Annotated in this window: 52 protein-coding genes (1 of these 52 only partly in view); 15 read left to right on the top strand and 37 right to left on the bottom strand. The window is 64.4% G+C overall.

The window, feature by feature from the left end; genetic code table 11:
• Window positions 1-1,480, top strand: partial view of a C69 family dipeptidase gene (locus ACMPH2_RS03575; protein WP_072499655.1) — the 3' portion only. The gene continues 29 nt to the left of window position 1, outside the view; only the last 1,480 of its 1,509 coding nucleotides appear in the window; its start codon lies off the left edge, out of view; the stop codon is at window positions 1,478-1,480.
• A gap of 38 nt (window positions 1,481-1,518) precedes the next feature.
• The gene (locus tag ACMPH2_RS03570) at window positions 1,519-1,917 is read left to right on the top strand and encodes a hypothetical protein (protein WP_009279531.1); all 399 of its coding nucleotides are present in this window, start codon (window positions 1,519-1,521) and stop codon (window positions 1,915-1,917) included.
• Between the two features lie 235 nt (window positions 1,918-2,152).
• Here ACMPH2_RS03570 and ACMPH2_RS03565 read toward each other — a convergent pair whose 3' ends face one another.
• Entirely contained in the window at window positions 2,153-2,728 is a 576-nt protein-coding gene (locus ACMPH2_RS03565) for a cysteine hydrolase family protein (RefSeq protein WP_009279532.1), read from the bottom strand.
• Between the two features lie 211 nt (window positions 2,729-2,939).
• On the opposite strand from ACMPH2_RS03565, the gene ACMPH2_RS03560 reads away from it, so the two are divergent.
• Window positions 2,940-4,133, top strand: coding sequence for a coiled-coil domain-containing protein (locus ACMPH2_RS03560; protein ID WP_417118648.1), 1,194 nt, complete (start codon window positions 2,940-2,942; stop codon window positions 4,131-4,133).
• Window positions 4,134-4,147: 14 nt separating this feature from the next.
• On the opposite strand, the gene ACMPH2_RS03555 is transcribed toward ACMPH2_RS03560, so the two are convergent.
• The 4 genes from ACMPH2_RS03555 to ACMPH2_RS03540 form a co-directional block, all read right to left on the bottom strand.
• The gene (locus tag ACMPH2_RS03555; RefSeq protein ID WP_009279534.1) at window positions 4,148-5,005 is read right to left on the bottom strand and encodes a LysR family transcriptional regulator; all 858 of its coding nucleotides are present in this window, start codon (window positions 5,003-5,005) and stop codon (window positions 4,148-4,150) included.
• Between the two features lie 228 nt (window positions 5,006-5,233).
• Window positions 5,234-6,481 carry a metal-dependent hydrolase family protein gene (locus ACMPH2_RS03550; RefSeq protein WP_417118647.1) on the bottom strand — a complete coding sequence of 416 codons (1,248 nt, stop codon included), beginning with the start codon at window positions 6,479-6,481 and terminating at the stop codon, window positions 5,234-5,236.
• An 87-nt stretch (window positions 6,482-6,568) separates the two neighbouring features.
• Window positions 6,569-8,047 (bottom strand): APC family permease, encoded by a 1,479-nt coding sequence (locus ACMPH2_RS03545; RefSeq protein ID WP_417118646.1) that lies wholly within the window; start codon window positions 8,045-8,047, stop codon window positions 6,569-6,571.
• Window positions 8,048-8,344: 297 nt separating this feature from the next.
• A complete protein-coding gene (locus tag ACMPH2_RS03540; RefSeq protein WP_417118645.1) occupies window positions 8,345-8,839 on the bottom strand; it encodes a prepilin peptidase in 495 nt (164 codons plus the stop codon).
• Window positions 8,840-8,988: 149 nt separating this feature from the next.
• Here ACMPH2_RS03540 and ACMPH2_RS03535 point away from each other — a divergent pair, with 149 nt between their 5' ends.
• The gene (locus ACMPH2_RS03535) at window positions 8,989-9,762 is read left to right on the top strand and encodes a YaaA family protein (protein ID WP_417118644.1); all 774 of its coding nucleotides are present in this window, start codon (window positions 8,989-8,991) and stop codon (window positions 9,760-9,762) included.
• 90 nt (window positions 9,763-9,852) lie between these two features.
• On the opposite strand, the gene ACMPH2_RS03530 is transcribed toward ACMPH2_RS03535, so the two are convergent.
• From ACMPH2_RS03530 to ACMPH2_RS03515, 4 genes are all read right to left on the bottom strand, one after another.
• A complete protein-coding gene (locus tag ACMPH2_RS03530) occupies window positions 9,853-10,953 on the bottom strand; it encodes a nucleoid-associated protein (RefSeq protein WP_417118643.1) in 1,101 nt (366 codons plus the stop codon).
• Window positions 10,954-11,094: 141 nt separating this feature from the next.
• Entirely contained in the window at window positions 11,095-11,658 is a 564-nt protein-coding gene (locus ACMPH2_RS03525; RefSeq protein ID WP_062529969.1) for a PTS sugar transporter subunit IIA, read from the bottom strand.
• 137 nt (window positions 11,659-11,795) lie between these two features.
• Window positions 11,796-12,455 (bottom strand): GNAT family N-acetyltransferase, encoded by a 660-nt coding sequence (locus tag ACMPH2_RS03520; RefSeq protein ID WP_062529968.1) that lies wholly within the window; start codon window positions 12,453-12,455, stop codon window positions 11,796-11,798.
• Between the two features lie 257 nt (window positions 12,456-12,712).
• Window positions 12,713-13,804 carry a glycerol dehydrogenase gene (locus ACMPH2_RS03515; RefSeq protein ID WP_009279542.1) on the bottom strand — a complete coding sequence of 364 codons (1,092 nt, stop codon included), beginning with the start codon at window positions 13,802-13,804 and terminating at the stop codon, window positions 12,713-12,715.
• A 208-nt stretch (window positions 13,805-14,012) separates the two neighbouring features.
• On the opposite strand from ACMPH2_RS03515, the gene ACMPH2_RS03510 reads away from it, so the two are divergent.
• Entirely contained in the window at window positions 14,013-15,494 is a 1,482-nt protein-coding gene (locus tag ACMPH2_RS03510; RefSeq protein WP_009279543.1) for a DUF1846 domain-containing protein, read from the top strand.
• A 671-nt stretch (window positions 15,495-16,165) separates the two neighbouring features.
• Window positions 16,166-17,047, top strand: coding sequence for a hypothetical protein (locus ACMPH2_RS03505; RefSeq protein WP_417118642.1), 882 nt, complete (start codon window positions 16,166-16,168; stop codon window positions 17,045-17,047).
• A 277-nt stretch (window positions 17,048-17,324) separates the two neighbouring features.
• Here ACMPH2_RS03505 and ACMPH2_RS03500 read toward each other — a convergent pair whose 3' ends face one another.
• The 10 genes from ACMPH2_RS03500 to ACMPH2_RS03455 form a co-directional block, all read right to left on the bottom strand.
• Window positions 17,325-18,401, bottom strand: coding sequence for an ABC transporter ATP-binding protein (locus ACMPH2_RS03500; RefSeq protein WP_009279545.1), 1,077 nt, complete (start codon window positions 18,399-18,401; stop codon window positions 17,325-17,327).
• 3 nt (window positions 18,402-18,404) lie between these two features.
• Complete coding sequence (locus ACMPH2_RS03495; RefSeq protein ID WP_009279546.1) at window positions 18,405-20,123, bottom strand: ABC transporter permease; 1,719 nt, start codon at window positions 20,121-20,123, stop codon at window positions 18,405-18,407.
• A 120-nt stretch (window positions 20,124-20,243) separates the two neighbouring features.
• Window positions 20,244-21,404 carry an extracellular solute-binding protein gene (locus ACMPH2_RS03490; protein WP_417118641.1) on the bottom strand — a complete coding sequence of 387 codons (1,161 nt, stop codon included), beginning with the start codon at window positions 21,402-21,404 and terminating at the stop codon, window positions 20,244-20,246.
• 199 nt (window positions 21,405-21,603) lie between these two features.
• Window positions 21,604-22,452 carry a DegV family protein gene (locus ACMPH2_RS03485; RefSeq protein ID WP_417118640.1) on the bottom strand — a complete coding sequence of 283 codons (849 nt, stop codon included), beginning with the start codon at window positions 22,450-22,452 and terminating at the stop codon, window positions 21,604-21,606.
• A 4-nt stretch (window positions 22,453-22,456) separates the two neighbouring features.
• Window positions 22,457-22,900 (bottom strand): MarR family winged helix-turn-helix transcriptional regulator, encoded by a 444-nt coding sequence (locus ACMPH2_RS03480; protein WP_009279549.1) that lies wholly within the window; start codon window positions 22,898-22,900, stop codon window positions 22,457-22,459.
• A gap of 278 nt (window positions 22,901-23,178) precedes the next feature.
• Complete coding sequence (locus ACMPH2_RS03475) at window positions 23,179-24,057, bottom strand: ABC transporter ATP-binding protein (protein WP_417118639.1); 879 nt, start codon at window positions 24,055-24,057, stop codon at window positions 23,179-23,181.
• A 3-nt stretch (window positions 24,058-24,060) separates the two neighbouring features.
• A complete protein-coding gene (locus tag ACMPH2_RS03470; protein WP_417118638.1) occupies window positions 24,061-25,098 on the bottom strand; it encodes an ABC transporter substrate-binding protein in 1,038 nt (345 codons plus the stop codon).
• A gap of 2 nt (window positions 25,099-25,100) precedes the next feature.
• Window positions 25,101-25,868 (bottom strand): ABC transporter permease, encoded by a 768-nt coding sequence (locus ACMPH2_RS03465; RefSeq protein WP_417118637.1) that lies wholly within the window; start codon window positions 25,866-25,868, stop codon window positions 25,101-25,103.
• Window positions 25,869-26,210, bottom strand: a complete 342-nt coding sequence (locus ACMPH2_RS03460; RefSeq protein WP_009279553.1) for a thiamine-binding protein — start codon at window positions 26,208-26,210, stop codon at window positions 25,869-25,871.
• Between the two features lie 270 nt (window positions 26,211-26,480).
• The gene (locus ACMPH2_RS03455; RefSeq protein WP_009279554.1) at window positions 26,481-27,725 is read right to left on the bottom strand and encodes an ATP-binding protein; all 1,245 of its coding nucleotides are present in this window, start codon (window positions 27,723-27,725) and stop codon (window positions 26,481-26,483) included.
• 735 nt (window positions 27,726-28,460) lie between these two features.
• Here ACMPH2_RS03455 and ACMPH2_RS03450 point away from each other — a divergent pair.
• The 5 genes from ACMPH2_RS03450 (at window position 28,461) to ACMPH2_RS03430 (ending at window position 33,240) form a co-directional block, all read left to right on the top strand.
• A complete protein-coding gene (locus ACMPH2_RS03450) occupies window positions 28,461-29,261 on the top strand; it encodes a spermidine synthase (protein WP_417118636.1) in 801 nt (266 codons plus the stop codon).
• A gap of 272 nt (window positions 29,262-29,533) precedes the next feature.
• The gene (locus ACMPH2_RS03445; protein WP_417118635.1) at window positions 29,534-30,505 is read left to right on the top strand and encodes an alpha/beta fold hydrolase; all 972 of its coding nucleotides are present in this window, start codon (window positions 29,534-29,536) and stop codon (window positions 30,503-30,505) included.
• Window positions 30,502-31,992, top strand: a complete 1,491-nt coding sequence (glpK, locus tag ACMPH2_RS03440) for a glycerol kinase GlpK (RefSeq protein ID WP_062529939.1) — start codon at window positions 30,502-30,504, stop codon at window positions 31,990-31,992. Before ACMPH2_RS03445 ends, glpK begins: the two co-directional genes overlap by 4 nt.
• 144 nt (window positions 31,993-32,136) lie before the next feature.
• Window positions 32,137-32,646: an HsmA family protein gene (locus ACMPH2_RS03435; RefSeq protein ID WP_062529937.1), complete on the top strand. Its 510-nt coding sequence runs from the start codon at window positions 32,137-32,139 to the stop codon at window positions 32,644-32,646.
• 27 nt (window positions 32,647-32,673) lie between these two features.
• The gene (locus ACMPH2_RS03430; RefSeq protein WP_062529933.1) at window positions 32,674-33,240 is read left to right on the top strand and encodes a TetR/AcrR family transcriptional regulator; all 567 of its coding nucleotides are present in this window, start codon (window positions 32,674-32,676) and stop codon (window positions 33,238-33,240) included.
• A 135-nt stretch (window positions 33,241-33,375) separates the two neighbouring features.
• Here ACMPH2_RS03430 and ACMPH2_RS03425 read toward each other — a convergent pair whose 3' ends face one another.
• Both ACMPH2_RS03425 and ACMPH2_RS03420 read right to left on the bottom strand, forming a co-directional pair.
• Entirely contained in the window at window positions 33,376-33,588 is a 213-nt protein-coding gene (locus ACMPH2_RS03425; protein ID WP_009279561.1) for a type II toxin-antitoxin system antitoxin, read from the bottom strand.
• 14 nt (window positions 33,589-33,602) lie between these two features.
• Window positions 33,603-34,625 (bottom strand): SPFH domain-containing protein, encoded by a 1,023-nt coding sequence (locus tag ACMPH2_RS03420; RefSeq protein WP_417118634.1) that lies wholly within the window; start codon window positions 34,623-34,625, stop codon window positions 33,603-33,605.
• A gap of 387 nt (window positions 34,626-35,012) precedes the next feature.
• Between ACMPH2_RS03420 and ACMPH2_RS03415 the strand changes: the two genes are divergently transcribed.
• Complete coding sequence (locus ACMPH2_RS03415) at window positions 35,013-36,305, top strand: M20/M25/M40 family metallo-hydrolase (RefSeq protein ID WP_417118633.1); 1,293 nt, start codon at window positions 35,013-35,015, stop codon at window positions 36,303-36,305.
• Window positions 36,306-36,418: 113 nt separating this feature from the next.
• Entirely contained in the window at window positions 36,419-37,675 is a 1,257-nt protein-coding gene (locus ACMPH2_RS03410) for a PASTA domain-containing protein (protein ID WP_417118632.1), read from the top strand.
• Between the two features lie 9 nt (window positions 37,676-37,684).
• On the opposite strand, the gene ACMPH2_RS03405 is transcribed toward ACMPH2_RS03410, so the two are convergent.
• The 4 genes from ACMPH2_RS03405 to ACMPH2_RS03390 form a co-directional block, all read right to left on the bottom strand.
• Window positions 37,685-38,089, bottom strand: a complete 405-nt coding sequence (locus ACMPH2_RS03405; protein WP_417118631.1) for a GIY-YIG nuclease family protein — start codon at window positions 38,087-38,089, stop codon at window positions 37,685-37,687.
• The gene (locus ACMPH2_RS03400) at window positions 38,082-38,666 is read right to left on the bottom strand and encodes a hypothetical protein (protein WP_417118630.1); all 585 of its coding nucleotides are present in this window, start codon (window positions 38,664-38,666) and stop codon (window positions 38,082-38,084) included. The genes ACMPH2_RS03405 and ACMPH2_RS03400 overlap by 8 nt, the downstream gene beginning before the upstream one ends.
• Before the next feature lie 21 nt (window positions 38,667-38,687).
• Window positions 38,688-39,965, bottom strand: coding sequence for an O-acetylhomoserine aminocarboxypropyltransferase/cysteine synthase family protein (locus tag ACMPH2_RS03395; RefSeq protein WP_417118629.1), 1,278 nt, complete (start codon window positions 39,963-39,965; stop codon window positions 38,688-38,690).
• Window positions 39,966-40,070: 105 nt separating this feature from the next.
• A complete protein-coding gene (locus tag ACMPH2_RS03390; RefSeq protein ID WP_417118707.1) occupies window positions 40,071-41,108 on the bottom strand; it encodes an acyltransferase family protein in 1,038 nt (345 codons plus the stop codon).
• 403 nt (window positions 41,109-41,511) lie between these two features.
• On the opposite strand from ACMPH2_RS03390, the gene ACMPH2_RS03385 reads away from it, so the two are divergent.
• The gene (locus tag ACMPH2_RS03385) at window positions 41,512-42,912 is read left to right on the top strand and encodes a lipopolysaccharide biosynthesis protein (protein ID WP_417118628.1); all 1,401 of its coding nucleotides are present in this window, start codon (window positions 41,512-41,514) and stop codon (window positions 42,910-42,912) included.
• A gap of 109 nt (window positions 42,913-43,021) precedes the next feature.
• On the top strand, window positions 43,022-44,428 hold the full coding sequence (locus ACMPH2_RS03380; RefSeq protein ID WP_303131826.1) for an O-antigen polymerase: 1,407 nt from the start codon (window positions 43,022-43,024) through the stop codon (window positions 44,426-44,428).
• On the opposite strand, the gene ACMPH2_RS03375 is transcribed toward ACMPH2_RS03380, so the two are convergent.
• The 12 genes from ACMPH2_RS03375 to pepT form a co-directional block, all read right to left on the bottom strand.
• Window positions 44,397-45,464: a glycosyltransferase family A protein gene (locus ACMPH2_RS03375; RefSeq protein ID WP_009279570.1), complete on the bottom strand. Its 1,068-nt coding sequence runs from the start codon at window positions 45,462-45,464 to the stop codon at window positions 44,397-44,399. The genes ACMPH2_RS03380 and ACMPH2_RS03375 overlap by 32 nt on opposite strands.
• 4 nt (window positions 45,465-45,468) lie before the next feature.
• The gene (locus tag ACMPH2_RS03370) at window positions 45,469-46,533 is read right to left on the bottom strand and encodes an NAD-dependent epimerase/dehydratase family protein (protein ID WP_072500707.1); all 1,065 of its coding nucleotides are present in this window, start codon (window positions 46,531-46,533) and stop codon (window positions 45,469-45,471) included.
• A gap of 31 nt (window positions 46,534-46,564) precedes the next feature.
• On the bottom strand, window positions 46,565-47,284 hold the full coding sequence (gene ispD, locus ACMPH2_RS03365; protein ID WP_417118627.1) for a 2-C-methyl-D-erythritol 4-phosphate cytidylyltransferase: 720 nt from the start codon (window positions 47,282-47,284) through the stop codon (window positions 46,565-46,567).
• A 149-nt stretch (window positions 47,285-47,433) separates the two neighbouring features.
• A complete protein-coding gene (locus ACMPH2_RS03360) occupies window positions 47,434-48,294 on the bottom strand; it encodes a LicD family protein (RefSeq protein ID WP_417118626.1) in 861 nt (286 codons plus the stop codon).
• A complete protein-coding gene (locus ACMPH2_RS03355) occupies window positions 48,287-49,153 on the bottom strand; it encodes a LicD family protein (protein ID WP_417118625.1) in 867 nt (288 codons plus the stop codon). The genes ACMPH2_RS03360 and ACMPH2_RS03355 overlap by 8 nt, the downstream gene beginning before the upstream one ends.
• Window positions 49,154-49,157: 4 nt before the next feature.
• The gene (locus tag ACMPH2_RS03350) at window positions 49,158-50,504 is read right to left on the bottom strand and encodes a Gfo/Idh/MocA family oxidoreductase (RefSeq protein ID WP_417118624.1); all 1,347 of its coding nucleotides are present in this window, start codon (window positions 50,502-50,504) and stop codon (window positions 49,158-49,160) included.
• Between the two features lie 13 nt (window positions 50,505-50,517).
• On the bottom strand, window positions 50,518-51,594 hold the full coding sequence (locus tag ACMPH2_RS03345) for a pyridoxal-phosphate-dependent aminotransferase family protein (RefSeq protein ID WP_417118623.1): 1,077 nt from the start codon (window positions 51,592-51,594) through the stop codon (window positions 50,518-50,520).
• Between the two features lie 26 nt (window positions 51,595-51,620).
• The gene (locus ACMPH2_RS03340; RefSeq protein WP_417118622.1) at window positions 51,621-52,373 is read right to left on the bottom strand and encodes a DUF4422 domain-containing protein; all 753 of its coding nucleotides are present in this window, start codon (window positions 52,371-52,373) and stop codon (window positions 51,621-51,623) included.
• Window positions 52,374-52,405: 32 nt separating this feature from the next.
• Entirely contained in the window at window positions 52,406-53,311 is a 906-nt protein-coding gene (locus ACMPH2_RS03335; RefSeq protein WP_417118621.1) for a sugar transferase, read from the bottom strand.
• 176 nt (window positions 53,312-53,487) lie between these two features.
• Window positions 53,488-54,744 carry an ATP-binding protein gene (locus tag ACMPH2_RS03330; protein ID WP_417118620.1) on the bottom strand — a complete coding sequence of 419 codons (1,257 nt, stop codon included), beginning with the start codon at window positions 54,742-54,744 and terminating at the stop codon, window positions 53,488-53,490.
• A 116-nt stretch (window positions 54,745-54,860) separates the two neighbouring features.
• Window positions 54,861-55,400, bottom strand: a complete 540-nt coding sequence (locus ACMPH2_RS03325) for a hypothetical protein (protein WP_009279587.1) — start codon at window positions 55,398-55,400, stop codon at window positions 54,861-54,863.
• 255 nt (window positions 55,401-55,655) lie between these two features.
• Window positions 55,656-56,754: peptidase T (pepT, locus tag ACMPH2_RS03320; RefSeq protein WP_417118619.1), on the bottom strand; the 1,099-nt coding region annotated here is incomplete at its 5' end.

Below are 56,754 nucleotides of genomic sequence, written 5' to 3'. Positions count from 1 at the left end.
GAAGGCCAGCTACGACGGCTCCACCATCATCGCGCGCAACGAGGACTCCCCCTCTGGCGTCTTCACTCCCAAGCGCATGGAGGTCGTCCTCCCCCAGGACCAGCCCCGCCACTACCGCTCGGTCGTGAGCCACGTCCAGATCGAGCTCCCCGACGACCCCCAGCGCTACAGCTCCGTGCCCGACGCCGTCAACAGGGACGGCATCTGGGCGGAGGCCGGCGTCAACGAGTCCGACGTCGCCATGAGCGCGACCGAGACCCTCACCACCAATCCCCGCGTGCTGGGCGCGGACCCCTACGTGGAGCTCGTCCCCGCCAAGGGCACGCCCGGCGAGGAGGGCTACGTGCCCGAGGTCCCCGGGGGTATCGGCGAGGAGGACATGGTCACCATCGTCCTGCCCTACGTGAGGACCGCCCGCGAGGGCGTGCTGCGCCTGGGCTCCCTGCTCGAGGAGTTTGGCACCTACGAGCCCAACGGCGTCGCCTTCTCGGACCTGGACGAGGTCTGGTGGCTCGAGACCGTGGGCGGCCACCACTGGATCGCCCGCCGCGTCCCTGACGACTGCTACGTGACCATGCCCAACCAGCTGGGCATCGACTCCTTCGACCTCTCCGACGCCTTCGGGGCGCAGAGGGAGCACCTCTGCTCGGCCGACCTGCGCGAGTTCATGGCCAAGAACCACCTCGACCTGAGCCTGGAGCCCGGCGACGCATTCAACCCCCGCGAGGCCTTCGGCAGCCACTCCGACGCCGACCACGTCTACAACACGCCGCGGGCCTGGTCCATGCAGCGCCTGCTCAACCCCCACACCGGCAACTGGGACGACGGCTCGGGCGACCTCTCCCCCGAGTCGGACTCCCTCCCCTGGAGTCGCGTGCCCGAGCGCAGGCTCACCGTCGAGGACGTGAAGGACGCGCTCTCGCTCCACTACCAGGGGACGCCCTTCGACCCCTACGGACGCGGCGACGACGCCCAGCGCGGCAGGTACCGCCCCGTCGGCATCAACCGCAACGGCGAGCTTGCGGCACTGCAGCTCAGGCCCTACGCGCCCGAGGGCTGCCGCGCCGTCCAGTGGACGGCCTTCGGCTGCAACGCCTTCAACGCGCTCGTGCCGCTCTACGCGAACGTGCGCTCCATGCCCGAGTACCTCTCCAACACCACCGACGAGGTCACGACCCAGAGCTTCTACTGGTCGAACCGCCTGGTGGCGGCACTGGCGGACGCCCACTTCAACGCGACGGCGGCGGCCGTCGAGAGCTACCAGGAGGCGGTGGCGGCGCGCGGCCACGAGGAGCTGGCCCGCACGGACGCGTCTCTCCTCGCGCAGGGCTCGAGCCGCGAGGATGCCTGCGACGAGCTGGAGGAGGCCAACGGGCGCATCGCGAGGATGCTCCGCGACAAGACCGGCGAGCTCCTCTCCAAGGTCCTCCTCCAAGCCTCCCTCGACATGAGGAACGGCTTCGCTCGGAGCGACCGCTAGAGGACACGGGCCGCGAGGCGAGAGGGGCGTGGGCTGACATGCATGCGGGGGCGACGAACACGAGGGAACGGTCCGGGGACGCCGAGGGTCAGGGCCCCATTCCGCCCGAGGGCTTCACCTTGGGGCTCGCCCTCTTCGACGGCGTGCCGGTGGCGCTCTTCTGCCTCTCCACCCTCGTCCTGGGCGGCAGGCTGGGGAGCCCGGCCTTCGTGGCAGGAGCCGTCCTGGCCTTCGCGGCGGGCCTCGGCAAGGTGTGCTGGAAGCTCCTCCTCGCCCTGGGCAGGGGCGACCATCCCCTCCTCAGCCGACAGCTCCGCTACCTCATGCCCCTGGGCTTCGCCCTCATGGCGGCGGGGATCGCGACCAAGACGGCCGTGCTCGCCCTGGTCGCAGGCAGGCTCCTGAGCCTCCCCTCCTGCCCGCTCCTCGCCCTCTAGCTCGCCTGCATGCTGGCCATGGTCCGCTTCGCGCGGCACCGCGACCAGCTGGACGCCCGCTCCAACTAGGTCGAGCAGGCGACCAACTCCCTGGGACAGGCCGCCCTCCTCGCGGCACTGCTCCTGGCCTAGCGCCACGGCGAGTGACGCCGCCGCTCCGGGCGGACTCACGGTGCGGCGGCGTCACCTCTCGCCTGGCGTATAGCCGGACGGCAACGAGAGCGACGCGGACCCGCTAGGCCAGCGCCGCCACCAACTCGTCGGTGCTCGCGACCACGGAGCCGAAGCACTTCCGGCAGTGCTCGACGGCGCCCTCCTGGCTGCCGCAGAGGAAGGTCCTCGTGGCATCCTCGACCAGCACGCTGTCGTAGCCCCTGAAGTAGGCGTCCGCGAGGGTGTGGAGCACGCAGACGTTGGTGTCGCAGCCCACGGCCACGACCGTCCTCACCCCAAGCTCCCTTAGGAGCAGGTCGAGGTCGGTCTGGAAGAAGCCGCTGTAGCGGCGCTTGGGCACCATGAAGTCACGCTCCCCCGAGCCCGCCCCGAGCGCCGCCGCGGGCGCCGTCCTCCCCTTGATGCCGTGCGGCCCCCAGAGCTCGAGCTCGCGGTCCACGCCCTCGAGGTGCTCGTCGTCGCAGAACACGACGGGGAGCCCCGCCGCGCGCGCCGCGTCCACCACGCGCGCGCAGTTGGCGACCATGGCCCCCTCCTCCGGCGAGGGCGCGTACACCGCGTCCTCGCCCACCGCCTCGAGCACGTCGATCACGAGCAGTGCCGTCGTCTTGCGGTCGATGTCCAGCGCGTTCCCCATGCCTTGCCTCCCTCTGCCGATATGGTGCCTTCCATGTTAGCCCAGTCTCCGCGTCCCCCTGCCCCCAGGGCGCGAGGACACGGGAGCCGCCCCCGCCCCAAGGCATGTGGAGCTTGCGCAGATGAGGGCGCCCGCCTGCGTCTGAGTAGTATCCTTTCATGTCAGCACACGCCGATCTGCCAAACGCAGCCCAAACGAACAAGGGGACAACGTGGGACTCAACGACATGACGCGCCGGAGCGCCCTCAAGCTCCTCCTCGGCGCGGGAGCGAGCGCCACCGTGGCCGGCCTCCTCAACGTGACGAGCGCCTTCGCCGACACGGCGAGCGACCTCGAGCAGACCAAGCAGGACCTCAGCGCCGCGCAGGAGAGGTACGACCAGGTGCAGGCGCAGCTCGACCAGATCGCCTCCGAGTACGAGGCGCTCTCGCGCGAGCAGTCCAAGACCCTCGACCAGATCGAGGGCGTCAACGACCAGATCGACAAGACCCAGGAGCAGATCGACAAGACCCAGGCCGACCTGGACAAGAAGAAGGAGCGCCTGGGCGAGAGGATCAACAGCGCCTACAAGTCGGGCAACACCGACTTCCTGAGCATCATCATGAACTCCGCCTCCTTCGGCGAGCTCACCTCGAACCTCTACTACATGGGCAAGATCACCGAGGCCGACGAGCGCATGATCCAGGAGGTCAAGGACGCCAAGGCAGCCCTCGACCAGCAGAAGGCCGAGCTCGAGGGCCAGAGGGCCGAGCTCGAGGCCCTGAACGAGACCCAGAGGCAGCAGCTCGCGCAGATGCAGTCCAAGCAGGAGGAGGTCCAGGGCGTCCTCGCGGGGCTCGACCAGGACGTGAAGGACCTCATCGCCAAGCGCGACGCCGAGATCCAGGAGATGGCCGAGGAGAAGGCACGCCAGGAGGCCGCCGCCGAGGCGGCCCGCAAGGCGGCTGCCGCTGCGTCCTCGTCCTCCGCGGGCGGGGGCGCCTCGTCCAACGTCTCCGGGAGCCTGGGGGCGGACGGCGCGACCACCGGCTCGCAGGCCCGCGTCCTCGCCGCCTGCCAGTCGACCCCCTCGCCGGGCGCCGGCCTCTGCGCCATGTGGGTCAGCCAGGTCTTCAGCAACGCCGGCTACGCCTATGCCGGCGGCAACGCCAACGACATGTACAACGCCTGGTGCACGAGCTCCAACCTGGGCCAGCTCAAGCCCGGCATGATAGTCGCCGTGTCGAGCCACCCGCACACGAGCGCGGGACGCATCTACGGCCACATCGGCATCTACGTGGGCAATGGCACCATCATGGACAACGTGGGCTACGTGCGCACGGGCAGCCTCAGCGAATGGATCAGCTACTACGGAGGCACCGTCACCCCGCGCTGGGGCTGGCTGATGGGCATCGTGCTGGCCTAGGCGCGGCAGGCCTCCTAACAGGCACTCGAGTCGAGCAGGGCAAAGAGCGCGGCGGCAGGGGGAGAGAGCGGCGCGTCACGCCTGCAGGCGACGTAGGTCGTGCGGAAGGCGGGATTGTCGAGGTGCCGCACGATCACGTCGAAGGGGCAGCGCTCGAGCGCGAGCGAGGGCAGGAGCGACACGCCCAGCCCGCTCTCGACCATAGAGATGATGGCCGTGACGTCCGCCGTCTCGAAGCGCACCCTGAGGTGGCGCAGGTCGGCCTGGAGCAGGGGCGCCGTCTCGGCGTCCGCCACGAACTCCTCGTCCGCTAGCTCCTCGATGTCCACGCGCGCCCGCGACGCAAGACGGTGGCGTTCGGGGAGCACGGCCACGATCTCGTCCCTGTCGAAGGGCCGTGCCAGCAGGTCCTCCCTTCCCGCCACGTTGGGAAGGAAACCCAGGTCGACCTCGTCCTCCAGGATGAGCCGCTCGACCTCGGCGTAGGTTCCCAAAAGGAGGTCCACCCGGATTCGCGGGTTCTCGGCCACGAAGAGCCCGAGCGGGCGGGGCAGCCGGTAGGCGGCGATGCTCGAGGTCGCGGCGACCCTCACGGAGGGCAGGTCCTCGTCCGCCTCGTCGAGCTTCAGCTGGAGGCGGTCGTAGCTGCGGCAGAGCTCCTCGACCAGGGGGAGGAGCTCCTCTCCCCTGCGCGTGAGCACCACGGGGCCGCCACCACGCCCGAAGAGCCTCACGCCCCAGAGCCGCTCGAGGTCAGAGATCATGTGGCTCACGCCCGACTGCGAGTAGCCGAGAGCGCCCGCCGCCTTGGTGAAGCTCCCCCTGCGCGCCGCCTCGAGGAAGGCGCGGTACTTGTTGATGTTGGCGCTCATGTCCCCTCCCCAGAACGCCCCGAGTCTAGGACGCGGACGCGGCGAAGAGAAGCCCCCATCCACCGGACGGGGACGAGGGCGGGGGAGGCGGTCCCGGCACGGGCTGGGACCGCCTCCCGGGCAAGGGACCCCGCGGCCCGCAGCGCAGGACGGGCCGAGAGAGGGCGGGGGGGTGGGCGCCCCGCCCAGGGAGTGGGAGCGGGGCGCCTCGGGGGGTCGGTGGCAGGGCTACAGGGCGTCCTTGATGATGATGTCGCCCTCCTTCATGATCACGTCCATGTTGTCGGGCGTGAGGTCGTGGATGTCGGCCAGGACGTCACCCCTGACCATGAGGAGGTCGGCGAGCTTGCCCTTCTCGATGGAACCGAACTCGTCCTCCTTGCGGACCATCTTGGCGCCGTTGAGCGTGGCGGCCGTGATGGTGTCCATGGCCGGGATCTCGCAGTGGTCGACCCAGGCGTACATCTCGTCGATGGTGGTGTAGCCGTAGGGCGTGCTGAAGCTGAAGGAGTCGGAGCCCACGGTGAGGGTGACGCCCAGCTCGTAGGCGCGCTTGAGGTTGGCCCAGGTGCGCGCGATGCCCTTCTCGGCGTTGTCCTTGCCGGGGAACTTGTCCAGCTCGGGCGTCCACTCGGGCGGGTAGGTGCCGTACCAGCTGGGCAGGAAGCCCACGGTGGGCGTGAAGAAGGTGCCCTGCTCGGCCATGAGGCTCATGGTCACGTCATCCAGTTCGAAGCCATGGATCAGCTGCTCGCAGCCGAAGCGGACGGAGTCGTACGCGGCCGAGATGCTGTTGTAGGAGTGCGACCAGACGGGGATGCCCACCATCGCGGCCTCGTCGCAGACGGCCTTGATCTCTTCCGTGCTCATGAGCTGGGCACGGCCGGAGTCCCAGCGCCAGATGCCGCCGCCGGTCGCCCAGATCTTGATGGCGTCGGGGTTCTCGCGCAGGCGCATGCGGATGGCGTGACGCAGCTCCCAGGGACCGTCCACCTGATCGCCCCAGGGGTGCCCGTTCTTGGACATCTCGAAGGGCAGGTGGTGGGAATCGCCGTGGCCCGCGGTGCGGCAGAAGCCCAGGCCGGTGGCGAAGATGCGCGGCCCCTTCATGACGCCCATGTTGACCAGGTCGCGGATGGCTATGCCGTTGCGACCGATCTCGCAGCAGGTGGTGAGGCCGTGGGTCACGGCGTCGTAGGCCTGCTTGACGGCGCAGGCCTGCTTCTGCGCCACGGTCTCGATGACCCAATCGTTGTCGTTGTCGGTCAGGTTGCCCGAGAAGTGGATGTGCGTGTCCACGATGCCCGGCATGAGGGTGTGACCGGCCGCGTCGATGACCTTGTATCCCTCGGGCACCTCGGTCGCCGTGCCGGCATAGGCGATGGTCTTGCCGTCCACCAGGACGAGGCTGTCCCCGACTGCGGCCGCGCCGGTTCCGTCTACGAGCTTGCCGCCCACGAATGCGTACTTGCCCATGATCCTGCCTCCACTTTCCTAGCTTGACTTCCTGCCTTGCGTGCGGTCGCCCGGCATGCGCGAGCCGGATCCCGGGCGATGGTTGCCTTACTGGCGCCCTTGGGCCACGCCCGCGGACGCACGCCCCTCTCGCCTTCTGCCGAAGGCCAGGAGCAGGGCGAAGCCTAGGACCACCCAGGCGATGGTGATGGCCCACTCCACACCGTTGAGGGCGGCGGGGCTCGCGGGGACCACCATGAGGGCGATGATCAGGAGCCCGGCCACTATGGCGCAGCAGATGCCAAACCTGCCGCCGTTCACCTTGTAGGGACGCTTGAGCTCGGGCTCGGTCCTGCGCAGGCGCAGGCAGGCGAAGCCGGCCATGGTGCAGGCGAAGATGAAGCCCAGGGAGGCCACGTTGGTGAGGGGGACGAGCATGTTGCGGCCCAGGAAAGGCCCGACGAGCGTCAGGACGGCCAGCACGACGTTGGCCTTCTTGGGAGCGCCGGACGCAGGGTCGATCTGGGCGAAGGACGCGGGAAGCATCTCCTTGCGTCCCATGGCGAGCATGAGGCGGGTCGAGGCGCCGAAGAAGGAGTTCATGGGACCCAGGGGGCCCAGGGTCGCGATGACCAGCATCGCGACGTAGAAGAAGAGGTTGATGCGCTCGAGCACTGCCAGGGCGGGCACGGAGACGCGCACGAACTCATGCCAGTCGATGATGGAGCCGAAGGAGTAGATGCAGACCAGGTAGAAAACCCCGGAGGCCAAAAGGGCGATGGCCGGGACCAGGCCGAACTTCTTCCAGTCGAGGTTGGCGGAGGCCTCCTCGGCCTGCTGCGGGATGGTGTCGAAGCCGGCATAGAAGAAGGGGGTCATGACCAGGACCGCGACCACGCCGCCCAGAAGGCTCGTGGCACCGGTCGACCTACCGCCCGCCGCCTCGCTCACCTGGGAGAAGACGGGCAGCGCGTTGGAGGGGGATCCCGTGGCGATGGAGATGGCCATGGCGAGGACCATGCCGGCGAGGAGCGCCTTGGTGAGGAAGGACGAGAGCTTGGCCGCGGCGCCGGCACCCTTGAAGTTGAGGTAGATCACCAGGACGGCGAAGCACAGGGCGATGACCGTGGGCCAGAGGTAGACGTCGGCGCCGAGGATGGTGTAGAGGCGCACGGAGCGCAGCCACGCGAGGGCGGGGAACTCGGCGAAGCGGTCGGTGAGCAGAGTCGAGATGGCGATGGCCTCCCAGGGGCAGAGCGGGGCGTTGCCCAGGAGCAGCATCCAACCGGTGAGGAAGCCGAGCTTGCGCCCGAAGGTGCGGTCGACGTACTCGATGATCCCGCCCGAGATGGGGATGGCGGCGGTGAGCTCGCCGAAGCACATGCCTATGGGGACGAGGAAGACGGCGCCCAGGGCGAAGGCGATCATGGCGGGCACGGGGCCTCCGCCCAGGACCATCCAGTCGCCCACCAGCAGAACCCAGCCCGTGCCGATGATCGCTCCGAAGCCGATGGTGAAGAAGTTGAAGAGCGTGAGCTCCTTCTTCATGCCACCGGAGGCGACGGGCTGCCCAGCCTTCTCAGACATGCGTCCCTCCCCCTCTTGCGCGGGGCGTGCCCGCGTCGGAATCGGTTCGCGTCCCCCGACGGGGTGCGCCTTCTCACATAGCCTTCTCACATAGGAAAAGTTAGTAAGTGGGGTCCGGGGCCGACCCCGCCCGAAATGCGGGCGGATGCTCTGGCGGCGCGAACGGCAGGGGCGCGCGAGGAGGCCATGACGCTTCCTAATGGGCGCATGAGCGCGGATCATCTGGGTGCCTCGCAGAGGCAATGGGGCGAGCGCCACGGGGCCCCTCCCGTGTCAGGCAGCCCCTTTTGGCGCCCCCTAGCGAAGGGCGACCAGCAGGAGGGCGGCCACGGAGATGGCTGGTGCCCAGGCGAAGTCCTGCCGGAGGAGGGAGCTGTCAGGTCCACCGCGACCCGCGCGCGCGAGGTGCGAGACGAACGCGGGAGGCAGAGCCAGGAAGCAGGAGAGGGCGACCAGGACGAAGCCCCCCTCGAGCCCCAGGTGGCAGGAGAGGGCGGCGAGGAGCTTCAGGTCTCCCCCGCCCATGCCGGGCGCATGCAGCAGCCGCGCGGTCGCGAGGGAGAAGGCGAGGAGAAAGGTGCCCACGGCAAGGCCCGGCACGAGGGCGCCCGCGAGCTCGAGCGCGAGCGCGACCGACCCGCGGGAGGGGTCGTGCGCCCAGACGACGCGCGCCATCCCCAGCACAAGGACGGCGACGACGCACCCGTTGGGGATCCTGCGCTCCCTGAGGTCGACGACCGAGGCCACGACGAGGACGAGCGCGAGGCCAGCGAGGGCAGGCAGGGGTGGCATGTCTCCTCCAAACCGTATCTTGCGTGTGGCTCGCGACGCCGCCATTGTCCCATCACCGGGCCGCCACTCCCCCGTCCTTGCCTAGAATGTCAGCTGAGCTTGCCCAGACGGGGCACCCCCGACGCCACGCACAGGAAGGCCACGTTCCCATGCTCATGATCGTCTCACCCGCCAAGAGGATGGTCCGTCAGGAGGGCGAGCCCCCCGCCGACGCAGCACCGCGCTTCCTGGATGACGCCCACGAGCTCGCGCGCGCCCTGCGCGCCCTCGGGCCCGAGGGCGCGCGCGAGGTCTGGCGCTGCTCGGAGAGGCTCGCCGCGGCCTGCTGGGAGCAGCTCCGCACCCTCCCGGAGGACCTGCTGGCCCCTGCGGCGTCCCTCTCCCCCGCCGTCATGTCCTACGTGGGAATCCAGTACCAACACCTGTCACCGCAGGTCATGGAGGCGCGCGAGCTGGAGTGGCTGGCCCGCCACCTGCGCATCGTGTCGGGGCTGTACGGGCTGCTCAGGCCCTTCGACGGCATCTGTCCCCACCGGCTCGAGATGCGGTCGCGGCTCGCCGTCGACGGCGCGGGCGACCTCTATGGCTTCTGGGGCTCGCGCATCGCAGACGCGCTCGCGGAAGGCCCGGAAGCGGACGTGGTGGTCAACCTCGCGTCGCAGGAGTACGCCCGTGTCGTGCTCCCCTGGCTCCGGCCAGGAGGCCCCAGGCAGCTGACCTGCTCCTTCCTCGTGCCGCGCGGGCGGGACGGTAAGCTGGTCCAGCAGGCGACCGAGGCCAAGGCGGCGCGTGGCAGCCTCGTGCGCTGGGCCGCGGAGCGGGGCGTCGAGGACGTGGATGGCCTGCGCGGCTTCCGCGAGCGCGGCTACCAGCTCGACGAGGCTCTCTGCGACGAGGGGACGCTCGCCTTCGTGCGGCGCTAGGGCCGGCGCGGGAGGCCGGGAGCCTCCGAGGGCGCGGTGCCTCTCGCCTCGTCCCGGACGAGGACCGAGGCGGGTGCGGGTGCCGCCTCCCTACTTGTTCTGGATGCTTCCCACGTTCTTGATGAGGATGGACACGCGGCCCTCGACGTCGCGCGAGAACTCGATGTAGTCGTCGTTCGAGGCGTACTCGGAGGGGAAGCTAATCTCGATCCCCGTGTCGGTGCGTATCTTGTGGCTCTTCGCCATGCGGTTGGCCACGCCGCGGCGCACGCTGACCTCCTCGGGCAGGCGCTCCTCGCGGGCCGCCTGCTCGTAGCGCTCCTGGACGTCGGGCCTGCCCTCGAAGACCTCGCGGCCCACCTCCTCGGGAGAGAACGCCTCCTCGCGCTCGGCGCTGCTCGCCACGTAGGCCTTGGCCTGGGCCACGGCCTCGACGGGGCTGATGCCGCACTCCTCCGCCACGTTTTCCACGATGCGCTCGACGGCCTCCATCGCCTCGCGGCTCGAGGCCTCGGCGCTGCACTGCAGGAGGCCGTCGGGAATGATCAGGCGCTCCTGGCTGCCCTGGGTGCGCGGCTTGTCCCTGAAGTCGATGCTCAGGTCCTGGAGGTCCACCAGGAGGTAGGAGTCCACCTTGGCGGTGGGGTTGGGCAGGGTGGAGTCCTGGCGCAGTATCTCGTTGGCGGCCATGCCGGACGCGTCGTTGCCCAGGTCGTGCACGAAGGCCTGCTTGCGGGGAAGGAGCACCGCGGCGAAGCAGCGCCGGCTCAGGTCCGGCGCCTCGTCCTCGTCCAGGCTGGTGGCCGCGTCCTCGAACGCCTGCGCCACCTGGGTCTTCTCCGCCGCCTTGGAGCCCATATCCTGCGTCTCGCTGAAGTCGGCCACCAGGAGGTCACACTCCTCGAGCTCCTCGCAGCGCCTCAGCTCCTCCCAGAGGTACCGTCCCAGCTGGTCGGATATCTCGACGAAGCCCACCTGCCCCCGGCGGTACTCGTCGAGGGTCTGCGCGAAGGCGCTCTGCTCGCTGAAGCTGCCATGCCGGTTGTCGGGGCTCGACGACACGCTCCTGAGCCGCCGCTGCACGTAGGACCTCACCGGGCGCTGCGAGAGGTCCAGCTCGCGCTCCGAGAGGTAGCTGCTCCCGGTCTCGAACTCGAAGGCGTGCAGTATGGCGTGGGTCACTCTGAGCATGGTCTCTCCCTGCTTGTCGTTCGCGGGCGGCCGGGGTCGGCCGCGGGCACCTAGGATAGCCCAGCCGAAGCCCAGGCAGGCATCGACAAGCAAGGTGGCCCCTCTCCCCTTTCGTGGCGAGAGGGGCGGACTGCCTCGCCCCTAGCGCTCCACCTGGAGCAGGGGATCTCCGACCTTCACGAGGGGACGGCCCCCGATGAGCGTGCCGCTGCTCGACACGTTCTTGACCGACCTCAGGCTGTCGCTGTTGGTGATGGCGACCGTGACGACGTCCTCGTATCCCGCGGCGGCGATCCTGTCGCGGTCGAAGACGATCAGCGGGGTGCCCGCGGCCACCTCGTCGTTGGCCTCGACGAAGCGCGTGAAGCCCTTGCCCTCCATCCTCACCGTGTCGATGCCCACGTGGATGAGGACCTCGACGCCGCCGGGCAGGGTCATGCCGATGACGTGGTTGGTGACGGCCGTCACGCTGATGCGGCCGGTGGCCGGAGCGTAGACGATGCCCACGGAGGGCAGGATGCCGCAGCCCTCGCCGAAGAAGCCCGACGAGATCGCCTCGTCGTGGACCTCGCCCAGGCTCACGACGGCGCCCGTGACCGGGGCATAGACCATGTCGTCGTCCACGTGGAAGACGGCGGGCTTGGGCGCGCCCGCCTCGTCCCCGGAGGAGAAGAGGCTTCGCTTGATGGTGTCGATGAGTCCCATTGCGTTTCCTTTCGCGCGGGAGGTGGCTGCCGCTCAGACAGGTCCGACGATACCCGATTGCGGGGATGGGACGGGCCTGGCGGCGGCCGTCGGCGCCAAACGGCCCGCCTGGGGCTATGGCCCCAGGCGAGGTGGGGCTACGACCCCAGGCGCAGGCCGTAGAGGTAGACGGATTCCTCGCCACCGTCCGCGGCCCGCCTGCGCTCCTGGACGAGCGAGAAGCCGCGCGACTCCATGAAGTCGACGTCACAGTCGTCGCCCATCACCAGGAAGCAGCCACGCTGCCCACCCTCGTCGAAGCGTGCCACCATGTCGCCCAGAAGGCGGCTCCCTATGCCCCTGCCCTGGGCGTCGGGGCGCACGACGAGGAGGTTGACCTCAGCGTCGGAGCTCGCGTACTCGCGCGAGATGAAGACGTCCGCCATGGTGTAGCGACGCAGGCGGCCGAAGAGCTTGTCCTCGACCTCGATGCCGCCGAGCTTGGCACGCTTGCGGGCCTTGACCATGACGTCGGCGAAGCGCTGGCCCCAGTCGGGGTCGACCTGGGCCAGGCCGCCCCGTGAGACGCCGCCGAAGCAGGCCCCCACGACGCGCTGGCCGCGCACGGCGACGTGCGCGTGCTGGGAGCGCTGGAGGGCGCCGAGCGTCATCACGCGGCCGAACACTATGCGGTCATAGACGCCCTCGACGCTCGAGCACCAGATGCGCGAGCAGATGTCGGTCACGTCGTCGAAGTCGCCCTCGCGGAAGGGGCGGTAGCTGATCTGCGGCTGGTCGGAGCCTGGTGCTGGGGTCATGCGCTGGTTTCTCTTTCGAATCGCTTCTCTGGGCCCTGATTATGAGACAAAGCGAGAGGGGCTGCCTGCGGCATGCGCGGCGAGCGGAGCGCGAGGCAGGGGCTTGTCCGGACGCCACGACGCCCGGCGGGCGGGGCGCAGGTGTGGCGACCGACGGTCATAGCGTGCGCCACGGGCCCGCGTCACGGGTCGGCCGCCGCCCGCGCCCAAGGTGCCGGCGGCAGCCGAGGCCCTCGGCCACTCTCGCCTGGCCGTGGCTAGTCCTCCAGGGCCGCCCTGCCGTAGGCGTCGGCCGCGAGCATGGCGTTCGCGACCTTCTGGGGCGTGACCTCGAAGGGCATGTTGTGGAGGGTGTCGTTCTCCGCGCAGGCGAGCTTCGCCACCTCGAGCACGCGCTCCCAGCTCGCGTCCTCCACGCCCAGCTGCGCGAAGGTCACGGGCAGGCCGACCTCGACGCAGAAGTCGAGCACGTCGTAGAGCTCGTCGGCGTCCTCGAGCACGAGCTGGGTCAGGGTGCCGAAGGCCACCTTCTCGCCGTGGTAGCAGGAGTGGGTCTCGGGCATCGCGGTGAGGCCGTTGTGGATGGCGTGCGCGCCCGCCAGGCCAGCGGACTCGAAGCCCAGGCCCGAGAGCAGGGTGTTGGCCTCGATCACGTTCTCCACGCTCTGGGTGCAGGCACCTGCCTCGAGGGCGAGCTTGGCCTTCATGCCATCCGTCATCAGGGTGTCGTAGCAGAGCTTGGCGAGCGCCATGGCGGCGGCGGTCACCTTGTCGCCGGCGCAGGTGGTGGCGTCGGAGCGCCTGCAGGCGCGGGCCTCGAAGAAGGTCGCGAGCGCGTCGCCCATGCCGCTCACCGTGAGGCGCACGGGGCTCTTCGAGATGACGTCGGTGTCCATGAGCACCAGGTTGGGGTTGGCCTTGAAGAACTGGTACTCCTTGAACTGCCCCTCGGGGGTGTAGATGACCGAGAGCGCCGAGCAGGGGGCGTCGGTCGCGGCGATGGTGGGGACGATGACCACGGGCGCGTCTACCCCCGAGGCCACGGCCTTGGCGGTGTCGAAGATCTTGCCTCCGCCCACGCCCACCACGACGTCGGCCTGAGTCTCGCGGTACGCGGCGACCAGGCGGTCGATCTCGTCCTGGGAGCACTCGCCGTTGAAGCTGTCATACGCGAGCTCGACGCCGGCGTCGGCGAAGCTCTTCGAGACGAGGTCGCCGAAGCGCCTGATGCCACCGGCAGAGATGACGACGAGCGCCTTCTTGCCAAAGGCCGAGACGTAGCCGCCCAGGCGGGACAGCTCGCCGGGCCCCTGGACGTACTTGGACGGAGAGATGAAGATGCGTGCCATGGTGCTTCCCCTTTCGCCGTATGCGTGCGGCCGGGCATGTGCCACGGGCCACGTCCCCCAGTGTAGGGCAGCGGGCAGGGGCCGCCCCAGCGTCGTTGCGTGTAATTTCTCGCCTGATGGGCTTGGCGGGACAGCACGACGGATGCTGGCGTACCATCTTGTCGGCCACTGCCCCAGAGGGGTACCAGGAGGAACGGAGCGACCCAGGATGCACGCAGGCTTTGACAACGACAAGTACATCGAGATGCAGGCGGCGCGGATCCGCGAGCGTATCGACCAGTTTGGCGGCAAGCTCTACCTCGAGTTTGGCGGCAAGCTCTTCGACGACTACCACGCAAGCCGCGTCCTGCCCGGATTCGAGCCCGACTCCAAGGCGCGCATGCTCCGCCAGCTCGCGGACGACGCCGAGGTCGTCTTCGCCGTCAGCGCCATCGACATCGAGCAGGGCAAGCGCCGTGGAGACCTGGGCATCACCTACGACGAGGACGTCCTGCGCCTGATGGACGTCTTCCGCGGCATGGGGCTCTCCATCGGCGGCGTGGTGATCACCCGCTTCTCGGGCCAGCCCAAGGCCGAGGCCTACCAGGCGCGCCTCGAGCAGATGGGCATCGAGGTCTACCGCCACTATCCCATCGCCGACTACCCCTCCAACATCGACCTCATCGTGTCCGACGAGGGCTTCGGCAAAAACGAGTACGTCAAGACCACCAAGCCGCTCGTCGTCGTCACGGCACCGGGCCCCGGCTCGGGCAAGCTGGCCGTCTGCCTCTCGCAGCTCTACAACGAGCATGTGCGCGGCATCGAGGCCGGCTACGCCAAGTTCGAGACCTTCCCCGTCTGGAACCTACCCCTCAAGCACCCCGTGAACGTCGCCTACGAGGCCGCGACCGCCGACCTCGACGACAACAACATCATCGACCCCTACCACCTTGAGGCCCACGGAGAGGTCACGGTCAACTACAACCGCGACGTCGAGACCTTCCCCGTGCTCCGCGCCATGATGGAGAAGATTGCAGGCCACAGCCCCTACCAGTCCCCCACCGACATGGGCGTCAACATGGTGGGCTACTGCATCAGCGACGACGACGCCTGCCGCAAGGCCGCCCTGCATGAGATCGTCCGGCGCCACTACTGGTGCGCGGAGAAGATCGCCCGCACCGGCATCGGCGAGTCCGAGCTGAGGAAGATCGGCCTCCTCATGAAGGAGGTGGGCGTGGACAAGAACCTCAACCCCGCCCACGCCGCCGCGCTGCTCAAGGAGGAGGTCACCGGCAAGCCCGCCGGCGCCATGGTGCTGCCCGACGGCAGCGTGGTGACGGGCAAGACCTCCGAGCTCCTGGGCGCCGCCTCGTCGCTCCTGCTCAACGCCCTCAAACGGGTGGCCGGGGTGGAGAAGGACCACTGGGTGGTCTCGGACGAGGCGCTCGCGCCCATCAGCCGGCTCAAGACCACGCACCTCAAGAGCAAGAACCCGCGCCTGCACTCGGACGAGACCCTGATCGCCCTCTCCATAAGCAGCGCGTCGAACCCCGAGGCCAAGCGCGTGATCGAGGCCAGCAACCAGCTGCACGGCTGCACGGCGTACTTCTCGGTGATCATCAGCTCCACCGACGAGCGCGTCTACCGCAAGCTGGGCATCAACGTCTGCTGCGAGCCCAAGTTCGAGCGAGGCACCTTCTATCACCGCTAGGGTCCTGGGGGTAGTACGCTCCCCCAGGGGCGTCGACCGAGGGCGATTCTCGGTGCCTTATGCTTCCCGCGCAAACCATTCCTGGCGTGCGCGGGACATTCTTCTGACCTGCGGCGCTGCGATTAGTCGCGCAAGCTGGCGGTAGTTTGCGCGCGAGTCGAACGTCTTCACGCGCAGCGCAGGCGCGGTTTGCGCACGAGTTCTTGCTCACCAGGCAAAACGCAAAACCACGCGCAAGTTGGCGGCAGTTTGCGCGCGAGAACTCCTATCCCCACACCTGACGCCGCCCCTCGCGTAGTCGTAAATGACCAGCTCAGAGCAGGGTTACGAGCAGCTGCCCGTTAGCTATGTGCCAGCTGCGTGCAAGCTGGATTTATCTTCTCGCCAAAAACTGTCCCGGAGCGGGCTAGCGTTGATGCATGGAGATCACGTTCTCGCATACCACGGCACTGGCGCTTCTCAGGGCGCAACGGCGGGGAGAACTATGCACAAAGGACGCCCGGCGCATGGATTGCCCGACCACGCGGATACGCCTTGGACGACACGACAAAGCAGAACTTCTCGAGGCGTTTCTGGAGCCCCTGGGCAACGTCGCCTCCGAACTTGCCACGGAAGCGACACCCTTGGAACACCTTGTCAGGTCTGCGGGGGAGAGAAGCCATTCTCCCCTATTGAGGGGCCACCTAAGCGGAGCGACGCTGCCGCCCGACTCGTTCCTCCGGCTCGCTCCCGGCATTGCCATCTCGTCGCCCGAGCTCGCCTTCGCGCAGATGGCAGAGACCCTGACGGACGCGCAGCTCCTCGCCCTGGGCATGGAGCTCTGCGGCAGCTTCGCCTGTGACCCGCTCGGCCCGGCGCACAACCCCGCCCGTTACGGCCTGCCACCCCTGACGAGCCAGGGCAGAATGCTCTGGTTCCTCTCGCACGCAAGGGGGCTCCGCGGCAGAGAGCGCGCCAGGAGGGTGGCGGCGCTCGTCGCCCCCAACGCCTGGTCTCCCCGCGAGGCGATGCTGGCCGCGCTCCTCCTGCCGCCCGCACAAGAGGGCGGGTTTCCCCTGGCACCGCTCATGCTCAACGCTCGCGTCTTCCAGGCTGGCGCGCCTATGACCAGGCCCTCACGCGTCCCGGACATCCTGCTCGAGGGCACGGGCGTGGGCCTCAACTACGACGGCCACGACCACCTCACGCTCGCGTCCCTCGAGTCCGCTGCGATTGCTGTGGCATGCGACCCAGGCAGCGCCGAACGTCAACACGTGGTCCAACGGCTGCGGACCCAGATACGCAAGAGGTACGTCGACGACCGTCGCCGGGACCGGGACCTCACGAGCCAGGGCCTCGCCATCCTCCCCGTGACCGCCGAGGACCTGAGGGGGCCCGCCGGCCTTGAGCTCCTCCTATGCCAGCTCGTCTCCTGCGCTGAACGCGGGACGGGGAGGCGAGACGGGTGGGCCCGCGCAATGCTGGAGGACCCGACGCTCCAAGCGGCTCGTGCCAGGGTCCTCAAGGAGCTGCAGCTCTGGTATTCCAGGTCTCCGCGCGCAGCTAACACGTAGTTAGCACGCGTTTCGCAGATGAGCTGCGCAAACGGCGCACAATTTGCGCGCGTCTCTCAAATGACCTGCGAAAACGACCAAAGGCGCGCAAACTGCCCGTGGACTGCGCGCCGCATCACCCCCGCCTCGCGCAAACTGCCCGTGGACTGCGCGCAAGATTCTCGTGACCTGCTTAAACGAAAAATCCCGCGCAAGCCAGAAATGACCTGCGCGGGACCCAAACCTCCCCGCGACCCGAGCCACCGCCCGAGTCGCCTGTCTACGCGACCAGTAAACCTTACAGCACGTGGACGTCACTCGCGTGGAAGTCGAGGAAGGCCTTCTCGCCCACCTCGTAGATCCTCTTGTTCTTGGGGTTGAACTCGGTAATCTTGACCAGGTGCTCGCCGCAGCGCACGTGGTAGTTCTGGTAGTGCCCCATGAAGCGCGAGAGCACGACCTCGCAGGGCAGCGCGCCCTCGTCGGCCACGTGGGCGGACTCCGGCCTCAGCACCAGCGTCACGTCGTCACCCACGGCCTTGCCGTTGCGCTCGGCAACCTCGATGGCACGGCCCTCGACCATGACCTGGCCGGACTCGCCGTCGATGGACGCCAGCTTGCCGCGCAGGAAGTTGGACTCGCCGATGAAGTCGGCCACGAACTCGTCCACCGGGCGGTAGTACACGGTGTGTGGGTCGCCAATCTGGTCGACGACGCCCTTCTTCATGACGATGATCTTGTCCGAGAGGGCCATGGCCTCGGACTGGTCGTGCGTGACGTAGACGGCCGTGATGCCCGCCTCCTGCTGGATGCGGCGGATCTCGGTGCGCATATCCACGCGGAGCTTGGCGTCGAGGTTCGAGAGCGGCTCGTCGAAGAGCAGCACGCCCGGCTCGATGACCAGCGCGCGGGCCAGGGCGACGCGCTGCTGCTGGCCGCCCGAGAGCTGGTTGGTCATGCGGTCTTCCATGCCCTCGAGGCCCACGAGCCCCAGGATGTTGGTGACCTTCTCGCGGATGGTGTCCTTGTCCATCTTGCGCAGCTTGAGGCCGTAGGCCACGTTGTCGAAGATGTTGTAGTGCGGGAGCAGCGCGTAGCTCTGGAAGACCATGGCCGTGTCGCGCTTGTTGGGCGTGAGCTCGTTGATGGCTTCCTCTCCCAGGTAGATCTCTCCCTCGTTGGGGCTCTCGAATCCGGCGATCATGCGCAGGATGGTGGTCTTGCCGCAGCCGGAGGGTCCCAGCAGCGTCACGAACTCGCCGGGCTCGATGTTGATGTTGGCGTCATGGACGGCATAGAAGTCCTTGCCGGTCTTGGGGTCCTGGTAGATCTTGGAGATGTGCTCCAGGCGCACGCCCTTCTTCTCCTTGGCCATGGCTTAGTCCTCCTCGGTGGTCTTGATCTTGGCGCTGGTGCCGAAGTGCTTGATGGCGACGTTCATCAGGAGCACGGCACCGTAGGTGATGGCAATGAGGATCGTGGCGAACGCGCAGGCGACGCCGTAGGCGCCCTTCTCGGCGTACTCGTTAATCTGCACCGTGATGAGCAGGAACTGCGGCGTCACGAGCAGGATGATGGCCGAGATGGCAGTGATCGAGCGCACGAAGGCGGTCACGAGGCCCGAGAGGAACGAGTCCTTGATCAGGGGCAGCGTGACGGTCATGAAGACCTGCAGCGAGTTGGCGCCCATGTCGTAGGCGGACTCCTCGATCGACTTGTCGATCTGCCTCAGGGCCGAGATGCCCGAGCGCGTGCCGGTGGGCAGCGAGCGCACGATGAAGACGATGATCAGGATGGCGCCCGTTCCATAGAGCCCCTGCATGAGGCCGGTGTGGAAGATGCCGCCCGAGAAGCCGCGGATGTAGCCGACGCCCAGGACGGTGCCCGGGACGGCCATGGCCAGCATGGACACGGCCTCGATGAAGCCCTTGGTGCGGAAGTTCCTCTTGACCACCAGGTACGAGATGATCATGGAGAGGAGCGCGGTGATCGGGCTCGCAATCAGCGACAGCAGGAAGGAGTCGCGGAAGGCCTGGAAGCCGTGGTGCATGGTAAAGACCTGCTGGAACCACTTGGTGGTCAGGCTGAAGTCGTAGCCCCAGGTCTTGAAGAGGGCGCCGAAGGGCACACAGACGTACATCATGATGACGAAGATCGCGATGGCGCCACAGAGGGCCGAGAGGGGCAGGCGCACGGAGTTGTCGGTGATGAGCATGCGCGCGCGGCTCGCCTTGCCCGTGAGGGTGGCCGTGGACTTGGCCTCGAGCACGTACTTCTGGACCACGAACATGGCCAGGGTGATGAAGAGGAGGACCACTGCCATCGCCGCGGCGCCCTGCTTGTCGTAGGCGCCGGTGATCTGCAGGTAGATCGAGGTCGCCAACGTGTCGTAGGAGCCGCCGATGAGCATGGGGTTGGCAAAGTCGGCGATGGACTCGATGAAGGTCACCAGGAAGGCGTTGCCCAGGCCCGGAAGGATCAGGGGCAGCGTGACGGAGGTGAAGACCTTCCAGCGGGAGGCGCCCATGTCGCGGGCGGCCTCCTCGAGCGACGGGTCGATGTTCTTGAGCAGGCCGCGGAACATCATGTAGCAGACCGGGAAGAAGGTCAGGGTCTGCACCAGGGCGATGCCCCAGAAGCCGTACACGTTGTTGTCATAGATGCCCAGCAGATAGCGGGTTATGATGCCCGCCTTGCCGAAGAGCATGATGACCGAGAGCGAGAGCACGAACGGCGGCGAGACGACGGGCAGCATCGAGACGACCTTGAACAGGCCGCTCACGAACTTGGTCTTGAGCTGCACGTACTCCTCGACGTAGGCAAAGAGAAGGCCGATGAGGGCCGCCAGGATGCCGACGAGGAAGCCCACCCTCAGCGTGTTGGTGATGGCCGTGTCGAAGGACGGCATCGAGAGCACGCGCTTGAAGACGTCGAGCGTGGGGCCATTCTCCCCCACGATGCTGTCCACCATCAGGATGGCCAGCGGATACAGAATGAACAGCGTCAGGAACGCTATGAGCACGGCAATGGTGGTGACCATGATCGGGTCAGCCATCAGCTTCTTGCGGTCAAGCTGGGCGCTCTGATTCTTCGCCATTGCTCCCCTCCCTGGGTCGTGGGCCAATACGGCGCGCACCCCGATGCAGAAGAGCCGGGCGGATGGAATCTCCACCCACCCGGCTCGCTGCCGCGTCAGGGCGCGGTTGGGGCTTCTCCGCTACTCGGTCTGGAAGCGCTTGGTGTCGCCGGTGTCGGCACCGGAGCTTGCGAGCGCCTTCATGATGTCGTCGACGTACTGCTCGGTGTTGGCCTTGGCGTCCGCGAAGTCGTAGTTCATGACGTTGTCGGGGTCGAGGCCGAACTGGCTGACGACCTCGGGCTGCTTGGCGTCGTCGATGACCAGGAACTGGTAGGCGCCGACCTCCTGTGCGCGCTCGACGCACTCGGGCGAGAGGGCGTACTCGATCCAGAGCTTGGCGGCGTTGGGGTGCTTGCAGCCCTTGAAGATGGCCGTGGCGCCGACCTCGTAGGACGCGCCGGACGAGGGGATGGACATGCCGATGTTGCCATAGCCGTTGTCGACCATCTGGAAGACGGCGTCGTGCAGGAAGCCCAGGCCGATGGTGCACTCGCCGGTGCCGACGTTCTTGGAGGGGCCAGAGCCGGACTTGGTGTAGACCTGGACGTTCTTGTCGAGGTCTACCAGGTACTTGATGCCCTCGTCGTGGCCGTACTTCTGGATGACGGTGTTGAGGATCAGCTTGGCGGTGCCGGCCGTGTTGTAGTTGGACATCCAGATGAGGTCCTTGTACTTGTCGCTCAGGAGGTCGGGCCAGTCGGTGGGAGCCTCGAGGGACTTGCGCTCGAGCTCGTCCTTGTTGAAGAAGAAGCCCAGGATGCCCTTGTAGATGCCGTACCAGTTGCCGTCGGGGTCGCGGTAGACGTCACTGATGAGGTGGCTGGCGTTGTTGGCCTGGTAAGGCTCGAGAATGCCCTTGGTGACGGCGACGTTGTAGGGGTCGGTGGTGCCGCCGAACCAGACGTCGGCGGAGGGGTTGCCCTTCTCCTCCTCGACCTTGGACTCGACCTCGCCGGTGGAGAGGCGCTGGTACTGGGTCTCGATGCCAAAGAGGTCCTGGAAGTGCTGGCAGCAGGCCGCGACGTGGGCCTCCTCGCAGGAGCCGTACACCACGAGGGTGCCTTCCTTCTTTGCCGCGTCGATCATCTCCTGCGAGGCGACGCGGCTCAGGTCCTTGCCGGAGTCCTTGGCGGCGTCGGTGGCGGCGCCGTTGGACCCGCCGCCACAGCCGGCGAGACCGGCCGTCACTGCAAGAGCCGCAGAGCCGGCGAGGAAGTTCCTACGGGTGATGTGTGCCATGTCGTCCCTCCATAAATGGTTTGGGCTGATGTTTGCTCGGGGCCGGCTGGCCCACTCCGCCTACCATGGCACCCAAGCGGCGCAAGATGTGGTGCCAAGCAGGCAGATATCGCCAAACGGTATGCAAGGGGTGACCAATAGCATGCATGCCGGCCACCAATGGCACGCGGGCCGGCCGACAAGGCCAGCCCGCGAGAATCTAAGCCTGCGAGAAGTACGCCAGGGCGATGCCCCCGGGACCCACGTGGGTGCCCACGGCGCTCCCCACGGTGTGCACGGGGATCTCGTCGAGCCTCCCCTCCCAGAGCCAGCGCGAGTCCTCCACGTACTTCCTGAGCAGGTGGTCGGAGGGGCCCGAGTAGCCGATGGCGAGGGGTAGGCCGATGTCGATGCCGCCGGAGCGCTCCACCTCCTCGCTGAGGAGGTTGCGGCCGTTCTTCGACCCACGCGCCTTGCCCAGCGTGACCACGGCGCCATCGCGGATGGCAACGACGGGCTTCACCTGCAGCATGGTCCCGATGCCCGCGCTCACGGCGTCGATGCGCCCGCCGCGTCGCAGGTACTCGAGGGTGTCGAGCAGGGCCACGAGCCTGACGTCGCCCCTCTTGCGCATGAGCTCCGAGGCGATCTGGTCGGCGTCCCTCCCCTCGGCCGCGAGCCTCAGCGCGAGCTCGACCAGGATGCGCTGGCCCAGGCAGGCGTTGAGGGAGTCGACCACGTGCACGCGACCACCGAAGCCCTCCGCCGCCACGACGGCGCTCTGGTTCGTGCCGCTCAGCTTGCTCGAGATGGTGACGCATACCAGCTCGTCCTCCGGCCCCTCGAGCGCCGCCTCGAAGGCCTGCTGCCACTCGAAGGGCGTGACCTGACCCGTAGTGGGAAGCTCCTCTCGCTCAACGAGAAGCTCGTAGAAGCGGGCGTGGTCCAGGTCCACGCCATCCTTGAAGGTCTGGTCCCCGAAGCTGATGGAGAGGGGCACCACCCTCAGCCGGGGATCGTCGATGTCGTCTATGTCCGACGCGGAGTCGGTGATGATGCGCACTGCCATGTCTCTACCTCTCGCCGATCTTGGACAGGTTGTCCCTTATGGAGCCGAGGGCGCGGTACATCGCCGCGCGGTCGGGCTCGTCGACGCCATGGGCCGCTCGGGCCACGACGTCCTCGATGATCTGGTTGACCTCGCGCATGGTGCGAAGGCCCCTCTCGGTCAGACGGATGGGGGACTTGTAGCGCGTGCCCCCCTCGGGCACGTCGATCCCCACGAAACCGCCGCGCTCGAGCGCCGCCACCGTGCGCGAGACCGCGGCCCGGTCGTTGCCGATCAGCCGCGCGAGCTCGGAGGCGGTGTAGCCCGCGGGCTCCCGCTCCAGGTAGTAGAGGCACATCACGTCGGTGCCCTTGAGCCCGAAGCGCCGCATCTCCTGCGCCTTGATGCGGTTGACCTCCTTGCCCACCGCAGAGACCAGCCCGACGAAGTCCTCGAAACGCGAGTCCACGCTTCCCCCCTTCTCCCAGGCCGGCCGATGCGGCCCCGTTGGTGGTGACCAGCTCGTAGCGATCCGCTTACGGCGGCCCCATTTGTTGATTGGTCAACATTCTAGGCTTGTATGTTGAGCAGTCAATAAGTTTGTGGGACGTACGCGCGCAAACCACAGACTGCCTGCGCTCAGCCCGACGTTTGCCCAGCTCACAAGAAAACGGCGCGCACCCCACGGATGGAATGCGCGCCAAACCGCCCTTCCCTCTACTGGCGACCCACATCGTAGCCCGCGGCCTAGATAAGCGAGAGGAGCTCCCTCTTGCAGTCGAGGAAGTCCCGCGTGAGCGCGAACTCCGCCGCGCTCGTGCCCGACGCCGGTCGCGGCACGGCCAGCTCCGCCACGACGCGGCTGGGCACGCCGGACCTCGGGTCGCCGCGAAGCACGTACACCCTGCTTGCCATGGTCACGGCCTCGTCCACGTCGTGGGTGATCACCAGCGAGGCGATTCCCAGCTCCGTAGCCATGTCGCAGTACCAGCTGCGCAGGTCGACCCTCGTGAGGGCGTCCAGGGCGGAGAAGGGCTCGTCCAGGAGGGCGACGTCGTTTCCCATGAGGTAGGTCCTCAGGAAGGCAGCGCGCTGCCGCATCCCGCCCGAGAGCTCCGAGGGCCAAAGGCCCTCCGTGCCGGCGAGGCCGAAGCGTTCGAAGAGCGGCAGCGCCCTCTCGCGCGCCTCGGCGCGGGGCGTGCCCGCGATGGTCAGGGGCAGGCAGACGTTGTCCAGGATCCTGCGATTGGGCAGGAGGAGGTCCTTCTGCAGCATGTAGCTCACACGCCCGGGGACGCCGGTCACGTCCTCGCCGTGCAGGAGCACCTTCCCCGCGAGCGGGCGGGCGAGGCCCGAGAGCGCATGCAGGATGGTGGTCTTGCCGCAGCCGGACTTGCCCACCAGGCAGGCCACCTCGCCAGGCCGCAGCGCGAGGCTCACGTCCTCCGCCACGACGTGCGCGCCCCCGTCCCAGGAGAGGGTCAGCCCCCGCGCCTCGAGGGCGAGCCCCTCTCCCCCGCCCGGTCGCGAGCGAGACGTGGCCGCCGTCGCCTCGGTGACCGCCATCGCCACGGCCGCCGTCGCCACGTCCGCAGACTCCGCGTCCGTCGTCCGCTCCCCCGGCACCTCCTATGCCTCCAGGTAGTCTGCGGTCCAGCCAGCGTCCACGTCGATCTTGTTGGCGACCAGGCCGTTGTCGTTGAGCCACTGGAAGTAGCGCGCCCAGCGGGCCTTGTCGATGACGCCCCAGCTCGCGGCGTCGGCCACGTACTGGTCCTTGAGGTAGGACTGGCTCTGCCTCACCAGGGCCGCGTCGAGCTCGGGCACCTCGGCACAGAGCAGGTCCGCCGCGGAGTCGGGGTCCTTCACGGCGTACTCGTAGCCGCGTCGGACCGCGCGCAGGAAGGCCTTCACCACGTCGGGGTTCTTCGACGCGAACTCGGGGTTGGCCGCGATCACCGGCGTATAGAAGTCGAACACCTCGTCCATGTCGATGAAGCTGAAGTAGTTGACGTCGTAGCCCTGGACGGCGGCGTTCTGCACCGCCCAGCCCTCGTAGACCCACACGGTGTCGAACATGTTGGCGCGCAGGCCCGCGATCTCGTCGTTCACGGCGTAGGGGACCATCCTCACCTTCGAGTAGTCTCCGCCGTCGGCCTCGACCACGTCCTTGATGGTCGCCTGCTCGATGGGCATGTCCCAGGTGGCGTAGACGTGGTCCTCCATGCCCTTGGCGGAGGTTATCGCATCCTCCTTGCGGCTCATGATGCCGGAGGTGTTGTGCTGCAGGATGGCAGCGACCGCCGTGACGGGGAGGTCGGGCGAGTTGCTGAGCACGTTGGCGATGTAGTCCTGGTAGCTCACGCCGAGCTGGGCCTGGCCCGAGCCGATCATGGTCTCGGCCGTGTCCTCGGCGGGTTGGACGATGCTGACCTCCAGGCCCTCCTCGTCGAAGTAGCCCTCGTGCTGCGCCACGTAGATGCCCGTGTGGTTCGTGTTGGGCGTGTAGTCCAGACAGAAGGTGACCTTCGTCTTCTCCTTGGTGTCGGCGGCGGGCGCGGCGGTGCAGGCGCCGCAGCCGGCGAGCACAAGAGAGCTCGCGTCGGCGGTCGATTCGGCGTTGAGGCCACGGCGGCTGAGGTTGGCAGGGGTGACGAAGCTGGTCATCTCTATGTCCTCTCTGCCCTCTTCCAGGTCATGCAGATCCGTTGCAGAAGGTCGACGCCGGCCATGAGCGCCAGCGATAGCGCCGAGATCAGCACGATCACGGCGAACATGCGGTCGTACGAGAAGGACTTGCGCACGCGGGTCATGTAGACGCCCAGGCCAGAGAAGCCGCCCAGCCACTCGGCAATCACCGCGCCCACGATGGCGTAGGTGGCGCTGATGCGCAGGCCGCTGAAGAACTGCTCGGCCGCAGCGGGGAGCTTGACCTCCCAGAAGACCTGCCAGCGGGTGGCGTTCATGGTGCGCATGAGGTCTATGAGGTCAGGGTCGACCGAGCGGAAGCCCCCCACGAGCGAGACCGTCACCGGGAAGAAGGTGGTGAGCACGATGAGAACCACCTTGGGTGCCAGGCCGTAGCCGAACCACAGCACCAGAAGCGGCGCCACGGCGACGGTCGGGATGGTCTGCGACAGGGTGACGAGGGGCTCGAAGGCCAGGTAGATGATGTCGAAGCGGTCCATGAGCACGGCGAAGGCGAAGCCCACGGCGCAGCCGATGGCGAGTCCCAGGGCGGCCTCGACCAGGGTCGTCGCGGCATGCGCGGCAAGGAGCGGCAGGTCGCCCGCAAGGGCGGCAACCACCTGGACGGGCGTGGGCAGCAGGAAGTTGGGAACAAGCCCCCCTGTCACGACGAGCTGCCACAGGGCGAGGAGCGCCGCGACGGCGAGGAGCGGGACCAGGACCTTGCGCGTGCGCGAGGGCGTGGTCACCTAGGCCACCGCGCCCTCTGCCTTGGGGGCGAACTCGGAGTCCGTCTGGTGGTACTTGCCGATCTTGTGCTCGGTGGACATGACGTCGCCGCCAGGACGGTACGAGATCTTCACATAGCTGGCGCTCTCGGCGCAGCCGGCCTTGGCACCTGCCTCGATGCAACGCTTCACGAGCTCCATGCAGGCGTCGAAGTCGCCTTCTATCGCGGTCTCGAAGGGCCCGACGTAATAGTCGAGGCCCGAGGCGTCGATCGCGGCGATGACCTCGTCCACGATGCGGCAGACCTCGTCGTCGGAGCCCGCGTTCATGGGCAGGTACTGGAGGGCAACGGAACAGTTCATAGGCACTCCCCTCTGCGGGTGCCTCGCGGCGGCCCGCCTAGACCGGGACCCGCGCAAAGCGTGTGCCTTGGTCCCTACGCTGGCATTACCCAGATCAGGTACGGGCGGCAGCCGTCGGCGGCCACCCCAGGGTCAGGGGCGCCATGGCCCCAGTCTCAGCCGGCGTGCGCCAGCTCCCCTTTTTTCGACAAGCATTATAGTGCTTTGGATGTGGCACATCACACGACCCCTGACGGGGTGCCGGGGTGGGATGGTCCGCAGTTGGATTTGTCACCGCCCGAATCCGAACCGCCTTTCCTCCGACACAAAGCGGATGAGGTTCTCGTGGATGACGCCACTACGCTTCTGCAGCAGATGATCGCAGGTGAGGAGGTATTTGGGATAGCCGTCGCGGGCCTTCTCGAGTGATGCGTATTCGCGGTCCTCGGTGGAGCGCTCGGCGATGGTATAGGAGACCTGCACGTACGAATAGTCCTGCGCACCATCGCGCAGGATGAAGTCGCACTCGAGCTTCCCAATCCTACCGACACTTGCGGAGTAGCCTTGCGCGCGGGCGTACTCGTACACCACGTTCTCGAGCACGGGACCGTAGTTGATGCGATTGTCGGTGTTGAGGGCAAAGTAGAACCCGAGATCGGCAAGGTAGTACTTCTGCTCGCGGGCAAGAGAGCGCCTCGACTTCATGTCGAAGCGCGGACAGCGGTAGAGAATCTTGGCCTCTTCAAGAACGGTGACGTAGCGGTGCACCGTCTCCTCCTTGATGGGTACCCCCTCGACGTCACGGAAGTATGCAGCGATGTTCCTGATGCTCGTCGTCGACCCAAAGTTGTTGATCATGTAGTCTCGGACGCGCTCGAAGACCGACACATTACGCACCTGAACACGGCGTTTGACGTCCTTCTCGAAGATCTCACGCACGACACCTTCGACGTAGGTCCGCTTCTCCGCCAACGTGGCGAGGTCGACCGCGCGGGGAAAGCCGCCCTCGAGGATGAAGTGGTCGAACTCCTCGGCGACATTGGGGCTTATCTCCTTCCCGTAGAGGCGTTTCATCCCCTCGTACTCAGCAAAAGTGAGCGTAAAGACCTCGAACTCCAAGTAGCGACCGGTGAGCTTGGTGGCGAGCTCGCCGGAAAGCAGGTAGGAGTTCGAGCCTGTGATGAAGATGGAGTGTGTCCCCTCCCCACGCCAAGCGTTGAGCACCTCCTCGAAGCCCTCAACGTTCTGCACCTCGTCAATGAAGAGGTAGGTCATGCCCTCCGGGGCCGAGACGCGCTCGATGAGCTCGTCGAGCGCGTCCGCAGTCCTCACCTTGCGGTAGCCGCGCGAGTCGAGGTCGAGGAACACGAGGTTGCGCTCCGGCACGCCCTGCTCCGCCAGCTCGTCGGCCACCATCCGCATGACGGTGGACTTCCCGCAGCGACGCACCCCCGTGATTACCTTGATAAGGTCAGCGTGCTTCACGAAGGGACGGATCCTCGAGAGGTAAAGCTCGCGCCGATAGATAGGCTCCATACATGTCTCCAAAGGCGTTTTAGGGTAGTACTCTTACAAATTTTAACAGAAGTACCACCCTATAAATGGTTTTATACAGCCTTCGATATTTCAACAAGATCAGGAACCGCATCGCCATAAACGTCAAGTCTCAGGGCTTCCATGGTCACTCCCGTCTGATGGGGTTGCCAGTCTCTATCGAGGCGATCAGTAATCTGTGAATGCTTTCGGCAGTCCAATACTCACCCTCGGAGAGAAAAGGTGCCTTATTGGAAGTCACATAGAACTCTCGCGCGACCTTCGCCTCATCCTGCAGTCCCAGCGAATCAAAAGCGACGGTCTCCGCCTCTTGGTCGAGACATACGATTCTCATGCACTGCGCTCCATGCGCGCCAGACTCCCCAATTGGCTCCTGACAAAGGTGAGGCGTCTCGACATAGGGGCTGGGCCCGTCGAAAAAACTTGTTTCCGTGCATGCCGATGCGCTGGTTGAACGAGTGCATCCAAGTATAGGAACCACCCTCGGTCGAAGACCAAACCTCGGCTTCGGTTCCCTCCGTACAGAGAGCCCACTCGTCTACGGCGCTCACTTTTTCGATGAGCCAATCAAGCTCTACGAGCGTTTTCTCGACGAGCTCAGCCGGGTGGCAGCCGCCGTATGGCCCCGCCGCCGCCCGCCACGACAACCGTCGCGACACCCCGCCACAACGACACCCCATGCCCCCGACGTGTCAGAATGGCCCCGAAGGGAGCCGCATGTCACTGTCCCACCTCATAGACGGCCTGCTCGGACGCGTCGCGCCCATGCGCGTCGTGGCACGCTACCCCCACGGCATGTTTGGTCCCGTCCGCGTCCTGGACACGCATGACGTGGACGGCCTGCCCGTGCGGATCCTCGAGGTCGACGGCAGCTGGCAGAGCGCCACCTACCTGGACGACGGCTGGTGCGAGCTGGCCTTCCCCTACCATCGCCTCTACGACGACGTACTCGTGGCCGCCCATGCCACCGGCAACGTCCTCATGCTGGGCGGAGGTGCCTGCGCCTACCCCAAGTACGCCATCGCCCACCATCCCGAGGCGACGGTCGACGTCGTCGAGGTCGACCCCCTCACGCTCGAGCTCGCACGGCGCCACTTCTTCCTCGACCGCCTCGAGGAGCGCTACCATGCCCAGGCGAAGGGTCGCCTGCGGCTGCACCAGGCCGACGCCCTGGACTTCCTCCGCACGACGGACCAGCGCTACGACGCGATACTCAACGACTGCTTCCAGGCGGAAGAACCCCTCGCAAGCCTCTCCGCGCCCGAGGCCCTCGACCTCGTCCGCGCGCGCCTCCTGCCGCACGGCCTCTACCTCATCAACGTCGTGAGCGCACTCAAAGGGCCGGACTCGGCTCCCCTGGCGGGACTCCTTCCCCTCTTCGGTGAGCGCTTCAAGACGGTACTCGTCCTGCCCTGCGGCGCCGACGAGGCCGACCTGCCCGACAACAACGTCGTGGTGGCAACAGACGCCGCGCCCGAGCTCGACGGAGCCCTCGACGCAAGCGCGCTCGGCCTGTAGTGCAGGCCCCGTCCTCGCGCTCGCCCCTACGCGACAACCCAGCCGCGCGCCAGCCTCGGCCACGCGCCCCCGCACGGTGGTGGCCCGCCCCGGCCGCACCCACCCGGCCCCCTCCCGCGAACGGCGCAAAAACGCCCCTGAACGCATATATTATCCAATCATCCCGCGCCCATCGAAGCGTAGGAGCTTCTCGCGGAAGCGCCCCGCAGACCCCCTTCTGACCTGCATACAATCTGACGCACAGGACGTCTGTGACGGAAGGGGAGGGACCCATGGAGCAAGAGGCGTCGCCGTCACTGCGCGTCGAGCGCCAAGAGGTCAGGTTCGACTCCGCGGACGAGGTCTCCCGCATCCACGGCTACGTCTGGAGGGGCGTGGGAGAGGAGCCCCGCGCCGTAGTCCAGCTGATCCACGGCATGGCGGAGCACGTCGGGCGCTACGACGAGTTCGCCGGCCACCTCGTGCGGCGGGGCTACGCCGTCTGCGGGCACGACCAGATCGGCCACGGCCTCAGCGCTCCCGCAACCAAGTGGGGCGTCCTGCCCTCGCGCGGCGGCCGCGACATCCTCGTCGAGGACGTCCATCGCCTGAGGCGGCTCGTCTCGCCCATCTTGGGAGAGGGGCTTCCCCACTTCGTCTTCGGCCACTCCATGGGCAGCTTCGTCGCGCGCGCCTACGTCTCCGAGCATGAGGACGGCCTTGCCGGCGCCGTCATCTGCGGCACGGGCTTCGTGCCCCCCGCCACGTCCGCCGCCGGTCACGCCCTGGCACGCCTCATCGCTTGCCTGCGTGGCGACGCCCACAAGAGCGAGCTCCTCCACTCCATGGCCGACGGCGCGTACGCCAAGGCGGTACCCCACGCGCGCACCGAGTTCGACTGGCTCTCGCACAACCAGCGCAACGTCGACGAGTACATCGCAGACAAGTCCTGCGGCTTCCTCTTCTCGGCCGGGGGCTACGCCACCCTCACCGAGCTCACGCGCGAGGCCTGCTCGCCCGAGTGCGCGCGGCGCGTCCCCAACGACCTGCCGCTCCTCTTCATCGCGGGGGCGGAGGACCCGGTGGGCGACTTCGGCCGCGGGGTCATCCGGTCCGCAGACCTCGCCCGTGACGCCGGCTCGACCGACGTCGCGTACCACCTCTATGCCAACATGCGCCACGAGATCTTGAAGGAAGACGCGCGCCAGCTCGTCTTCGACGACGTTACCCGCTGGTTCGACGAACACTTAGGAGAAGAGAGATGAGCAAGGACTACGTCATAGCCCTGGACCAGGGCACCACCTCGTCGCGCGCCGTGCTCGTCGACCGCGAGGGTCGCATGGTCGACTGCGTGCAGCGCAGCTACCAGCAGATATATCCCCAGCCCGGCTGGGTCGAGCACAACCCGCAAGAGATACTCCTCTCGCAGCTGGGATCGCTCACCGAGCTGGTGAGCCGCCACGGGCTGAGCGAGCGCAACGTGGCGGCCATCGGCATAGACAACCAGCGCGAGACCACCATGGTCTGGGACCCCAGCACCGGAGAACCCATAGCCAATGCCATCGTGTGGCAGTGCCGCCGCACGGCGGACATGGTGCAGGAGCTCTGCGGCACGGACGAGGTCCGCCGGATGGTGCAGGGCAAGACGGGCCTCCTGCCCGACGCCTACTTCTCCGCCAGCAAGCTACGCTGGCTGCTCGACAACGTGCCCGGCGCCCGCGAGCGCGCCGAGGCGGGCGAGCTCCTCTTCGGCACGATAGACAGCTGGCTCGTGTGGGTGCTCACCGGCGGCATGGTGCACGCCACGGACGAGACCAACGCCAGCCGCACCCTGCTCTACGACATCCACGAGGGCCGCTGGGACGAGGGGCTGCTCGCCCTCTTCGACGTCCCCGCCTGCATACTCCCCGAGGTCAGGCGCTCGGCCAGCCTCTTCGGCGAGACGAGCTACCCCGGCGTGCCCGCGGGCATCCCCATCTGCGGCGTGGCGGGAGACCAGCAGAGCGCCCTCTTCGGCCAGTGCTGCTTCGAGGCGGGAGAGGCGAAGAACACCTACGGCACTGGCTGCTTCCTGCTCATGAACACCGGCGACGTCGCGGCTCGGTCCAAGAACAACCTGGTCACGACCATCGCCGCGGCAGCCCCCGGCACCGAGCGCACGCAGTACGCGCTCGAGGGCAGCGTCTTCGTCGCAGGGGCGCTCATCCAGTGGCTCAGGGACGAGCTGGGGCTCATCCGCAGCGCGGAGGAGACCGAGTACCTGGCCCGCAGCGTCCCGGACAACGGCGGGGTCTACATCGTGCCCGCCTTCACGGGGCTTGGCGCCCCCTACTGGAGACCCGAGGCGCGCGGCCTCATCTGCGGCCTCACCCGCGGGACGACGCCCGCCCACATCGCCCGTGCCGCCCTCGAGGCCCTGGCCTACCAGACGACCGACCTGGTGAGGGCCATGGAGGCGGACGCCGGACGCGTCCTCTGCGCGCTCAACGTGGACGGCGGTGCCTCCAGGAACGACTTCCTGGCGCAGTTCCAGGCGGACGTCCTGGGCATGCGCGTGAGGAGGCCCCAGAACATAGAGACCACCTCGCTGGGGGCCGCCTACCTCGCCGGCCTCACGAGCGGCTTCTGGTCGGGCACGGACGAGCTGCGCGGCCTGCGCGGCGACGATGACTGCTTCGAGCCCCGGATGGGGCGTCCCGAGGCAGAGCGGCTGCTCGCGGGCTGGGCACGGGCCGTGGGCCGGGCCATGTGAGGCACCGGCAGCGGCGTGGACCATCCCCTCTCCACAGTGAACAACGCACGGCTCGGTTCACCACCGGCTGCCTATAGTGAACGGTGTTCACACACGGCGGTGCGCGGCCCTTGGGGAACCGCGCCCACGGCTCGGGGAGCAGACATGGGCAGCACCATCGCATTCGCGTCCGTCGCCATCACGGCGGCGCTCGTCCTCTACACGGCAGGCGTCTTTGGGGAGCGCAGGCACCACTACCTGGGCAAGGCGCAGCTCGCGCTCTTCTGGGCGGGACTTGCCTGCGACAGCACGGGAACCGCCCTCATGGGCAGCTACGCCCGCACCAACGGCATCTCGGGCCTGGGCGTCCATGCCGTGACGGGCGCCGCCGCCATCGCGCTCATGCTCGCCCATGCCGTCTGGGCCAGCCTCGTCGTCTGGCGCGGGAGCGAGCGGGCCCGCCAGGGCTTCAGCCGCTACTCCGTCGCCGTCTGGCTCGCGTGGCTCGTCCCCTACCTTGTGGGGCTGCTCATGGGCATCCCCGCGCTGGGCATGACGGGCACGAGGGCCGGCGTCGCCTCCGTCGCCATCGTCGCCGCGATCGCCCTCGTGCTGCGCCTGCGTCAGGAACCCACGACGCACGAGGACGCCGACGGCACGCGACGCCAGGCATAGACACCCCGACAGGACCAGGAGGCAAGGATGCCCAGGAGACGCACGAGCCAGGAGCAGATACTCGACGCGGCCTGCGGCCTGGCGCGGAACCACGGCCTCGACGCGATCAGCATCCGCGGTGTGGCGCGTGCCTGCCAGATCTCCGTCGGTTCGGTCTACAACTACTACCCCTCGCGCGACGAGCTGGTCGCGGCCACGGCGGAGGCGCTCTTCAGGGACGCCTTCTTCGCGGACTTCTGCCAGGTCCGAAGCCAGGAGCCCTACCTCGACTACTGCCGCCGGCTCTTTGCGGGCCTGGACGAGCACCTCTCTCCCCTGGGCTCCAACTGGCTCGCCCAGCTCCACGCCCTGGGCCCCGGGGGGCGCGAGGCGGGACGGGAGCGCATGGACGCCCTCCTCTCGCACATGCTGGAGGGCCTGGCGCACGTCCTGGAGTCGGACCCCTCCGTCAGGCGAGAGGTACTCCGGGGCCAGCTGGAGCCCGAACGCATCTGCAGGCTTACCCTCGACGCGATGTTCGACGCCCTCAGGCGGCGCTCGGACTGCCAGACCCTCTTCGCCCTGATGGAGCGCGCCCTCTATGGCGGCGGCTAGCGCCTCGGGCCGCGAGCGAGGGGCGGAATCACGGAGGGAGAGGTAGCACGGGCATCCGTCGTGCAGAACTCGCCCGAGTTGACAGATTGGTGCCATCTCGGGCGCGTTCCGCACGACGACGCCAAGCTTCGCCGCCTAGTCCCGCGACCTAGGGAGCTGTTCCTCTCCCCCGGAAGGGGGAGCCACGTCCCCTCCGCCCCTCCCGGGCAGCCTCCCCGCCCGGCGCAGCGCGTCCCGCACGATCCACTCGACCTGCGCGTTAGAGCTGCGCATCTCGTCCGCCGCCCACCTCTGGACGGCGGACCAGAGCTCGGGGTCGATGCGCAGGGGGTACTGCTTCCTCGCCAACGCGACGCACCGCCCTACTGGTACAGGCTGCCGGTGTTGAGCACGGGCTGCGCCTCGGACTCACCGCAGAGCACCACCATGAGGTTGGATGCCATGACGGCCTTGCGGTCGTCGTCGAACTCCACGATCCCGCCGTCCGAGAGCTGCGCGAGCGCCATGTCCACCATGCTCACGGCACCCTCGACGATCTTCTTGCGTGCGGCGATGACGGCGTCGGCCTGCTGGCGGCGGAGCATCGCCTGGGCGATCTCGGGCGCGTAGGCCAGGTGCGTCAGGCGCGCGTCGTCCACGGCGACGCCCGCGACGGCCAGCTTGCGCTCGAGCTCCGCCTTGAGGCTCTCCGAGACCTCCTCGATGTTGGAGCGCAGGGTGATGGAGCTCGCGCTCTCGTCCTCGTCCTCCATGTGGTCGTAGGCATAGATGCTGGCAACGTGGCGCAGCGCGGTCTCGGTCTGCATGCAGACGAAGCTCTCGTAGTCATCCACGTCGAAGACAGCCTTCGCCGTGTCGGCCACGCGCCACACCACCACGGTCGCAATCTCTATGGGATTGCCCATCTTGTCGTTGACCTTGAGGCGGTCGCCGTTGAGCGTGCGTGCGCGGGTGGAGATCTTGGCGCCGTGCACATGAGAGGGAGAGCCCGCGCTGGCGCTCGAGATGCCCGTGAGGGAGGCGGCTATGTCCACCGAGGGCGAGGCGTTGGAGCTGCCCAGGTTGCGGGAGTAGAAGGGGTTGGCCCAACGCAGCCCCTCGTCACGCACCGTGCCCACGTACTTGCCAAAGAGGACACAGATGCGTGCCTGTCCCGGCTGCAGGGCGAAGAAGCCGCAGCTCAGGATTATTGCCACCGCCAGCATGACGAAGCCCAGCGGAATGGCCACCCAGGCAGTCACGGGGGCGACGAGCCCCAGGTCGTCGTAGAGGCTGACGTTCATGATGCCTCGCACGACCATGTAGACGCTCGCCAGGTACAGGACGACGACCACCAGGAGCATCGCCCAGCCAGACGCCGCGTGGGCCTTCTTCTCTGCGCTCATGTCTCGTTCCCTTCTGCGCGAGGGGCCGACCTCCCCCATGGAGGCGCTGCCCTCGTGTCCCTCCCCGCACGGAGAGGCTGAGGTCATAATGATATCACTTTGAGGTCTTGTCAACGTACCATAGGAGAGAAGGAGAGAAACGCTCCAAAATCGTGCGCAGGTCACTCCCGGTCTGCGCGCCGTGCCGACAAAAGGCCAGGTCAGTGCGATTTCGTGCGCAGGCCATTCCTCGTCTGCGCACGAAGAACTCCACGACGCACCCCAAAACGCCCATTGACTCGCGCAACCGAACCCCGCGCGCCTGCCCCCGCGCCTGCCTCCGCGCCTCGCGCGCTCGCGACCCCCCCTGTGACATCATGGAACCAGCCACAGACCAGGGAGGCCAGGATGGACGAAGCACTGCTGCAAAGGCTCCGGGCCTACGCGCGGGACCACCACGACCAGGAGCTCGAGCTGCTCCGCACGCTCGCCGGCATCCCCGCCCCGACCCGCCACGAGGAGCGCCGGGCGGCCTTCGTAGCGGAGTGGCTCAGACGGCAGGGCGCAAACGAGGTCTGGGTGGACGAGCAGAAGAACGTCCTCTGCCTCCTCAGACGTCCCTCGGGCGAGAGCGACCACGCCGCGCCGTCCAGGCCCCAGGCCAGCCCCGGAACGCCGTCCCCCTGCCGTGACCTCGTCCTCTTCTGTGCCCACACCGACGTCGTCTTCGACGACGTCGAGCCCTTCGAGGTGCGCGAGGAGGGAGGGCGGCTGCTCGCGCCGGGCATAGGCGACGACACGGCGAACCTCGTGGCGCTGCTCATGGCGACGAGCTGCCTGTTGGAACACCCACAAGAGCTCGCTGCGGCCACCGCACGGGCGGACCTCCTCGTCGTGGCCAACAGCTGCGAGGAGGGCTTGGGCAACCTCGACGGGACCAAGGCCGTCTTCCGCTGGCTGGAGGCCTGCGGCACGACCGTGCGAGCGTTCGTCTCGCTCGACCTGTACCTGCCCCAATGCATAGGCGTGGCCGTGGGCTCCGAGCGCTGGAGGATCGAGGTCAGGACCCAAGGCGGGCACTCCTACCACGATTTCGGCCGCCCCAACGCCATCGAGCGCCTCTGCCGCGTCGTCGGCGAGCTCTATGCCAGCACGCTGCCGCAGGACCCGACCACGGGCGCCCGGACCACCATCAACGCGGGACGCATCGAGGGCGGGAGCACGGTCAACGCCATCGCGTCCCAGGCGAGCTGCCTCTTCGAATACCGCAGCGAGTCCGCGGCAAACCTCGCGGCGATGCGCACCCGGCTGCAAGAGGTCGTCGCCAACGCGGGCGAGAGGGGCGTCCGCACCTCGCTCGAGCGCATAGGCATGAGGCCCGGGAACGCAGGCACCCGCCCCGAGGCGCAGGAGCGCGTCACAAGGCTCGCCTGCGAGGCAATCCGCTCCGTCACGGGAGAGGAGCCCGACCTCTCCCCCGCCTCCACGGACGCCAACATCCCCCTCAGCCTAGGGATCCCCGCCCTCACGGTGGGGACGGTGCATGGCGGCCTCCTCCACACCAGGGACGAGTGGGTGGACCCCGGGAGCCTGGAGGACGGGCTCGTCCTGGCCCTCGCGCTGATGCTCGAGCTGCCCGGCGGGGCAATGTCCCAAGACGACCTTATTCACAAGCTGAATTGCCCCCAAGCCCCCCCATAACCACCTTCCACGGCAGCGAAAAGTGACAAGTCACAGGTCACTGGCGTAAGATAGTCCAACGCTTTTTGGGACAACCTGTCCCACGGCACTGCAGGAAGGCGAGAGGAACCAGCGTGACCGACGACAGCGACCGCATGCCAAGGGTCGAGGACGAGCCCAGCCCGACGGGCGAGGGCAACGTCCCGCGCCATATGGCGACGAGCTGCCCCTGGCCCAACGGGCAAGAAGAGGTCGTGCTCCCCGAGCACTCGGCAACCGAGCACGCGCGCGTCGAGCACGTCGATGCGGCGCTGGAGCCCGCGAGTGCGGCGTCGCCCGATGCCGTCGGCACACCCTCCGAGGGCGAGCGCCTGGAGCCTGACACCACCTCCGCCGTGGCGCCAGGGGACGCGGCACCCTCCCAGGCGCTGGACGAGCAGCTCCCCACCATCGAGGCCGCGCCCACCCCCAAAGAGGACGACGACGCCGTCGACGACGGCAGCGCCCTGGGGCCAGACGCGACCGGAGCCGTGAAGGCCGCGGACGTGAGGGCCCCCAAGATCGAGCAGGGCTGGGCCGTCGACGAGGGCACGGGGACGCTGCCGGGAGGCCGAGGGTTCCCCCACCTGCTCGTCGCCGGCATCATCGCGGTCCTGGTCGCCATCCTGGGGTCCAGCCTCATCCTCACCAGCTGCTTCGGGCTCTTTTCCGACCCCGAGGTACCCAACGTCGTGGGCCTTGATGCCGCGTCTGCCCAGGCGGAGCTCGAGTCGCAGGGCTACGACGTCGAGGTGAGCGAGCAGGTCACCCAGAGCTCGGAGGACGCGGGCCGCGTGCTGGCAACGGAACCCACGGCCAGCAGCGCGCTTCCCAGCGGCGGGGACGTGACGCTCAAGGTGGGCAAGTCCCCCGAGGTGACACAGGCCGTTCCCGACCTGGTCGGGCTCTCGCTGGACGACGCCGTCACGGCGCTCGCGCAGACCAAGTTCTTTGTGAAGGACGACGTCACCTTCGCCTACTCGGACACCGTCGCCGCGGGAAAGGTGATCAGCCAGGGGCCCGAGGCAGGGGCCATGGAGGTCATGGGCACCAAGGTGGACCTCGTCGTGTCGGACGGCCCCAACCCCGACGCGGGTGACACCAGCGACTTCGCAGACGACAACGAGCAGAGCAGCGTCTCGATCCCGGACCTCAGGGGCATGACCGTGGCAAAGGCCACCGTGCTCCTTCGCGGCATGGGCCTCGAGGTGGCCAGGGGCGAGGCAGTCCTCACCGACGACTTCGTCAATGGCACCGTCGCCGCCGTCGAGCCCCCCACGGACAGCGTCGTAGCCGTGGGCAGCACGGTCACCATCCACGAGGCACAGCCCAAGGCAGGCACGGCCAACTAAGCCGCAGGGCTAGGCGCCTGTCGGGACCACAGCCTCCTCCCACAGGACAAGCCGTTCCTCCTCGCCAACGGGCTCCCACCCCCCTCCCGCAAGCTCCGGGGCAGCGAGCAGCTCCAGCTTCTGGGAGCGGCTCGCATGGTGCAGGCGCCACTCCAACCTGCAGGCCAACGAGCGGCCCTCGCAGTCCCAGAGCCCCCGCAGGCCGACGGGCCGATGTCGCTGCGTGTAGCGGGCCCCAGGAGGCCTCTGGGAAAGGTGCTCGCGCAGGCGCCGCACCACGTCCGTGGTGATGCCGGAGTAGAGCGAGCCATCCTCGCATTCCAGCACGTAGACGTAGTAGGTTCTTGGCTTTGGGGCCGATTCGTCCGAGATGGGTCCTCCCTTTTGCCCGGCGGACGGCTCAGCCTCAGGCAAGGCGCGGGCCCTCGTCGTCCCAGACAAGGGGAAGTCCCATTCCCGCAAGGGCCTCGACCACGTCGCGCAGCCCCTCGGGAGCGCCGTCGTGGCCAAAGCCGCTCGCCCCCATGCCCGCGCCGGCGCACTCCAGGGACCAGTGCCATCCGCCCGGGCGCGCCGCCGGTGCGCCCCCGCCGTGCTCCCAGGGCTCCAGGTCCAGCCCTCTGAGCGCTGACGCCAGGGCGCTGGCCTGTCCCCCTTCCAGGTGGGACACCCGCCTCGCGCGATGGTTGCCCTCGGCCCACCAGAGCTCGAGCGCGTCGTCCTCGGTTCGGCCGACGAAGGCCTCGAAGCCGCCTCCCGCAGCCGCACCGCAGCTCACGCGCAGGTGAAGGAGGGCGAGCCGTCCCGCAAGCTCGCCCATGGACTCCGGATACGCCCGCTCGAGCGGCTCGACCATGGCCTGCGGGACGGACAGGAAGTCCTCCTCGGCCTGGGGGTCGATCAAGGCGACCTCGCACACGCCCTCCTCGACGGAGTAGACCGTGCCGTAGCCGCCCGTCGCGGCGACCCTCACCAAGGCGTCCCTCTCCATGCTCCCTCCCTCGCGCTGGCCCTAGACGGACGCGAGCGCCTGGTCCAGGTCGGCCACCAGGTCCTCCCCCGCCTCCAGGCCGCAGGAGAGCCTGACCATGCTGGGGGATATGCCCGCCGCCACAAGCTCCTCGTCGCTCATCTGGCGATGGGTGGAGCTGGCGGGGTGCAGGCAGCAGCTGCGCGCGTCCGCCACGTGCGTCTCGATGGCAAAGAGGCACAGCGCCGCCATGAACCTCTCCGCCTCCGCGCGGCCCCCCGCCACCTCGAAGCTCACCACACCGCAGCTGCCGTTGGGCAGGTACTTCTGCGCAAGGGCGTAGAACTCGTCATCGGGGAGCCCGGGGTAGCGAACAGAGGCCACCTTGGGGTTGGACTGCAGGAACTGCGCCACCGCCTGGCCGTTGGCGCAGTGCTGCGGCATGCGGACGTGCAGGCTCTCGAGCCCCAGGTTGAGGTAGAAGGCGTTCTGGGGCGACTGTATGGAGCCGAAGTCGCGCATGAGCTGGGAGGTCGCCTTGGTGATGAAGGCGCCTGCCCGGCCAAAGCGCTCGGCATAGACGATGCCATGGTAGGACTCGTCGGGCGTGGTGAGACCTGGGAAGCGCTCGGCGTTGGCCATCCAGTCGAAGTTGCCGGAGTCCACGATGGCGCCACCCACGCCGCAGCCGTGGCCGTCCATGTACTTGGTGGTGGAGTGGGTCACGATGTCGGCGCCCCACTCGATGGGCCGGCAGTTGACGGGCGTGGGGAAGGTGTTGTCGACGATCAGGGGCACGCCGTGGGCGTGCGCGGCGGCGGCGAAGCGCTCGATGTCCAGGACCGCGAGGGCGGGGTTTGCGATGGTCTCGCCGAAGACGGCCTTGGTGTTGGGACGGAAGGCCGCCTCGAGCTCCTCGTCCGAGCAGGTGGGAGAGACGAAGGTGGTCTCGAGCCCCATCTTTGCCATGGTGTGGGCGAGGAGGTTGTAGCTCCCGCCGTAGATGGTGGAGCAGGCGACGACGTGGTCGCCTGACTGTGCGATGTTGAACACGGAGAAGAAGTTGGCCGCCTGGCCCGAACTGGTGAGCATGGCCGCGCTGCCGCCCTCGAGGGCGCAAATCTTCGCGGCGACGGCGTCGTTCGTGGGGTTCTGCAGGCGGGTGTAGAAGTAGCCCTCCGCCTCGAGGTCGAAGAGCTGCCCCATGTGCTCGGAGGTGTCGTACTTGAAGGTCGTGGACTGCACGATGGGGATCTGGCGCGGCTCCCCGTTCCCGGGCGCATAGCCAGCCTGGACGCAACGCGTGGCAATCTGGGTCATGTGAGCTCCTTTGGGTCAAAGGGCAACCAGACGAGGCACCGGTCGCGAGGAGGGCCCTCCCCTAACGCGACCACGTCCGAAACCTTACACCAAGGAGAGGACCGGCTACCCGACGTTCAAGCGGTGGAAACGAGAGTTGAAAGCCGTAGACAACAGTCTCCAGGCCATGACAAACAACAAAGTCAGAGCCAACGCAATTGTCACGTGAATTATTCTGCCGCCGCGAATGCCACTATAGAGAGTCTTGAAAACATCAATCGCCGCAATGCGACAGGCGGTTTGGTGAAAAAGATAGAAGGACATCTCGATTGCGTAAAAGCTCTGGAGGGGCGCCAGGGACAAAAAGCGAGAGATAGGCCCTTCTCCCCTAGCAAAGACCACCACCAGTGGGCATGCAAGAAAAACAAAAGCAGAGCGCGGAAGCAGCGCATTACCGTACCAGACAGCGGTTACATAGACGGCAACTATCGACAACTCGAGAGTCGCCTTCTTCCAAGGACTGATACCTCTCGTGGGCAAAAAATCCGTAAAGACGATGCCAACGCAATAGGCAAGCGAAAATTCCAGGAGACGGACGAGAGGATTGCTGTGGACGCTGTAGGAATAGATATCTGGAAATGTCACGGCAAGTAATTCGGCAACCGTCCGCACCAAGAAGATCGTCGCCATGAGCAAAGACATCTTTAAGACCTTTGAGTCGAGAGCGGTCGCACCCATCACTCTTTTCACGACGTATGCAACGAATGGGGTCGCTGCATAGCAAAGCAACAGCGCAGATAGGAACCAGCTTGCACCATTGTATTCCGGAAGCAATGCAATCTTGGGAAACCAGGATTGCATCAACAAGAGGTAAGGCAGCATTGTTCCCACGAACCTCAACTCGAGGGTGATTTTTCCAGTCAGGAAAGACAGGGCGACAGCCGACAGGAGGGATGCGAGATACACCGGATAAATGACGCGCAACTTCCTACGCACGGAGAGAAAGCACTCCTCCAACATGAACTCCCAAGAGAAGCCATGTCGGTACGCCTCAAGGAAGCCAGAGGAAACGAAAAATATCTCGCAGCACCTAGCACCCAAATCGGGCGCTTTCAACACTCCACAATGCCAAACCAAAATGAGAAGAAGCGCCATGGACTTCATTCCCGAGACTGCCCTTAGCCATGGCCTGGACTCACCCAAGTAAAATCTCCTCGTTAGTCACGTATCTTCAGACGAAGCATACCGCTAAACACACCTCAGTCTGCACTACCCAAGTAGGCCCTCGATGTGACGATGCGAAAATCAACTCTCATGACATGTTCGCCCTTTTGAGCGCATCTTGGAAAAGACCACAGACTCCTTTCTGGATAGTTTTAGGAGGCATGGTCATTCCGTTCGTTTTATCAACACGCGAGAAAATTGGCGCATTCAACGCGCAGAATACCGACTCATCTTTCCATGACGCATCAAAAGAACCTGCACCTATCTCGCCTAATATCCTTTCTTTCCATGCGCCCGCCGGTACCAAGAGACAGACGCATCGCGCCACCCCTATACTTCTCCCATGGACAAAAGAACCCTTATCAAGAATGTTTCGGTAGCCTTCCTCGCCCAGGGGGTGAGCATGCTGCTGAGCATCGTCCAGTCGCTGATCGTCCCGAAGCTCCTCGGCACCGAACAATACGGCTATTGGCAGCTCTTCATCTTCTACATAGGCTATGTCGGCTTCTTTCACCTAGGGCTCAATGACGGTGTCTACCTCATCAAGGGAGGGCAGTCACGCGACAAGATTGACAGACGGTCGGTCAACTCACAGTTCGCCTTCGCTCTATCGTTCCAACTGATCATGGCCGTCGTCATCGTCGCGATAGCCGTCCTTGGAGGCTTTGGCCCCGAGCGGGAGTTCGTTATTGTCTGCACGGGCATCTTCCTCGTCATACAGAACGCGGCGACATACTTGACCTTCCTACTGCAGGCAATGAACGAGACCAGGCTCTCCTCCTACTCGTCCATTGTCGAGCGCCTGTCTTTTCTCGTCCCACTCCTATTACTCCTAACGGGGCGGATCCATGCGTTCGAGCCATACGTCATCTCCTACATCTTTTCAAGTGTCGTGCAGCTTGGCTTCTGCCTGTACCTACTACGGGACTTTACAAAATCTGGCATCCTAGCACCGAGCCAAGCCGCCCGGGAGGGTATCCAGAGCATCCGCGTGGGCATCAAGCTCATGCTTGCAAACATCGCCAGCCAGCTGGTTCTCGGCATCGCGCGCTTCGCCATCGATGCGACGTGGGGCATCAAGACATTCGGAGAGCTCTCGCTCGCTCTCTCCATGGTCAACTTCTTCCTAGCGTTCGTCTCACAGGCAAGCATGGTGCTCTTCCCTGCCCTCAGGCAGAGCAGCGCCCAGTCCGCCAAGCACTTCTACACTGTGGCCCGCGATGCGATGGGACTCGCCTTTCCTGCGGTCTACTTGCTGTACCAACCGATGACCTGGCTCCTCGGACTGTGGCTGCCCCAGTACGCGCATAGTTTCGTTTTCTTCATCTATCTGATGCCCCTCTGCGTCTTTGACAGCAAGATGAACATTACATGCACCACGTTCTTTAAGGTGCGCCGCGAAGAAGCGGTGCTGTTCAGAATCAATGCGTGCATTGCGTTGCTCAGCGCCCTCGGCACCTTCCTAGGAACCAGTATCTTCCACTCAATCTACGTAATCATAGGCTCCGTCGTCTTGGCAATCATAATCAGGAGCCTTTACTCAGAAAGCTACCTCAACCGTGCCATCGGCGTCCCACCCACCAGCATCGGAATATGGGAGCTTGTATTGACGGGAGCCTTCGTCACCATGACGATTCTCCTGCCTCCCCTCGTAGCAACCACAGCGTACCTGTTGTTCTATGTGGCATTCCTTGTCGCCAACGGGAACCGCGTCCAATCAACCTACAAAGCCCTCAGAACATAGGGTGCCAGCGCGGTCGGTCTCACTGCGCACATGGATCCCGAACGAAAGCCCGCAATGATAAGGTATGCGCAAGGCCACATGCGCCAACGACTACCATGGGGACAACGTGATGCTATTCAACCTGCTTCTTGCAATCGTCTTGCTCATCGAGTTCTGGCTCTGCTTGACGAAATCGGACTTCGAGCTTCTGTCACCCGCACCCCTCAACACCCTTGTCTTCTGTCTCGCCGCCGCGCTCTCCATCCTGGGAATGCGTACCTGGAACGAAGTGCCTCTCAAGGTGGACGGTTTCTCCTTTCTGTTGCTTGGCTGCACGTGCTTCGCTCTAGGGGCACTTCTCGTGCGAGCGTTTTGGCAAACCAGAAACCCCCGTGGTCGACACTATGCCAGGCCAGGTAGTCTAGACAGCCACCACACCCACTCTTTTGAGGTGGCCTCATGGAAGTACCTCGTCCTCTTCGTCGTGGTCATCGCCGCCGCAGCCATCCGCATCCACGACATGACCGAGATGGCAGCTGGAGCAGGCAAGCACTTCGAGAGCTACGTCGACCTTGCGAAGTGGGCTCGACAAGTCACCAGCAGCTCGTTCTCAACCGCCAACATACGCATGGGCGAGGGGTATAGCTTCGTCTCTCGTCAGTCCGATAAGCTCGTGACCGTCATCGCATACTGCTCCGTCTTCTTCTCAGTACGGAGCATCGCAGATGCTCGTGGCTGGAAAGGAATCGTTCCTCCCCTGTCCTGCCTTCTGGCAACGTGCGGATACACCATTCTCATGGGCAGCCGAGGCCCCATTGCGAACTACGCCTTCGCAAGTGCCCTGGCTTTCTTCCTCCTGCAACTCCGAGACGGACGCAGTGCGAGACTGATTACCAAGAAGATGATCACCATCGGTGGCATCGCTGTCTTGCTTGGCATCCCGTTGTTCTACTTCTCGTCCGCGCTTGTGGGGAGAATGGCATCAAGCTCGCTCGACAGCTACATATCGTTCTATGTGAGCGGGGGGCTTCCCTCGTTTCAGCTCGCTCTCGACAGAGGCATTGCGGCATCCCCATACCCAGGCATGCGCAGCTTTTACAACCTGTACGTCTTTGCCTACAAGTTCGGAATCATCCATAGCCTCCAGCCCTACGCATCCGACTTCGTCCGCATAGGCAACCATGACAGCAATATCTACACGATGTTCTTCAGATACTTTGCCGACTTCGGCATAGCGGGCATCATCGTCCTGGGCACTGCAGCAGGAGGTATCTTCGAGGCGATGTACGAGTACGCCCGAAGGCACACCATCCCCGCAGTCGTCGTGCCCTTCTTGTACGTAGGGAGCAACCTATTCGATCTCGAGCGTGAGGAGTACGTGTTCAGCAGAATGCTGAACACGAGCGTGCTGGTAATCGTGGTGCTCGCCGTCATCGTAACGCTCTGGCTTACCGGAAGCCTAGGTACGTATATCTTGCAACTCCGTCGGCATATGCGCGGAGCACTTAGACGTGAGGATGCCTTAGACGATATTTAGCTCCATATACAACCATGCAGGCAAGATGGAGGACGCGGTAGCGTCCAGACCACAACAGGTGATAGGCCAGGCGGTCACGCGGCCTTAGGCACTTTTCGTCCAAACGGTGGACGCCACTTTCGCAAAACGTCTGACGTAAGGACTCGTAAAAGGGACGATTCGCCTCCAGGCTGACACTCGCCCCACTTTTGCTCGAGATGCTGAGACCGTTGTGCAGATAGAAGCACATGCACTTCGCGTATATGTCTGGCCTCCTGCCAGAGAATCCATTTCTGTCAAGCAACCTCGTTTCTGCCAAGGCCGCCAAGCGAAGGCCAAGGAAGTAGTCATCCCGAATTTTCATTGACGCACTGTGCGACGCGCGCTGAGACCAGACGTAGAGAACAGAGGGGTTAAGGGCTACGCCGTTGGCCACTTCCATAAACCGTGCGTTGAAGATGTGGTCTTCGTAACCGCTCCTCAGCCTCTCATCGAACTTGATGCCATTCTCAAGGATGGTCGACCGTCGGTACATGCCAGTCCAGACTCCCGAGCCTGCTGTCATGACCGTATCGTAGTGCTCGACGACGTCATCACCCCACAGCACCTCCTCCTTGGAGGGGCACAGCACGTCCGTCCGGCACACCCGCCCACCCATGATGAGGTCGTGCCTGCGACCGAAGCGGACGCAGTCGACACCATACCTGTATGCCAGATTAAAGTTGGCGGACAGAAAGCCCGGAAGGCACTCGTCGTCGTTGTCGCAGAAGGAGACGTACTCTCCCCTTGCGTATTCGATTCCCAGGTTCCTGGCCCGGCACATGCCACCGTTTTCGAGATGGAAAACGCGTACCCTTTTATCGTGAGCTGCCATGTCGTCACAAATCGATCCACTGCTGTCGGACGATCCATCGTCCATCAGCAGAACCTCGAAGTCCTCGAAGTCCTGCTGCAGCAGTGTTTCTACGGTATGGCGTACGAACTCATCCGAGTTGTATACCGGCACGATTACGCTCACGCGCACGCCGACGGCCATGTCAGGGGCAGACGGGGTCAAGGTTCTAGTCCTCCCGGGGTTCGTCCTGCTCTTCCAGATACGCGATGGTACGAAGCATGGCCTCGCCAAGGTCGACCTGCGGCTCCCAGCCAAGACGTCGAAGCTTAGAAGAATCGAGGAACAGCCTGACGTCCGCCGCATAACCACTGGAATTTTGCTCGTCGACATCTATGACAACCCGACTCCCCCTTGTGGGAAAGACCCTAGTGGCAAAGTGCGCAAGCTCACGGATAGTCATGTGGGTTGACTCGTTGGAGACGTTGTATGCCTCTCGGGCCTCACCCTTCAGGAGTACTAGAAGGATGGCCCTCACCGCATCGGAAGCATAGACGTAGTTTCCCTCCGAAAGACCCCTCGTCTTGAGAACGATATCGTCTCCCGCTGCCGCCTTGCGAGCGAACTGGACGACGGCTCGACTTTCCGTGCGGCCTACACCGGCGCCAAAGGTTTGAGCCAGCCTGAGGATTGACACGTCGAGGCCGTGCTGCACCGCAAAAGCGACGCAGAGGTTCTCGCACAGTCTCTTGCTTTCCGGGTAACAGGAGCGCACTGACCCCAGATCGATGAAGCCGAGCTGGTCTTCTCCCACCCTGTCTTTCCCCGGAATCGTCCCGTACACCTCCATCGATGAGAGGTATGCCATGCGTGCACGCTTTTGGACAGCCATTCCTAGGACCGACCTAGTCCCACAGACGGACAGGTCGATGACATCGACAGGGCGCTCTACCATGAGCTTCGACTGTGTAATCGCGGCACAATGGACGATATAGTCAACTTCCCCGTCTATCTTGGGCACGTCGTGCATAAGATCGCAGACCACCAGATCAAGCTGGCCACAGTGGGGCGCGAAGGTCCTCCGTGCCTTCGACCCATCGCGCACGACAGCCATGACCCTTGTGTCTATCCCATATGTCTCGCGGGCATAGACGAAGCCCTTCACTATAAGTGAGCCAACGAGTCCTGTAGCGCCCGTTACGAGGACGGTCTTCCCATGGAACGGCTCGAACTCGTCCCTGGGAATGCGGGAAAAATCCTCGTCGAGCACACGGGACCAAACGACAGGCACCATCGGCTTCCTCCGGTCCGAATTCGAACGCTGCCTAGCTGACATAAATCTGCTCGTTCTCGCGCGCATCAAGTATTGCCCTCATGGCAAAGAAGTCACCAGGAGTGGTAATTTTTATATTCTCCTCCGGCCCATCCACAAGATGGAGAGAGTGACCATATGCTCTCATCATCGAAGCGGAGTCGACAAATTCCCGCCCATCGGCAATGGCGCGCCCATGTGCTGCAATTAATTCATCCAACCAGTAGCTTTGAGGTGCTCTAGCAAAGCGAATATGGCTACGTTCCGGAACCTTAACTACCTCTCCCCCCTCATCTATCTCCACTACTGTTTCTTTGGCAGGAACACAGGTAACCGCAGAGCCATACGTCCGCACAGCATCGATGTTATCAGTGATGGTCGACTCAGAGATAAGGGGTCTCACGCCATCGTGTACGAGCACCACGCTCCTTTCACCACCCGACACAACCTCTGCAGCTTGAAGCCCCTTGTAGATGGACTCTTGTCCCGTCGTACCCCCTGCAACCACCTTGGCTACTTTATTGAAGCCATACTGAGAGAAAAGCTGTTCACAGTACTCTATCCATTCGGGAACACATGCCACCACAACGGCATCAATATCCGAATGCTTTTCGAACAGCTCGACGGTACGCACGATGATGGGCTTGCCATGGATAACCAAAAACTGCTTTGGTAGGTCCTTTGAGCGCATGCGTCTTCCTACTCCGCCTGCGAAGATAACCGCAATGTTCATGAGCTTCCTCTCGGCATGACGCTCGAATAGTCTTGAGACGCGCAATGTTGACGTCTATACGATAGCGCATGCACTCCAAGCAGCCATAACCACCTTGTCAACGTTAGGTCCAAAGGCACGCAAGCGTCCAAATTGACAACTATCAGGTGCTATGCCCAGTAGAAGGAATCAAAATGGGGTACGCGCTTGTCCTTTGGGGGCAGAGTCATGTACTCACCGTACAAGTTAGAAAGATAGATATCATAATTTTTATAGCCCAACAACCTAAGGCGTCCGAAGTCGAACTCCGTTTGAGGGAGCATTTGTTCTTTCGACCAACGTTCCTTTAGTCCATACATCCCTGCAATTCCACCCACATATTTTGCAGTTTCAAAAGGAACTCGTGAGCACTCCGCATTGAGCCTCGATGCGATTCTGTAGCTTCCGTACAACTTGAGAAGCGGGCGCACCAGGTCCTTGGCCAGGGCAACGCTTTTCCCCCTGCTGCTGGAGCCCTTCCTAGACGTACTAATCAACAGAAGTCGTCGCAAGCGCTCGATGCGCTTGATCTGACGCGAAAACTCCGTTGTGTCCTCAGAAATGCCATCATGAGGAAAGATGTCAATGCCAAAATAGGGACAGTCCTCATCAGAGGCAAATCTTGCGTCACGCAAGAGGTCGGTTCGGACATAGCGTGCATAGTGGCGTGGAAAGCTCTTGTCCCTCAGCGATACAATCCGACGCCTCGGCTGAAGCTTCGCGCCAAAGTCGAGGCAAAGGTCCAAAAGACGCTCATAGTCGGGACGGGGCATGGATACGTCGGCGTCATCATCCCAGGGAATGAAGCCACGGTGTCGAACGGCACCCAATAGCGTCCCGCCTACAATGTCGTAACGCAATCCATTCGAACGGCATAACGCATCAAACTCCTCAAGCAGCGTCATGCAAGCCTCATGGATTTCGTCAATAGAGAGACGCTCGGCTTTGTTTTTTATCAATTTGGGTTTTAACTCAGTTGTTGGCTCAGTCATCGATTATCTCCGCATGGTGCTTGTTTCTGTCTTCTTCGGGCGGAAACTCCATGTAGGTGGGTCCATATATTGTCTCGCAGACCGTCTGGAAGTCAGCGGGACCAACGAACCTCTCCCCCTCGAACTGGTAAAGCGCACTGGTGGCAAAAGAAGAACGGGGAAAGGTCTCGTCGAAGCCAAAGGCAGCGAGGAAGTTAAGGACATCGTGTGTGTCAGACTCGTAGGGACACTCTTTGAGGATCTTGTTGAGCGCACGGAGGCAGGTCTTATAGGGAACCAAGTGGTTGAGCCATCTGAAGCACGAGGCAATCTTGACAGATGCAGAACCAATCGTGCTACGTCGGCGTCTCTGATCAACTAGCTCATCAAACTGAACGATTTGATTGAGATTCCACCAGAAGCTCAGCCGTACCTTGTGCAGCGCCCTCATGATGCCAGGATTCGGAATACCATCAAGCGGAATGAGGTCAATCCAAGAATATTCAACGCGCGGAATGTTTGCCATGCGATTTATTTCTCGCATGTTATGGCTAATCATACGTGCCCAGGGGTATCTATAGGCGCCATCATTCTCAAATGTACAAAGGGCGAACGGCTCGTGAAATTCAGAGGAAGGTAGGGACAGGAACCTTTCATAGTCATCCCGAGGCATGGCAATGTCGATGTCATCATCCCAGGGAATAAAGCCGTGATGTCGAACGGCACCCAATAGCGTGCCACCGATCAAGAAATACTTTAAGTCGTGCTTTTTGCATAAGGCAACAAACTCTTTGAGTATTCCCAGTTCCTCTAGCTGCATTCTGCGCAGGTCACCAGTGGCTATTAAATCCGCTTGAGCTTTTCCCATGACAGCAGGCATGACGCTAAGAAATCTGCGTCACATTCCTCCCATCTACGAAATCAGACATTACCTTTACAATTGCGTGCGACGTTTCTGGAGCAATGTAGCGCGTCTCCAACCCATTCTCTACCATTAGCACGAACGAGGCGAGCTGATTGCGAACCCCTGCACCGTCCAGTTGATAGAAATATCTACGATTATCCGCAGGATTCTCGAACCTAAGCTCAAAGTAATCAGTCTTCCACCAGGGAGCGGGAACATAGGCGTATCCGCGTGTTCCGGAGACCACAAGATCACCTTCGGACTTGACGCCCTTTCCGACTGTTATTGAGGCAACGGCATCCGGAAAGACAAACTCTGCCCTTGAGAAGGCATCGAGCGTTTCCTTGGTATCAAAACGGCGGGAGGTCATCTGCAGATCAATGAATCCCGTCCCGAGAATCTGGAATACAGGAAGCATTGCGATAGGGCCCCATTCGCCCATACTTCCCCACGCCCCAGCAGGAATCTTTGACGAGCTGCCCAGACCCTCGCTCAAACTTGTACAAGTGGCATCAACGGCGGTCACACGCCCAATTACGCCACTCTTCACCAATAAACAAAGTCTTTTGAAAGCAGTGCTATAGGCTGGACGTATCGCCTCAAGCAGGCGAATGCCACGTGTATCTGCAAGATGCTCTAGTTCCTCGTAGCTTCGTACATCCAAAGTTATTGGAGACTCACATAGCACATGCACGCCTTGGCTCAGGGCTTTCTTTATTTGCCAATAGTGTTCTTCCGGAGCCGAAGCAATGTAGACGGCATCCACGCCAGCAAGAAGTTCATCAATCGAACTAGTTACAATCTCAAGGCTACGAAGACCATCCTGAAGGCCCTCGGGTCGCTTGGCGCAAACTCCACGGACCTCCAGCCCATTTACGTAAGTACTCTCGGATAGATACTTGGCAAGGAAGGGGACGTCGCCTACAAGCCCAAGGCGCATCCGCTTTCGCTCAGATCGAATCTGGGTACTTGAAACTCCCTCTGTACGGTCGAGATAGACTACCTCGCAATACTCTTTTAGATAGTCGAACTGACCAACCCAGTCCGAACCGACGGTGAAAACATCGATCCCCAACCTTTGGATGTCATCGATTTTCTGGCCTTCGTACTCCTCGACGATAATCTCGTCGGCAAGACCGGTCTCTCTCACTGCGTCCATGCGCTCCGCAAGAGACTGCTGCACGTTGATTTTTCCCCGCGCAATGTCAAAGTCATCCGTTGTGACGGCAACCACAAGATAATCGCCAAGGGACCGAGCACGCTCTAATAAGCGCACGTGACCGTAATGCAATAGGTCAAAAGTTCCGTATGTGATTACCCTTTTCATACAGACATCCACCTCAGCCCATAAGGCCACGTCGACAGACGTCTCTCAAAGCCGCGACAAGCAAGGCGTTGTCCGCAAAATCGTGCTCACCAATGTGACCGACACGGAAAGATTTCTCGGCAGATGCACCCCCATTGGGACAAACCCAAATCTCATATTCATCCTTAAGAACCTCGAATATTTTACGAGCGGAGCAATCTCTCGTGGACAAATAGGTGACTGCGTTTGATGGGGAGGTAAGCCTTTGATCAAGCGGCAAATCTACTATTAAATCACGGAAATTTTGAGCGATACGAGCAACTCGAGATACCTCGGCAGCAGCCCCACCGCTATCTTCTATGGCCTGAAGACGTGCATATATTTGCAGCAACGTGCCAACCGCAGGCGTAAAGGGAGTCTGCCCCCTCTTGCCGTTCTCAAGCGCAAGGCGAAGGTCAAGATACATGCACGGCTGCTCAATACGGTTGATGCGCTCCATGGCGACTGGCGAAAGAATTATCGGAGCAACGCCAGGAGGGCAGGCTAGGGCTTTCTGTGATCCAGTAATCATGACGTCGGCGCCAATGGCTTCCATGTCGAATGGATCCGCCAAAAATGAGCTAATGGTGTCAACGATGAGGAATAGGCCGTTTCGCGCGCAGAAGCTTCCGATAAGCTCCGCATCGTATAGGATGCCCTGCGAGGTCTCCCCTAAGTTAATCAGAAACGCCGTATAACCTTTGTCCTCATAGGGTAGTAAATCACCTTCGCATAGGGCAGTCCCGTACACCAGCTTTATTACATCGTGTGGTATATGATGCCGACTGAGCATCTCAACAAACCTGTGGCCAAAGCTTCCCCCATCAACCACAAGGGCTCGATCTTGCCGATCAAGAGTCCCCATCACGGCAGCTTCCATACCTGCAGTGCCAGAGCCAGAGATGAAGCATACCCTGGAGTCTTTGGGTGCATGCGCTAGACCACAGAGCATCCGCTCGTTTTGGAGCATTATTTCAGAAAATTCTTTGGTGCGGAAATATGGAATATCTTGCGATCCTATGGCACGCACTTGATCATTAGAAGGAACTGGTCCTACAGCAAAGTTAAGCATAGATAATCAACGTCCCTTTTGAATAATTACTTTTCTGCAGTGAACTTCCTCTTCAGGAAGCTCGTCCCCTTCTTCACCCAGTGCTGGTCCTCCAAGTTGACGACAGGCAGCTCGACATAGTCGATGTGGTTGGTCTCGATCCAAGGGTCAAGCAGACGTTCGGAGACGAAACCGTACACGCGCTTGTCGTAGTCACTGTAGCCACTGATGTCCAGCCGCCGCTCCAGCTCTCCCAGCACGTCGAAGAGCCACTCACAATACGAGCCAAAGAGATCGGCCCTCATGACGAACATGTTAAAGCGATGGCCCGTCATGCGCCCCATAGAGGCATCGTACGCAGCAAGGTAGCTAGGGTACCTCTCCTCCAGTATCGCCCTGGTCTGTGCAAGGTCCTCCTCGTGGTGAGCGTGCACGTACTGGGAGTAGTTGGTCTCTATGAGGTAGTTGCGCTTCTTTGGGAGGATGACGGGGGCCTTGTCGAGCTGCCCCATGAGATAGTCACCTGACGCGATACGCGACTTCTTCTCCCCCGTCTGCGCACTGGCAAAGTAGCGCCGATAGTGGGCTAGCCCCAGGTAGTCGGCCCTGAGGTTCTTCCACGCCCACCAGAGCACCGTGAGCTCGCAGTAGTTCCTGTTCTTCTGGCTGATGCCCTCACCCTCGTTGTCACGTGCCCAGTTCTCGGGGATGCCATCGGCGTGAAGGGCCGCCCCTGCCCAACAGGGCCGGAATACGGGATCGTCGGGCATCCAGTAGGGCTTGTGGGCGGCAACAGCCACCCGTAGCTTTGGATCTGTCTTCTGGCCGTCCATCAGCGGCCCGTCTTCTGCGAGCCAAACATGGCATGGAAGGTGCCGAAGACACAGAGGAGGTCCCTCCCAAGGCTGCGGTCGCGGATGTACTCGAGTTCCAGCCTCTGACGCGAGCCGTCCTCGTAGGTGGCGTCGTTTCTGGCCTTGACCTGCCACCAGCCCGTGATGCCGGGGGTGACGCTGAGGAACTCCGCCACGCTCTGACCGTAGGCCGCCAGCTCGTCCGGCTCGACAGGGCGCGGGCCGACCACACTCATGGAGCCAGAGAGGACGTTGAGGAACTGGGGCACCTCGTCCAACGAGGTCTTGCGCAGGAACTTACCGACCTTGGTCACGCGCGGGTCGTCATCCACCTTGTGCTCGGACAGCCACTGCTGCAGCTGCTCGGGATTGAGGTGCTTTTCCACGTCGTCCGCATCAGCCACCATGGTGCGGATCTTGAGGATGTCCACAGGTATGCCATAGCGCCCCACACGCCGCTGGGCGTAGATGGGGCTCCCCTTGCTGTCCAACGCCACAAGAAGGCAGATGGCGGCGGTGGGAACGAAGCCCACGACCACCGCTACGCTCGAGAACGCCACGTCGAAGACCCGCTTGGCAATGTGATATGCCTTTGTGTCGCGCGAGCCGGGAACGGGGGGAATCTGCTCCTCCTCGATCACGATGCCCGTGCCATAGGTGGCCTCGGAAACGACCGCTTGGGCCCTCTCGCGCGTGACAGGAGCCAGGGCCTCCTGCTTGGGCTTGAGTCGCGCGTCGCGCACCATCGCGACGGCCTCCCCCACCGCACCAACGGCGAGGATGGCAGCGCCTAGACCACCCGCAACCCCATACATGGCCAGGTGTCTGCGGTGGCTCTTGGCGCCGCCCGAGTGGCCGCGTCGATCGTCTTTGGGTCTTTCCATAGCTAAAAACTCCTGGAAGCGGGCCGTCGCCCGCGTAGCTAAAGTTCGAATCCGTGGATACAGGGACGCTTAAGACATTCTAGTACAGGGAACCCGAGCCCACCGTTCCTGGACACAAGCGTGCAAATTACTCATCAACCAGGGGCTTGCGACTCAAACTCACAAGAAGCACGGTCTCAATTGCCCCTTTTATATTTGAGCCCCCTGCCGGCCCCAACCGTAAAGACCTGCCCAAGCTCAATGAGCTCCTTGAGGATGCGCGATAGCTTTGACCTTCCGAAGTCGACCATACCCAGCAGCTCTCCCGAAGGCCGAGGAACGGTAGGGCTCAACAGCCCATACACGAGCCGTTGATCGTCGGTGAGCCCAAGGTCGGCAACTGTCACCGGAAGGATCACGGTGATGGTGTTCTCCATCACCAAGAAACGCGGCGTTGTCTTGCTGCTGGCATATGCGTCCCGGATACGCTGAACCCCCGTTCCAAATGCCTCTATGAGGCCCAACCGGTAGAACACGTTGGCAAGAACGGGGTTTCGCCTGATCGAAACCATGCCAGCAAGGTACTCCTCCTCCGAGATGCCCGTTGGCAGGCCGCCAGGGGATGACACCTCCACCCGGTCGGGATACATCGCGATGCGCGCGTGGGCAGGCACATCCCAGGTCCTATGAACCAATGCGTTCGCGATTGCCTCCCTAAACGCCTCGGAGGGTATGCGCTCGATCTTGGTTCGCTCGAACCCAGAAATCCGCTCGCAGCAGTAGCAATCCCTGTACATGCGGACTGCATCTTCGTATTCGAGCAACACGGACTTCCCGGCACTCGTCTCCCGACGCAGAATTACGCTGATGCTCTCTCCAAACTGAGCCATGTCAAAGCCGGGCAAATCGTTCTTGTCTGCCAACAGGGCAGCGGCATTGTTGTAGCCATCTTCGTCCGAGTAGAGCTCGAGCGTCCTGAGGGTGTCCGTGTCGAAATTCTTAATGCCAACCGTGGATTTCAGCGCCGAGCCGAGCGTCTCGAAGGTAAACTGCTGGCTTCTTGAGCTCAGCCGCTCGTACGAAAGGTTACTCCCCTCGAGCACGAGCCTCCTGAACTCGATGGGATCCACCTCGACGGTCGAGCTATCGCTACGTCGGTATGCCTTGGCGCGATAGAGATACGGCTTTGACCTCCCCGGACGAACCACGAGCTCGACAGTGGAGTCTTTCGTGTTGGGCAGAAGCTCATAGTCGGGGCGGGGAGAAATAGAATCATTGACCTTGTTTTCGATGTCAAGGCAGGCTGCCCGTACGTTGCCAAGCCCCACAACCCGCGCCGCGTCGTCCACGCCAAACAGGATTGACCCGCCCTCATAGTTCGCAAAGGCGGACACAGTTTTGAGAAAGCTGTTTGAAATCTCCTCTCTGAATTCAAGCGTCTTCGTTTTCCTCATGAGACTCTCCAAATCAACGATTGCAGCCGAAAATCAACAGCAAAATCAACAGCAAAATTTTGCTGTTGATTTTACCATCGCGCTTCGACCGAAAAGAGGCCCAGGAGCAACCGCCGCTACAGCCCCGAGTCCAGAGCGTCGAAGCGGTTGATGCGCAGCAGGATCTGGTCCACGTCGAGTGACCCCCAGATGGTGATGGAGCCTCTCTTGCCCCGCTCGAAGACACGCACGCTCTGGTAGCCCACGAGGGCGTTGGGCCTCGCCCACTCGATTCGCGCGATGTCGCGATAGCGCACGGTGCGCGTGAGGCCCACGAAGGGTGTGATGCGCATGCGGTCCACGTAGGTGACCACGCGGTAGTGCTTGATCGCAAGCCAGAAGGAGAAGGTGACCAGGAGGAAGGCCAGGAAGAAGGCGAAGACCACGGTCGTGTCCGCCTTGAAGGCGCCCAGCGCGCAGAGCCAGCCCAGCATGAGGCCCAAGGCACCCATGAAGACCATGGCCATGACCAGCATGCGCGAGAATTGGCCCGACACGATGTAGGTGTCGTGGTGGCTGTGGTGGCGCTCGGAGAGTCCCGGATTCCCCACCAGCTCGATGGCGGTGGCGACCACGGGCACGGCGGCAGTGAGGCCGGCAAGCATCTGCAGGGTCATGGGCGAATCGCCCCTCCGTGCCTGCCGCGCATGGAACCTCCCCCATCCTCGAACTTCCCACCAACGTGCATGACTCTCTCAGCCACTACCTTAGGGGGTAAGGCGAACGCCGCCCACGGGCGCTTGGCGTGCGGGCGGCGTTCTTCTGTATGCGGCTCAATCCCCAGCCCAGAGGCAGGGATTCGCCTGCGGGCGGCAGGGCCCAGGGTAGGGTTCGACGCGGGATGGCGGGGCCTCTCCCCCGTCCCCTCCCCCCTACGCCTGCTGGGGCACGGCGAACTTGCCCACCAGGCGCTGGAGCAGGTCGACCGTGAGCACCATGTTCCTCACGGGGATGAACTCCCTCACGGAGTGGGCGCTGTAGCCACCCGTGGCCAGGTTGGGACAGGGCAGGCCGCGCAGGGTGAGCTGGCTCCCGTCGGTGCCTCCGCGCATGGCGATGACCTTGGTGGGGATGCCCAGCTCCTCCTGCGCCTCGAGCACGTTGGTGACCAGGAAGTCCATGCCTGTCAGGTGCTCGCCCATGTTGCGATACTGGATGCGGGAGTCCACGCTCACCGTGTCGGCACCGTAGCGGTCGTTCAGGAAGGCCGCGATCTTGCGCAGGGTCTCCTCGCGCGCGAAGAAACGCCCGGAGTCGTGGTCGCGGATGATGTAGGTCAGCCGGACGTCGCTCGCCGTGCCCTCGATGCGAATGGGGTGGTAGAAGCCCTCGCGACCCTCGGTGTGCTCGGGGCGCTCGAAGGCAGGCACCATCTGCTGGAACTCGCTCGCCACGGTGATGGCGTTGATCATGATGTCCTTGGCCACGGCCGGGTGCACCATGACGCCGTGGACGGTCACCGTCGCCTCCATGGCGTTGAAGGTCTCGTAGCTGAACTCGCCCAGGGCCTCGCCGTCCACGGTGTAGCACCACTTCGCCCCGAACTTCTCGAGGTCGAGCAGCCGCGCGCCATGGCCTATCTCCTCGTCGGGAACGAAGGCTATCTTGAGCGCTGGGTGCGGGATGTCGGGGTCCTGCTGGATGCGGTGCAGGAGCGAGCAGATCTCGGCCACACCCGCCTTGTCGTCGGCCGCGAGGAGCGTGCGCCCGTCGCTGCAGACGATGTCCTCGCCCACAAGGCCCTTGAGGTCGGGGAACTGCTCCTGGGTCGTGGCGACGGGCTTGCCGTCCACCACGCCGGAGACCAGGTCTCCCCCCTCGTAGCGCACGACGTGGGGACGGACCCCCTTGGCAGGCACGTCGCTCACCGAGTCGATGTGCGCGCAGAGCCCCAGCGCGGGAAGCCCCTCGGCGCCGACGGAGGCGGGCACGCCGCCCGTCACGTAGGCGTGCCCGTCCACGACCACGTCC

Origin of the sequence: Olsenella phocaeensis (genome assembly GCF_048189965.1) — a bacterium.
GTDB lineage: Bacteria > Actinomycetota > Coriobacteriia > Coriobacteriales > Atopobiaceae > Olsenella_I > Olsenella_I phocaeensis.
Note: the sequence above shows the minus strand (reverse complement) of the source record. Positions and strands in the feature narration are given on the sequence as shown.

Coding starts and splice junctions, on each gene's coding strand:
- ACMPH2_RS03570 (WP_009279531.1), top strand. CDS start 1,519: ATGCATGCGGGGGCGACGAACACGAGGGAACGGTCCGGGGACGCCGAG.
- ACMPH2_RS03565 (WP_009279532.1), bottom strand. CDS start 2,728: ATGGGGAACGCGCTGGACATCGACCGCAAGACGACGGCACTGCTCGTG.
- ACMPH2_RS03555 (WP_009279534.1), bottom strand. CDS start 5,005: ATGAGCGCCAACATCAACAAGTACCGCGCCTTCCTCGAGGCGGCGCGC.
- ACMPH2_RS03550 (WP_417118647.1), bottom strand. CDS start 6,481: ATGGGCAAGTACGCATTCGTGGGCGGCAAGCTCGTAGACGGAACCGGC.
- ACMPH2_RS03545 (WP_417118646.1), bottom strand. CDS start 8,047: ATGTCTGAGAAGGCTGGGCAGCCCGTCGCCTCCGGTGGCATGAAGAAG.
- ACMPH2_RS03540 (WP_417118645.1), bottom strand. CDS start 8,839: ATGCCACCCCTGCCTGCCCTCGCTGGCCTCGCGCTCGTCCTCGTCGTG.
- ACMPH2_RS03535 (WP_417118644.1), top strand. CDS start 8,989: ATGCTCATGATCGTCTCACCCGCCAAGAGGATGGTCCGTCAGGAGGGC.
- ACMPH2_RS03530 (WP_417118643.1), bottom strand. CDS start 10,953: ATGCTCAGAGTGACCCACGCCATACTGCACGCCTTCGAGTTCGAGACC.
- ACMPH2_RS03525 (WP_062529969.1), bottom strand. CDS start 11,658: ATGGGACTCATCGACACCATCAAGCGAAGCCTCTTCTCCTCCGGGGAC.
- ACMPH2_RS03520 (WP_062529968.1), bottom strand. CDS start 12,455: ATGACCCCAGCACCAGGCTCCGACCAGCCGCAGATCAGCTACCGCCCC.
- ACMPH2_RS03515 (WP_009279542.1), bottom strand. CDS start 13,804: ATGGCACGCATCTTCATCTCTCCGTCCAAGTACGTCCAGGGGCCCGGC.
- ACMPH2_RS03510 (WP_009279543.1), top strand. CDS start 14,013: ATGCACGCAGGCTTTGACAACGACAAGTACATCGAGATGCAGGCGGCG.
- ACMPH2_RS03500 (WP_009279545.1), bottom strand. CDS start 18,401: ATGGCCAAGGAGAAGAAGGGCGTGCGCCTGGAGCACATCTCCAAGATC.
- ACMPH2_RS03495 (WP_009279546.1), bottom strand. CDS start 20,123: ATGGCGAAGAATCAGAGCGCCCAGCTTGACCGCAAGAAGCTGATGGCT.
- ACMPH2_RS03490 (WP_417118641.1), bottom strand. CDS start 21,404: ATGGCACACATCACCCGTAGGAACTTCCTCGCCGGCTCTGCGGCTCTT.
- ACMPH2_RS03485 (WP_417118640.1), bottom strand. CDS start 22,452: ATGGCAGTGCGCATCATCACCGACTCCGCGTCGGACATAGACGACATC.
- ACMPH2_RS03470 (WP_417118638.1), bottom strand. CDS start 25,098: ATGACCAGCTTCGTCACCCCTGCCAACCTCAGCCGCCGTGGCCTCAAC.
- ACMPH2_RS03460 (WP_009279553.1), bottom strand. CDS start 26,210: ATGAACTGTTCCGTTGCCCTCCAGTACCTGCCCATGAACGCGGGCTCC.
- ACMPH2_RS03455 (WP_009279554.1), bottom strand. CDS start 27,725: ATGGAGCCTATCTATCGGCGCGAGCTTTACCTCTCGAGGATCCGTCCC.
- ACMPH2_RS03450 (WP_417118636.1), top strand. CDS start 28,461: ATGTCACTGTCCCACCTCATAGACGGCCTGCTCGGACGCGTCGCGCCC.
- ACMPH2_RS03445 (WP_417118635.1), top strand. CDS start 29,534: ATGGAGCAAGAGGCGTCGCCGTCACTGCGCGTCGAGCGCCAAGAGGTC.
- glpK (WP_062529939.1), top strand. CDS start 30,502: ATGAGCAAGGACTACGTCATAGCCCTGGACCAGGGCACCACCTCGTCG.
- ACMPH2_RS03435 (WP_062529937.1), top strand. CDS start 32,137: ATGGGCAGCACCATCGCATTCGCGTCCGTCGCCATCACGGCGGCGCTC.
- ACMPH2_RS03430 (WP_062529933.1), top strand. CDS start 32,674: ATGCCCAGGAGACGCACGAGCCAGGAGCAGATACTCGACGCGGCCTGC.
- ACMPH2_RS03420 (WP_417118634.1), bottom strand. CDS start 34,625: ATGAGCGCAGAGAAGAAGGCCCACGCGGCGTCTGGCTGGGCGATGCTC.
- ACMPH2_RS03415 (WP_417118633.1), top strand. CDS start 35,013: ATGGACGAAGCACTGCTGCAAAGGCTCCGGGCCTACGCGCGGGACCAC.
- ACMPH2_RS03400 (WP_417118630.1), bottom strand. CDS start 38,666: ATGGAGAGGGACGCCTTGGTGAGGGTCGCCGCGACGGGCGGCTACGGC.
- ACMPH2_RS03395 (WP_417118629.1), bottom strand. CDS start 39,965: ATGACCCAGATTGCCACGCGTTGCGTCCAGGCTGGCTATGCGCCCGGG.
- ACMPH2_RS03390 (WP_417118707.1), bottom strand. CDS start 41,108: ATGAAGTCCATGGCGCTTCTTCTCATTTTGGTTTGGCATTGTGGAGTG.
- ACMPH2_RS03385 (WP_417118628.1), top strand. CDS start 41,512: ATGGACAAAAGAACCCTTATCAAGAATGTTTCGGTAGCCTTCCTCGCC.
- ACMPH2_RS03380 (WP_303131826.1), top strand. CDS start 43,022: ATGCTATTCAACCTGCTTCTTGCAATCGTCTTGCTCATCGAGTTCTGG.
- ACMPH2_RS03370 (WP_072500707.1), bottom strand. CDS start 46,533: ATGGTGCCTGTCGTTTGGTCCCGTGTGCTCGACGAGGATTTTTCCCGC.
- ispD (WP_417118627.1), bottom strand. CDS start 47,284: ATGAACATTGCGGTTATCTTCGCAGGCGGAGTAGGAAGACGCATGCGC.
- ACMPH2_RS03360 (WP_417118626.1), bottom strand. CDS start 48,294: ATGACTGAGCCAACAACTGAGTTAAAACCCAAATTGATAAAAAACAAA.
- ACMPH2_RS03355 (WP_417118625.1), bottom strand. CDS start 49,153: ATGCCTGCTGTCATGGGAAAAGCTCAAGCGGATTTAATAGCCACTGGT.
- ACMPH2_RS03350 (WP_417118624.1), bottom strand. CDS start 50,504: ATGAAAAGGGTAATCACATACGGAACTTTTGACCTATTGCATTACGGT.
- ACMPH2_RS03345 (WP_417118623.1), bottom strand. CDS start 51,594: ATGCTTAACTTTGCTGTAGGACCAGTTCCTTCTAATGATCAAGTGCGT.
- ACMPH2_RS03335 (WP_417118621.1), bottom strand. CDS start 53,311: ATGGAAAGACCCAAAGACGATCGACGCGGCCACTCGGGCGGCGCCAAG.
- ACMPH2_RS03330 (WP_417118620.1), bottom strand. CDS start 54,744: ATGAGGAAAACGAAGACGCTTGAATTCAGAGAGGAGATTTCAAACAGC.
- ACMPH2_RS03325 (WP_009279587.1), bottom strand. CDS start 55,400: ATGACCCTGCAGATGCTTGCCGGCCTCACTGCCGCCGTGCCCGTGGTC.